This is a genomic window from Acidovorax sp. GW101-11A03 (genome assembly GCF_059424825.1).
Genome location: NZ_JBWKZU010000042.1, coordinates 1 through 47,254, shown reverse-complemented (window position 1 = coordinate 47,254; position 47,254 = coordinate 1). Strand labels below are relative to the sequence as shown.

Below are 47,254 nucleotides of genomic sequence, written 5' to 3'. Positions count from 1 at the left end.
ACGCAGCCCTCGCTGCGGGGCGGCCCTTGCTCGGCTGCCCTGGCCTCGGGCGTGCCGGTTTCACACACTGCCTTCAGTCTCCAAGCCTGGATTCCTATGAAACTGCGCGTCATCCACGAAACGGTGTACCAGTACACGCCCGCAGTGCAGAACGCCCAGCACATGGCCCATTTGCGGCCACGCACCGGTGTGGTGCAGCGCGTGCTCACCCACGCGCTGCAGATCGACCCCGCCCCTGCCCAGTGCGAAGCCACGCAGGACGTGTTTGGCAACACCCGCGCGTTTTTCAGCCTGCCATTTACCCACGAGCGGCTGCTTGTGCGTGCCGAGACCTTGCTGGAGACCACCCCGCCGCCGCCCGCCCCACCCGGCGAGCCCTGGGAGGCAGTGCGCGAGCGGCTGACCTACCGGCGGGGCATGCCCTACCACCCCGCCACCGAATTCAGCTTTGCCTCGCCCTACATCCCCCGGCACGCCGACTTTGTGGCCTATGCCCAGGCGAGTTTTGCGCCGGGGCGCCCGCTGATGGAGGCAGCACGCGACCTGATGGCGCGCATCCACGCGGACTTTGCCTACACCGCCCACGCCACCGACGCGGGTACGCCCGCACTCGAATCGCTGCGGCTGCGCCGGGGCGTGTGCCAGGACTTTGCCCATGTGATGATCGGCTGCCTGCGCAGCCTGGGACTGGCAGCCCGGTATGTGAGCGGCTACCTGCTGACCGCGCCCCCACCGGGCCAGCCCCGGCTGGTCGGCGCCGATGCCTCGCACGCCTGGGTGTCGGTGTGGTCGCCACCGGCCGGGCAGGACGGGAATGCGCCGGACAGCGCGGCGTGGTGGGACCTGGACCCGACCAACGACCGCGCTGCGGGCGAGGACTATGTGACGCTGGCCATCGGGCGCGACTATGCCGATGTGTCGCCGCTGCGCGGCGTGATCCATGGCGGCGACCACCATGTGCTGCAGGTGGGGGTGACGGTGGAGCCGGTGCCCGAAGCCACGACCGCTACTGCTGCGGCCGCTGCACTGACTACACCAGACGCACCCCTCACACTGCCGCGGGCACCAGGAAATCCCGGCTGATCCGCGCGCCCAGGTCGTTCACCCGCTCCAGGAACTGCGTGAGGTAGGCATGCAGGCCGTTGGTGAAGATTTCGTCGATGCGCGCAAACTTGAGGTGCGCCAGCAACCGCCCCGCATGCCGCTGCGTCTCGCCCGACTGGCTGCTGCCCAGCATGTCGAGATTGCCAAGCACCTCCTTCATGCAGGCGTGCAGTGATCGGGGCATGTCGGCCCGCAGAATCAGCAGCTCGGCCACGCGCTCGGGCGTGATCACGTCGCGGTAGACCTTGCGGTAGGTCTCGAAGCCCGAGACGCTCAGCAGGACGGCGCTCCAGTGGTAGAAGTCATGGTCCTGGTCCTGCGCGGTGGCCGCCCCCATGAAGTCGCTCTGCGCCGCGTGGAACTTCACATCCAGGAGGCGCGCCGTGTTGTCGGCCCGCTCCAGAAACGTGCCCAGGCGCATGAAGTGCAGGGCCTCGTCCTGCAGCATCGTGCCCACCGTGGCACCCCGCGACAGGTGCGAGCGGAACTTCACCCATTCAAAAAAATGCGCCGGGTCGCTCTCCAGCGCGCCACTGGCGATCAGCCGGTTCGCCTCCAGCCAGGTCTGGTTCTGGATCTCCCAGGCCTCGGTGTTGAGCGCGCCGCGCACGGCCCGCGCGTTCTCGCGCGCGGCCTGCAGGCAGGCCACGATGGACGAGGGATTGGCCGGGTCCTTGACCATGAAGTCGAGCACCTTGGCGGGGTTCACATCGCCGTGTTGGGCGGTGTAGGCGGGCAGCAGTTCGCTGATGGACAACAGGCCCTGCCAGCCTTGCAGGGCCACGTCAGCGGATTGGGGCAACAGCGCGCTCTGGTAGTTCACATCCAGCATGCGGGCGGTGTTCTCTGCCCTCTCGGTATAGCGCGCCATCCAGAACAGGTGGTCGGCAGTGCGGCTCAACATACAGCCTCCTTGTTCAACGGGGGCAGAGAACCCCGGGCGTGCTGCGCACGCTGGCGGTGTTGTGTCGAAAGCCCTGCTGCGCAGGACTTTTCTGCCCTCTCGGTGTAGCGCGCCATCCAGAACAGGTGGTCGGCAGTGCGGCTCAACATGGGGATGTCCTTCCTGGGTTCTGTGTCGCTGCTCGCACCAAGCAAATTCCAGGCCCCAACCACCCATACTGAGAAAAAATAGGCGCTACCGCCTGCCCCTATTCACTTTTTTGCTATCTTTTTGATAACAGATGGCGCCACAGGTGCAGGGGCCTGCGGCAGTGTGGCCGCCGTTGCTGCGGGAGCCACCGGCTGCTGGCCTGCGGCGCGCACCACGTCGTGCACAAAACGGAGCTTGGCGAGCGCCTGCTCGGCCAGGGCAAAAGGGTAGGCATCCAGTTGCCCGAGGCTGCGCGTGAGGCTGTTGAGCAGCAGCGTGAGGGGCACGAGGTGGCGCAGCATGGTGTCGAAGTCGGGCGCCGGGGAGCCAAAGGGATCGACGGCCCGGCTGTGCTGCGCGCCGTAGATGCCGGGCACGGTGACCTCGGTGGCGTAGCTGGCCGATGTCTCCAGCAGATCGATCATGTGCAGGTAGTGGGCCCAGGTCTCGGCCCAATCCTCCCAGGGGTGGGCGGCGGCATAGGCGCTGACGTGGTTAGTGGCCCAGTCGCCGCCATCGTTGCCTTTGGCGTAGTGGGCCTCCAGCGCGGCGGCATAGTCCTGGCGCTCATCGCCAAACCGCTGGCGAAAGCCGTCCAGCCACCCGCCGTCCCGCACCAGCTGGTCCCAGTAGAAATGGCCGGACTCGTGGCGCAGGTGGCCGATGAGCGTGCGGTAGGGCTCGCCCAGCGCAATGCGGCGGCGCGCGCGCTCGTCATCATCCGCCTCAGCCACGTTGAGCGTGATGGTGCCGTTGTGGTGGCCCGTGAGCACCGGCGGGCCTCCTGGCTCCTCGGCCAGCAGGTCGAACACGGGGCCGCTGCGCCCGGGCGCGGGCTCCAGGCCCAGGCGCGCCAGGCTGTAGAACAGCCGCCGCTTGGCGCTCTCGATCTGCATCCAGCGGCCCATGTGGGCCGGCTCCGACACATCGGGCATCGACCGGGTCTGGCGGCACGAGGGGCACAGCGCCTGCGCATCGCCAGCGGGCACCGCAAAGTTGCAGGCTTGGTGCTCGGTGTGGTTCTGGCACATGCGGTAAAGCGCGCCGCCCCCGCCTGGCCCCACCCGCTGCCACAGCCCGGGGCCCTGCTGCGGCGCAGGCGCCAGGGCCGCCATGACCAGGGCATCGGGCAAGAACGCCAGCGCATTGCCGCAGTGCAGGCACTGCACGCTGTCAAAAAACACCAGATGACCACAGTGGTCGCAATTGAATACCCGCATATGGATTGAGCTTAACCCCAGACGCCATGCGACAGTGGGCTCAATAGAGGGTCTTCCATGCCAATGGAACTCCAGGCCATGCCGCAATGGCAAAGCCGGGCCCGCTGATTCGTCTTGCCCTTTGCAATGAGGGTGGCTAATGCCAGTGCCCCCGCGCAAGGGCCGCCCCGCCGCGCTGGGGGCGTCCCCCTCCCAGATTGCGAAGCAATATGAGAGAGGGGTGAAGGCGCGCTGCGCCTCAGGGGGTGTCCTCGCTTACGGCCGCACAACAATGCTGTTACGCACTTCGCGCACATGTTTGGTGTTGCGAGCGATGCTTTCGGCCTGGTTCTTCTCGGCCTGCGACTTGGCAAAGCCCGACAGCTGCACCGTGCCGTTGAGTGTCTCCACGCTGATCGAGCTGGCCGATACGTTCTTGTCCTCGACCATCTTGGCCTTGATCGCGGTGGTGATGCCCGCGTCGTCCACATAGGAGCCCACGGTCTGTTGTTCGCGGGCCACCGAGCAGCCCGTGGCCGTGACGATGGTGATGCCGGCAACAGCGGCGAAAGCGAGGGCACGTGCGTATTTCATGGTGTTTTCCTTGTACAAGAATGGTTGGGAACGCGGGTGCAGGAACATGTGCAGTCTACCGGTCTGTGGCACCCTCCGTCACCGGTGGACTGTGGAGAAAATCCGGGCCTTCGCCCGATGGCGCCGTGCTCAGTGGGTGCGGCGGCGGCGGGACAACCACAGCGCCAGGGTGGCCACGGCGGCGCCCGATGCAGCGGCAATCACCAGCGACTTGCCAGGCTGTGCTGCCACATAGCGCCCGGTGGCATCGGCGGCATGCTGGATCTGGCGGCGCGCACGGGCGCTGGTGTCGGCGCAATAGTCAATGCTGCGGGCCGCCAAGTCCTGGGCGCGGGCGGCCAGGTCGTCGATGGCGGGGTCGGCCCGACGGCGCAGGGCGCGCACCGTGTCTTCGGCCTGGTCCAGCGATTGGTCTGCTGCGGCACGGGTGGCCAGCACGGCATCCTGCGCGCTTTGCAACACGTTGTCGGCCAGGTTGCGGGCGTTGTCGGTCAGGTTGTGGGTTGCGTTAGAAAGGCTCATCAAAGACTCCTTGGAAGCATGTATTGGGGTGATGCGGGTGATGCGGGTGATGGCCGCCGCTGCGGCCGGCAGGGATGGGTGCGGGGACCTACCCCTTCTTGAGCAGGCCCAGGACAAAGGTCACCACGGCCATGATCACAAACACGAAGAACAGGATCTTGGCGATGCCCACGGCGCCAGCGGCGATACCGCCAAAGCCAAAGAGCGCGGCGACCAGGGCGATCACCAGAAAGACGACTGCGTAGTGCAACATTTTTTCCATCTCCTTGTGGGTGGCCGGAACACCGGCGTTGGGATGGCGTGAGAACCTCAGCGCCTGCACTCCACTGTAGGCAGCAGGCCCTCCCACAGCTGCCGGTGCCCGGCGCGCGCGACTGTCGGTGCCTCTGCGGCGGCGCTGTAGGACAGAACGCCACAGCCGGCCAATGCAGGCGCGCGACGGCGCAGCGTGCGCTGGGGCCCATGTGGCCCCCACGGATCGTGGCGGATTGATGGAGCCTGAGAGGCGGAGAGTCTTCAGTCGCCCAGGGCCGCGATGGCCTGCGCCGCCACAGGCGCGCGCTGCAGCGGCAGCACTGCCGACAGCAAGGTGCCATTGCCGGGGCGCGAGGTGAGCGCCAGCCGCCCCCCTGCCGCTTCGACCCGGTGGCGCATGCCCGCCAGCCCGTGCGAGGTGGGGCGCACGGTGGCGGGGTCGAAACCCACCCCGTCGTCGCGCACCTGCACCGCCACATGGGTGGGGTGGGCGTGCACCGACACCAGCACCTTCTTGGCTTTGGCGTATTTGCCGATGTTGGTCAGGGCCTCTTGCACCATGCGGTACACGGTGAGCTGGGTGGCATCGGGCAGCTGCACAGCCTCCAGGCTGGTTTCCACCTCGATGCCCGCACGTTCGGCGTACTCGCGCGTCAGGATCTCCAGTGCAGCGGTGAGCCCCAGGTTGGACAGGGACGAAGGGCGCAGGTCTTCGATGATGCGGCGCTTGAGTGCGATGCCGCTGTTGAGGGTGTCGGTGAGGTGCTTGAGGCGCTCCGCAACATCCGGCGCCGTGGCATTGATCTTGGACTTGAGGCGGGCCACGTCGAGCTTGGCCGCGGTCAGCAAGGCGCCGAGTTCGTCGTGCAGCTCGCGCGCCAGATGCCCGCGCTCTTCTTCGCGCACCTGCTGCAGGTGGTTGGCCAGCTCCGACAACGTGGCAGTGCGCTCGCGCACCAGGCCCTCCAGACGGTCCCGCTCGCGCTCCAGCAGCGCCTGCTCGCGCAAGTTCACGGCCTGCACGGCCTGCGTCTGGCGCAGGTACATGTAGAAGGCCAACAGGCCAATCACCGTGACGGTGGCAATGCCGATGCGCGACAGCGTGAGCGACTGCTCGATCTGCTGCTGGCCTTGCGACAGGCGCAGGTCGCTGCGCGCGATCAGCTCCTGCGCATGGGTGCGGATCGCCTCCATGTGCTCCTTGCCCACGTCCGTGTTCAGGATGAACTTCCAGGCGTCTTCATTGCCCTTGCGGCGCAGGCGCAGGCTCAGCTCCATCTCGGCAAGCTTGCGCGAAATCTGCCGCGACAGCAACGCAAACTCCTGCATGTCGTCCGGCGAGTTCATGAACTGGCTGCGCAACCGGTCCAGATTGGTCTGCACGGTGGCCACGGCCTTGTCGTAGGGTTCCAGGTAGGTCTCGTTGCCGGTCAGCAGGTAGCCCCGCTGGCCAGTCTCCGCATCCAGCATGCTCTGCAGCAGCTTGTTCACATCGCCCCGGGTGGCCATGTTCTGCGCCATCTGCTCCAGCGCATCCTGCGACCGCATGTGCCCTGTTTCATTGATTCCCACCAGCACCATGGCGGCCAGCAAGGCCATGGGCAGGCTCAGCGCCATCTTGCGGACCTTGGGCAGCCAGCGCTGGGTGTTTTCCTGGAGATTCATAGGCTTATTCTGGATAATGGACCATCACCTGACATGGTTCTGTCTGTGCCTGCACATGCCGGACCGCCGCACACCCACACGCACCGGCAGCACAGCGGCTGCCCCACGAAAGAAACATCAATGATCAAGATTGGCATTGTGGATGACCATGCAATTGTTCGCTCCGGCCTGCGCCAGTTTCTGTCGGAGCATGTAGATCTGCGGGTCGAAGGCGAAGCCGCCAACGGCCGCGAAGCCATCGACCTGGTGCGCAACAAGGAAATCGACGTGCTGCTGATGGACCTGTCGATGCCCGGCCAAAGCGGGCTCGACGCGCTGGCCATGCTGCGTGCGAAGGCCCCCGACATGGGCATCCTGATCCTGAGCGGCTACCCCGAGGAACACTATGCGATCAACCTGATCCGCCAGGGCGCGAGCGGCTATCTGAACAAGGAGTGCGAGCCTGCAGAGATCGTGGAAGCCATCCGCACCATCGCGCTGGGCCGCCGCTACCTGACCCCCACCGTGGCCGAGTTGCTTGCGCAGCAACTTAACCGCAAGGACGATGCACCGCCCCATGAGCAGCTCTCGGAACGCGAGTTCCAGGTGTTCCTCAAGCTCGCCAAGGGGGAGACGGCTGGCGATATCGCCAAGTCGTTGTCGCTGAGCGTGAAGACCGTGAGCACCTACCGCACGCGCCTGATGGAAAAAATGAGTCTGTCGTCCAACAGCGACCTGACCTACTACGCGCTCAAGAACCGCCTGATTGATTGACATGGGGAGGCTTCGCCTGGGGCCTGGGCAGCCACGGGTCCAGGCGAGGTGGGCTGAATCGGGCGAGGTGAATTGGCACGGGCTCCAGCGGGTGTGCTGCATTTCGCCCACGCGCCTGCAGCACAGGCGTCACGCGCCCGAAGGCGGGCTTAAAGAGCCGCTTGCGTCCACGCCGGGCGGATGGCTGCTGTGCAGCACACAGTAGTCCACCAGCGCATCGATTTCATTGGACTTGTCGAACACGGCATCCACTCCCAGCTGCGCACAGCGCATGCGCACATCGGGAGTGGCATAGTTGCTCAGCACCACCATCTTCTGCCCCGGGCGGCGGGTTCGGCAGGCGGCCAGCACCCCCAGCCCGCTGCCTTGGCGCAGAAACAGATCGACGATGGCCAGATCCCACTGCTCGCTGTGGGTGGAGAGCCACTGCGTCCCTTCGTCTTCGGTTTCTGCCACACCCACGGCTTCCACAGACGCCAACTCTTCCAGAGTCCCGATCAGGTTCTCACGGATGGTTGCGTTGTCTTCAACAATGTAGGTGCGCAGCTTCACAGACGGGTCCACGTTGGCGATCAGCGCAGGGGTACGCTGCTCTCACCCCGAATTTAAGCGTTGGGGTGTCCGGATTCTGCCAGCGGCCACAGGCTGGGGTTGTAGGAGCAGTCCTACCTACCGCGCCACACACACCGGGCACTGTGGAGCACGCTGCACACGCAGGGTATTCCACTCCATCGAGCGCCCGTCCAGCATCAGCAGCCTGCCTGCCAGCGAGGGCCCGATGCCTGCCAGCAGCTTGAGCGCTTCGGCCGCCTGCATCGCACCCACCACGCCCACCAGCGGGGCGAACACACCCATGGTGGAGCAGCGCACCTCTTCAAATTCCGCGTCGGGCGCAAAGATGCAGGCATAACAAGGCGACTGTGCATCGCGGGGGTCCACCACGGTGATCTGGCCGTCAAACTGGATCACCGCGCCCGCCACCAAGGGCTTGCCGTGGCGCACACAGGCGGCATTGACCGCGTGGCGCGTGGTGTAGTTGTCGCAGCAGTCGAGCACCACCGTGGCGTCCTGCACCAGGCGCTCCAGGGCCGCCGCGTCCACCCGGGTCTTCAGCCGGGTCACCCGCACCTCAGGGTTGATGGCCGCAATGGCCTCGGCAGCCGAATCCACCTTGGGGAGCCCCACCCGCGCTGTGGTGTGTGCAATCTGGCGCTGCAGGTTGGTCAGGTCCACCACGTCATCGTCCACCAGGGTGATGTGCCCCACACCGGCTGACGCCAGGTAGAGCGCCGCCGGAGACCCCAGCCCGCCCGCGCCGATGATGAGGGCGTGCGCCGCCAGCACCCTCTCCTGCCCCTCGATGCCCATTTCATCAAGCAGGATGTGGCGGGAATAGCGCAGGAGCTGGTCGTCGGTCATGGGGAGTCGGGCGCCAAAGATGGCAGGGCAGAAACACGGATAGGAAAGGAAAAAGGCTGGATTTCTCGCGAAATCCAGCCCGCAGAGCAGAGCGCGAAAGGCTCAATTCTCTTTCTTTTCTTCCTTGCGTTCCGTCAGGGTCTTGCTGACCAGCACCGGGCGGCCCTTGAGCTGGTTGAGCGCCTGCACCAGCTGGAAGTCCTTGTCAGACCCAAACTCGGGGATCTTGCGGTCGGCGGCAGGCTTCTTGGCTTCCTCTTCCAGGCGCTTGCGAGCGTCCTCGCGGGCCTTTTCACGCGCCTCGTCCTTCTTCTCTTCGCCCTGGCCGCTGCCCAGGTGCTTTTCGAGATCGGCCTCCCGCATGCGCAGGGCTGCAAAGGGGCTGCCCTCTTCCGACTCGTCAATCATCACGTCGGGCACGATGCCCTTGGCCTGGATCGACTTGCCGCTCGGGGTGTAGTAACGCGCCGTGGTCAGCTTGATGCCGGTGTCCGGCCCCAAGGGGCGCACGGTCTGCACCGAACCCTTGCCAAAGGTCTGACTGCCCATGATGGTGGCGCGCTTGTGGTCTTGCAACGCACCCGCCACGATCTCGCTGGCCGAGGCGGAGCCTTCGTTCACCAGCACCACCAGCGGCACGGACTTGACCGCGGCAGGCAGGCGCTTGAGCGGGTCACCACCGCCCCGGCGCTGGTAGTAGTCGGGCGAGGCCTTGTAGGTGGCCTTGCTGTCGGCCAGCTGGCCGTTGGTGGAGACCACGGTCACGTTCTCGGGCAGGAAGGCTGCCGAGATCGCCACGGCGGCATCCAGCAGGCCACCCGGGTCGTTGCGCAGGTCAAGAACCAGGCCCTTGAGGTTGGGCTCCTGCTTGTAGACCTCTTCCACCTTGCGCACGAAGTCATCCACCGTGCGTTCCTGGAACTGCGACAGACGGATCCAGGCGTAGCCTGGTTCCATCACCTTGCCCTTGACGGACTGGGTCTTGATCTCTTCGCGCGTGATGGTGACTGGGAAGGTGCGGCCTTCGTCCTTGCGGAAAATGGTGAGCGTGACCTTGGTGTTGGGCTCGCCGCGCATGCGCTTGACGGCGTCGTTGAGGGCCAGACCCTTCACGGCGGTGTCGTCAATCTTGGTGATCAGGTCGTTGGTCTTGAGGCCTGCGCGGAAGGCGGGCGAACCCTCAATGGGGGAAACCACCTTGATCAGGCCGTCTTCCTGCGTGATCTCGATGCCTACGCCCACAAAACGGCCGGAGGTGCCTTCGCGGAATTCCTTGAAGGACTTCTTGTCGAAATACTGGGAGTGCGGATCCAGGCTGGACACCATGCCCGAGATGGCATCGGTGATGAGCTTTTTGTCGTCCACCGGCTCCACGTAGTCGGTCTTGACCAGGCCAAACACGGCGGACAGCTGCTGGATTTCTTCCAGCGGCAGCGGCGTCATGGCACCGCGCGCCACGGTTTGCAGTGACACCGTGGTGAGCGCCCCCGCCACCACACCCACCGACACCCATCCTGCAATCTTGAGTTTTTGGCCCATACAACACCTTTACCGCATCAAAACCAATATACACCTTGGAAGGGCCAAACCCGCCGCAGTTCCGCATGGATGCTCACTTTGGCGGCGATCAGCGGGGTTTTTCCCCGCCTTTACCAACGATTTACGCCTTGCCCTGCGAAGCCACGGCGGCGGCGGCCTTGGCAGCTGCCTCAGCGTCACCCAGATAGTAGTGACGGATGGGCTTGAGGTCGGCGTCGAGTTCGTATACCAGTGGAATCCCGTTGGGAATGTTCAGGCCCACGATGTCGGATTCAGAAATGTTGTCCAGGTACTTCACCAGCGCACGGATGGAGTTGCCGTGCGCAGCCACCACAACGCGTTTACCCGAACGGATGGCGGGTGCCATGGCCTCGTTCCAGAACGGCAGCACGCGGGCCACGGTGTCTTTCAGGCATTCGGTCAGGGGCACGTTTTCGGCCGCCACATTGGCGTAACGGCGGTCGCCGCGCTCGGTTCGGGGGTCGGTGGCTTCCAGCGCTGGAGGGGGGGTGTCATAGCTGCGGCGCCACACCAGCACCTGCTCGTCGCCGTACTGCTTGGCCATGTCGGCCTTGTTCAGGCCCTGCAGTGCGCCGTAGTGGCGCTCGTTCAGGCGCCAGTCCTTCACCACGGGCAGCCAGGTGCTGTCCATCTCGTCCAGCGCGTACCACAGGGTGTGGATGGCGCGCTTGAGCACGCTGGTGAAGGCCAGGTCGAACTCGTAGCCCTCGGCCTTGAGCAGCTTGCCCGCCGACATGGCCTGGGAAACGCCGGTGGGCGTCAGATCCACATCGGTCCAGCCGGTGAAGCGGTTTTCAAGGTTCCAGGTGGATTCGCCGTGGCGGATCAAAACGAGCTTGTACATGGTTTCCCCAGGAAAGGCGGGTCAAAAGAAAGCGGGCCAAAACCCAGCATTCTAGAATTACGCCGTTCGCCAACCCAAGGAAACTTCGTGAAATTCATTATCGACAACTGGTATCTGATCTTTGTTGCACTGGCTTCGGGCAGCATGCTGCTGTGGCCGGTCCTCAAGAACGCCAGTGGCGGCTCGCTGACGCCCGCACGCGCCGTGCAGCTCATCAACCGCGAAAAAGCCGTGGTCATCGACGTCTGCGAGACCGAGGAATTCGCCGCTGGCCATGTGGGCGGCGCCAAGAACGTGCCTCTGGGCCAGCTGGAAGAGCGCCTGCCCACCGTGGTCAAGAACAAGGCCCTGCCGGTGGTGCTGGTCTGCGCCAGCGGCGCCCGCGCCAACCGCGCGGTGGCCATTGCCAAGAAGCTGGGCTACGACAACGCCCAGGCCATGGCCGGCGGCCTGAAAGCCTGGCGCGAAGCCAGCCTGCCTGTGGAAAAAGCCTGATCCACCCCCAGTTATTCGGTCAGCGCTACGCTTGCCGCTGGTTTTTCAGCCCCATAGGAAGAAAGAGGAAGGTTCGCCATGCAACCCGTGAAGATGTACACCACCGCTGTCTGCCCCTACTGCATCCGGGCCAAGCAGATCCTCAAGTCCAAGGGCGTGGAGCAGATCGAGGAGATCCGCATCGACACCGACCCCGCCGCGCGCAGCCACATGATGGAGATCACCGGCCGCCGCACGGTGCCGCAGATCTACATCGGCGACACCCACGTGGGTGGCCACGACGACCTGGTGGCGCTGGACAGCCGTGGCGAGCTGATGCCCCTGCTGGGCGCCGCCTGACCCCACCCCTGGGCGCTGCATAATGCAGCCCCATGTGCCCGCTGCGGGAGCTGCTCCCCGGCGGGTTTTGTTTTGCCAAAACCCCCTCGCAGAGAGACTTGTCAACCATGGCCGACCAAGAAAACCCCGTGTTCCAGATTCAGCGCGTCTACCTCAAGGACATGTCGCTGGAGCAACCCAACTCCCCCGCCATCCTGATCGAGCAAGAGCAGCCCAGCGTGGACATCCAGCTCGGCGTGGAAGCCACCCCCGTGGCCGAAGGCATCTTTGAAGTGTCCGTGACGGCCACGGTGCAGACCAAGATCAAGGACAAGACCGTGTTCCTGGTCGAAGCCAAGCAAGCCGGCATCTTCGAGATCCGCAATGTGCCCGAAGACCAGATGGGCCCCATCATGGGCATCGCCTGCCCCCAGATCGTGTACCCCTACCTGCGTGGCAACGTGGCCGACGTGATCAACCGCGCTGGTTTCCCGCCCGTGCACCTGGCCGAAATCAACTTCCAGGCCATGTACGAGCAACAGCAAGCGCAGGCCGCTGGCCAAGCTTCGCCCATCATCACGCAGTGATGTAAACACCCCCTGAGTCGCTTCGCGCCTTCCCCCTCTCTCTGCGCGCTGCGCGCTACGGGAGGGGGACGCAGCCAGCGGCCTGGCAAAGCCAGTTCCGCGGCTACCGCGCCTGGGCCGCGCCGGTTCCACGGACGGCCGACAAAGCACAGCGCAGTGGGTCCTTGAAATTAATGCCATTTTTGGCCTCTACCGCCTGATACATAAGCGCAAGCAGCTATGAAAATCATAGTACTCGGCGCTGGAGCCTGGGGCACGGCCGTCGCCATGAGCGCGGCCCAGCACCCCGCCGGGCATGCGGTCACCCTCTGGGCCCGCGATGCAGCCCAGGCGCAGAGCATGCGCACAGAAGCGCAGAACACCCGCTACCTGCCGGGCATCGCCTTTCCCCCTTCTCTTTCCGTGGCCGATGGTGATCTGGGCACGCTACTGCCCGCCGCCGATCTGGTCATTGTGGCCACGCCCATGGCGGCGCTGCGCGGCATGCTGCAGGCGCTGGCGGGCTGCACCGCGCCCGTGGCCTGGCTGTGCAAGGGTTTTGAAGCCGTGCCTGCGGGGGCCGATTCAGCCTCTTTTGGGCTGCTGGCGCATGAGGTGCAAGCGCTGATAGCTCCCAATTTAATAGCAGGCGTGTTCAGCGGCCCGAGCTTTGCGCAAGAGGTGGCGCTGGGCCAGCCCACCGCGCTGGTGGCTGCCAGCCCCCATGCGCAGGTGCGCGATGCGCTGGTCAACGCCTTCCACAGCCCCAGCGTGCGCGTGTATGCCAACGAGGACATCGTGGGCGTGGAAGTGGGCGGCGCCGTGAAAAACGTTCTGGCCATCGCCACCGGCCTGTGCGACGGGCTGGCGCTGGGGCTGAACGCCCGCGCCGCACTCATCACGCGTGGCCTGGCCGAGATGACCCGCCTCGGGCTGGCGCTGGGCGCGCGGCCCGACACCTTCATGGGCCTGTCGGGCCTGGGCGACCTGGTGCTGACCGCCACCGGCGACCTCTCGCGCAACCGGCGCGTGGGCATGCTGCTGGCACAGGGCCAGACCCTGGCGCAGGCGGTGAAATCCCTGGGCCATGTGGCCGAAGGCGTCTACAGCGCCCGCACCGTGGTGCAGCGTGCGCAGACCCTGGGTGTGGACATGCCCATCGCCGAGGCAGCAGTGGCCCTGCTCGACGGCCGCCTGCGCCCTGCCGAGGCCGTGGCCCAGCTCATGGGGCGCGGCCCCAAGGGCGAACTCTGACCTAGGCCGCGCCGGGGGTTCATCCCACCGACAAGCGCCGCAGCAGCCCTTCTTCATCGTCGGGGTGGAAGAAATACGGGTAAAAGCTGCGCTCATCGCTCGACAGCTGCGGCTGCCCGCCAAACTGGTTGATCAGGTTGCGCCCCTTTTCTGCGCTGATGTGCAGCAGCACGGCCGGTGCGCCCACCCGCTCGCACATGCGCTCCGGCCCCAGCAGGTCAAAACGCAGCATGCGCCGGTAGAACGGGGCATGGCGCGGGTTCACCTCGATGACCAGGTCGGTGGCGCGCCGGGCGCGGAAGGCCGTGATCCAGGCGATGTGAAAGATGGCGCCCAGCACATGCTTGGAGCGCACACCCGGGTCCATCGCGAGCTTGCCCATTTCGCAAATGCGCGCACCCCGCTGGCGCAGCGCAGCAATGTATTCGGGGTAATGCTCTTCTGCGGCCAGGTAGCCATCGTCCATGCGGACCGAGATCGTGCCCTGGGCCTGCCCGTCGATCTGCACCACCAGGCTGCTTAAATCGCAGTCGTGCGACAGGGTGGCCTGCATGTTGTAGCCCCGGCTGGCATACATGCGCGCCAGCAGGCCCTGGCCCTTGCGCGAGAGGCGGATCTTGCAGGTCTTGGTTTCCGCCTGGCCCAGGCGGCTCAGGTACTCGCCGGGGTAGGCCAGCTCGACGATGGTCTGCTCTTCTGCGGGCATGACAGGCTCCGTGGACGGGGACTCGCGCCCCGGCACACGACAAGCCTGGAGCGCTGGAAGCAGCCAGCGTAGCCGCATCCCGCACCACCTGCACCAGCGCCCGGGGCAGCTCCCGACCAACGGTGGCGCCGCATTCGCCAATGGCAAGGCAGCGCCGCCCCGGCCGCCCGCAGCCGGGTATTACAGCCCGGTTTCGAGCGCCAGCAACTCGTCCACCGTCTGGCGGCGGCGGATCAGGCGGGCCTGGCCGCCATCCACGAGCACCTCGGCAATCAAAGGCCGCGTGTTGTAGTTGGAGGACATGCTGGCGCCGTACGCGCCCGTATCGTGGATCACCAGCAGATCCCCCACTTGTGCGGCGGGCAGGTCGCGTGGCAGCACCACGCCGCCGTCGCCCTGGGTGAACACGTCGCCCGATTCGCACAGCGGGCCTGCCACCACCGTGGGCTGCTCGGCCGCCGTGGAGCCATCGCGGTGCAACACGCTCATCGCGTGGTAGCTGCCGTACATGGACGGGCGCATGAGTTCGTTGAAGCCGGTATCGACCAGCACGAAGTGGTTGCTGCCCGCGTTCTTGGTGGCGCGCACCTGGCCCAGCAGCACGCCGGATTCGGCCACCAGGAAACGGCCGGGCTCGATCTCCAGGCCCAGTGGGTGGCCCACGATGGCCTCGGCCTGCTGGCGCGCGGCATCCCACAGGCCGTGGTAGTGCTGTGTGTCCACCACCGGGTCGCCGCTGCGGTAGGGGATGGACAGGCCACCACCGGCCGAGATGGCGTGCAGGTCGTGCCCCGCCGCATGCGCCGTGCGCACCAGGTTGACCATGGCGCCACACACTTCCTGCAGGTGGCTGTAATCGACGCCCGAGCCGATGTGCATGTGCAGGCCCACCAGCTTCAGGCCGTGCTGCGCGATGGCGGCCAGCGCCGCAGGCAGGTCGGTGTGCCAGATGCCGTGCTTGCTGTGCTCGCCGCCGGTGTTGGTCTTGTTGCTGTGGCCGTGGCCAAAGCCTGGGTTGATGCGCAGCCACACCGCATGGCCCGGCGAACGCGCGCCCAGCTGGTGCAGCATGTCGATGGACCCTGCGTTGACCGGCACGCCGTGCTCCACCACGCAGTCGAGCGTGGCGGCATCGAACAGGTCGGCGGTGAAGACGATCTCCGACGGTTCGCCACCCGCCACGTAGCCCGCTGCCAACGCGCGCAGGATCTCGCCGCGCGAGACGGCATCCACCTTCACGCCCTGCTCGCGCATGAGCTTCAGGATGTGGATGTTGGAGCAGGCCTTTTGGGCAAAACGGATGGTCTCGAAGTTGGATACCTGCGCAATGCGCTGGCGGATGGTGGCCGCGTCATACACCCACAGCGGGGTGCCGAACTGGTCGGCCAGGGCCCAGAGCTGGGCGGGGGAGAAGGGGTTGGACATAGGGAGGCTCCGAAGGCAGAAGGCGTGAACGATGCGCGGATGATGCCGCCATCCAAGTATTCAGTCGAATGCTTTGATTTACGTCATCCATTCAATATGGATATGCTCTGGGCATGACTGACATGACCGAGCCCCCCCTGGCCCATCGCATCACCCACCGCCACATCGAGGTCTTCCGCGCCGTGATGACCGCCGGCAGCGCCACGGGCGCCGCCGACCTGCTGCACAGCTCGCAGCCCACCGTGAGCCGCGAGCTGGCGCGGCTGGAGTCGCTGCTGGGCTATGCGCTGTTCGAACGCGTGCAGGGCCGTCTGCGCCCCAACGCGCGGGCGTTGGCGCTGTGGGACGAGGTGCAACGCTCCTGGCAGGGGCTGGAGCGCGTGGTGGACCGGGCCGTGGCGCTCGGCCGGTCGGGTGCGGTGCAGTTGTCGGTGCTGTGTCTGCCCGCGCTCGCCCACGCGCTGCTGCCGGGCGCTGCTGCGCGCCTGATGCAGGCGCACCCGGGTGCACGCCTGTCTGTCACTCCACAGGAATCGCCCCTGCTCGAAGAATGGATGAGTGCCCAGCGGTTTGACCTGGGCCTGTGCGAGCAAACCACCGCCCCGCCCGGTACGCGGGCGGAGGTGCTGCTGACGCTGGACGAGGTGGCCGTGCTGCCCGCCCACCACGCTTTGGCACGCCAACCGGTGCTGCAACTCGACGACTTTGCCGGTGAATTCTTTGTAAGCCTCTCGGCCGACGACCCCTACCGCCGCCTGATCGACGCCCGGTTTGCCGAGGCGGGCGTGGAGCGCACGCTGCGCGTGGAGACCCACAGTGCCGCCGCGGTGTGCGCCATGGTCGAGCAGGGTCTGGGCATTGCCATCGTCAACCCGGTCACCGCCCTGGCTGCGGCCAGCGAGCGGCTGGTGCTGCGGCCCCTGGCATTTTCAATCCCGTTCAGCGTGACGGCGCTGCTGCCGCTGTACCGCCCGCCCCTGCCCGAGGTCGTGCCCATGCTGGAGGCCCTGCGCGCGCAGGCACACGCCATTGCGGCGAGGCTGCCCCCCGCCATGGACTGAGGCCACAGGATCTATAAACTATGATTTTGATAGCAACCCAGGCATATTGCACTAGCGCTATCGGCACAAAGGAGCCACAACCGGGGCTCCTTGTGCGTTCCGGAGAGTGTCCTCAGCCGCCCGGCGCCGCCAGGCTGCACACCTTGACCGCCAGCCGCTCTTCGACCGAGGGCGACACGAACTTGGTCACCTCGCCGCCCAGCACCGCGATCTCGCGCACAAAGGTGCTGCTGATGAACTGGTACTTGTCGCTGGGGGTGAGGAACACGGTTTCCACCTGCGGCATCAGGCTGCGGTTCATCCCCGCGAGCTGGAACTCGTAGTCAAAGTCGGTCACGGCGCGCAGGCCCCGGACCATGGCCTTGCCGCCGCGCGACACCACAAAGTCGCGCAGCAGGCCCGAGAAGGGCTCGACCTGCACCTGGGGATACATCTTCACGGCCTCGCGCACCATCTCGATGCGCTCTTCCAGCGAGAACAGGGTCTTCTTGTGGTGGCCCGCAGCCACGGCCACGATCACACGTTCGAACAACTGGGTGGCCCTGCGCACCACGTCTTCATGGCCCAAAGTGATCGGGTCAAAGGTTCCGGGGTACACGGCGAGCACGTTCTGGGCCATGGCTGGTTGTCTCCTGTCTGGCGAATGACGTTGGCCCCCGGCCCCCGGGGCATTCCCCCCGCAGGGCCCGCCGGGCCGCGTGCGCGCATTATGCAGTGCAGTGCAACATGAACCTGGACACCACCTCTCCCCGGTCGCCGCATCGTCCACCTGAACGATGCCAGGCACAGGCTCGCGGCCTACCATCCGCAGCCCGTTTGCTGCACGGTATGCCCCGCCTGTGACCTCTGCACCCGCCACCCCCGACCCGATCCACGACGCACTGTTCGACACCTCGGCCTGCCTCAACTGTGGCGCGCCGCTCACGGGGCCGTTTTGCGCGCACTGCGGGCAGAAGAAGGCGGCGCGCATGGGCACCCGCATGGTGCGCAAGGAGGCCTGGGAGCGGTTCCGGTGGTTTGAGTGGAGCACCATCCGCAACGCGCTGCGGGTGCTGCCGCAGCCCGGCACCATGGCGCGCGAATACGTGCTGGGGCAGCGCAAGGACCACCCGCACCCGCTCACGCTGCTGTTCCTGTCCATCGGCTTTTTGCTCATCGTGCTGGGCCACACCGACTACCTGCGGCCCGAGCTGCCCAGCGAGGCGGCGCAGCGCATGTATGCGCTGGTCACTGGGTATTCGAAGTGGTCGTTTTCGCTGGGGGCGGTGGCGGCTTTTGCCAGCATGTGGCTGGTGTTCCGCCGGCGCGGCTACAACCTGGCCGAGCTGCTAGCGCTCGCGTTGTACTGCCAGGCGGTGTTCATCGCGCTGCAGATGGTGAACCAGCTGCCGCTGGTGCTGGCGCACTCGCCGGAGCTGCTCAAGTGGCACAAGCAGTGGTCGCCCTGGTACATGACGGCGCTGCAGACGTTGATGTTCATGCTGGCGCTGCGGCAGTTCTTTCTGCTGGATCTGCGCCGCGACGTGGGCTGGCTGCTGCTGGCCGGGGCGCTGTTTGCCGGGCTCAAGTGGCAGGCCACCCAGCTGTATGCCCGGGGCGTGGTGGAGCTGGTGCTCTGGCAGATGGGCGGTTGAGCCACCCGGCGGCCGCTGAAAAATGTGAACCAGTTCACGATTGTGTGTCGGAGTGCCACCACATCCTTCACCTGAATGATGTTGCCCTGGCGGCAACGCACCTACGATCCGCCGCAGTTCAACCAAATCAGCAAAAAGGAGGCCGCCTTGGCCGGTCAGGAGTGGGATATGCAGCGCATGGGGCAACACCCGGGCATCCCAGGTTTCGAGGCCTTGATGGCCGAAAGCCTGGAGGCCCTGGGCGAGCCCGGCATGGTGGAGCGCCTGCTGCGCCGCCTGGGCGAGGCGCTGGGCAGCCACAAGGTGGTGCTGTTCTGCCCCCTGCCCGGCTCGGACGACCCGCTGGCAGCCTACCAGTGGGGCATGCCCGACGATTTTCTGGCGCGCTATGCGAACCTCATCCAGGGCTGCGACGCCTGGAGCGAGGCGCTGGAGCGCCAGCAGGGGCAGGCGCTGGCGCGCGGCGGATCGCTGAGCCAGCAGCTGGTCAGCACCCCGGCGCTGCGCCGGGGCGCGTTTTATGCCGATTACCTCAAGCCCCTGGGCATTGATGCCATGGTCAACAGCATCGTCGAGGCCTCGCCCGAGGTCGGTATGCATGTGCTGGCGATGTACAACGACCTGGGCCAGAGCGAGTTCACGCCCGAGCAGTTTGCCCGCCTGCGCGCCGCCACGCCCTGGGTGCGCAGCCTCATGCGCGCCCAGCGCCGCCTGCAGCAGGCCCAGCGCCACACCAGCGCGCTGGAGCGCACACTGGACCAGCTGCCCCTGGGCGTGATGCACGTGAACCGCCGGGGTGAGCTGCGCTACCTGAACGAACACGCCCGTGCCTGGCTCGGCATTGAAGACGCCTGCCGCATCCTGCTGCGCGGCGCCACGGGCTGGCAGGCGCGCCAGCCGCTGCAGCTGGCGCTGATCCACCCTGCGCTGGTGCCGCTGTTGGGCACCAGCCTGAGCACGCAGACACCTGTCTCTGCCCGCCTGCAGCCCCAGCACCCCGGCGCCCCCGCCACGCTGGTGGCATTGGCGGCGCCCCTGCGCGGCGGTACGGCCCCTGCCACGGGCGAGGCACTGGCCCAGTTCATCCTGGTGCCCGAGACGCCCCCGCATGCGGGCGCCACCGTGTCGGTGTGCAGCGCGCTCTACGGCCTCACCCCCGCCGAAGCGGCCCTGCTGCCCCTGCTGCTGCAGGGCATGACACCGCGCGAAATGGCCGACACCCGCCAAGTGAAGATGCCCACGGTGCGATCACAGCTGGCCAGCCTGTATGCCAAGACCGGCACCCGCGGCCAGGCCGAGCTGGCGCAGCGCGTGCTGCGCGTTGCCGCGCTAGTGGCTTGACGTTCGTTTCTCTGTTTTTTTGTCTCTGTTCATTTTTTGCGCGGCGCTGAACGCTGCATGAAAGGCCCCTGTCTATGACCTTGTCTCGCCACTCCCTGCCCCAGCTTCGCCAACTGCGCCCGGTCGCCCTGGCCTGCTGCGCCCTCGTCGGCCTCGCTGTCGGTGGCCTGGCCATGGCCCAGAAGACCGCTGCCGTGGCCAAGCCCAGCAAGGCGCAGCTGGTGGCCGACCTGGCCGCCACGCTGCAGGCCTGCTCGTACGACGGCAGCCCGCTGGCGTTTTCGCCGCCCGACCTGTCCAAGGGCGGCGGCACCGGCAAGCAGGTGGTGGCCGAGATCATGAAGTACACCGGCCTGCCAGCCAACTTTGTGGTGGTGGAGGGCAAGGTGCCCAACGCGGCCGCCGTGATCATGCAGGGCCCCGACCAGGTGCCGCGCCGCGTGATTGCCTACAACCCCGCCTTCATGGGCCAGGTGATCGAGGCCACCAAGTCCAACAACTGGGCGCCCGTGAGCATCATGGCGCACGAGATCGGGCACCACCTCTCGGGCCACACCATCGTGCCCGGCGGCAGCCAGCCGCCCATCGAGCTGGAGTCCGACAAGTTCAGCGGCTTTGTGCTCTACAAGATGGGCGCGCCGCTGGCCGACGCCCAGCGCGCCATTGCCACGCTGATCCCCGAGAAGGACGGCGAAACCCACCCCGGCCGCAGAAAACGCCTGGCCGCCATCGAGGCGGGCTGGAAGGAAGCCTGCGAGCTGCAGGGCGGCGGGCCGCAATGCTCCGGCGGGCTGCCGGTGCGCACGGCTGCGGCATCGCCTGCGGCTGCACCAACGGCCGCGTCTCCCGCCCCGGCGCCCGCCACCCCGGTGGCCAAGGCGCCCGCTGCCACCCCATCCCCCGCCCCCGTGGCCGCACCACCCGCCAAGGCCCCGGCCCTGGCAGCAGCGCCTGCGGCCGAAACCCTGCCCAAAGCCGACGTGGCCGCCATCCCGTCCAAGGGCACGCAGTTCATCTACGACGAGTTCGGCATCCTGGACCCGGCCATCCGCGCGCAGTTTGAAAAGCAGATGTACGAGCATGCGCAGAAGACGGGCGTGGAGATCGTCACCCTGCTGGTGAAAGACCTGGGCGGCAAGAGCGCCGAGGACTACGCCCACGCCATGATGCGCCAGCTGCGTGTGGGCAAGCTCGACGTGGGCAACGGCGCCGTGCTGGTGGTGGCGCCCGAGCAGAACCAGGCCGCTGCCGTGCTGGGCGCGGGCGTGGCGCTGGAGATGCGCGGCCACGACAAGGCCGAGCAGCTCAAGCGCTGGACCAGCACGGCCTGGCCGCTGTGCAAGAAGAAGAACGCCTGCGGCGGCTGGACGGAGAACCTGATGCTCGCGGCCGACCACATCCGCCGCGACACCCGCCACGCCGACTGGACCATTGCCTACAACTCGCTGGGCGACCTGCACAAGGCCGATGCGGCGGAAAGCGGCAAGTCCGTCAAGCCACAGGACAGCAAAACCTGGCAGAAGATCACCCGCCTGTCGGGCACCGTGGAAAACCTGAACCCGCCCACCGGCGTCAAGAGCGCGTATGTGGTCGAGTCCAAGTTGAAGGACGGCAAGAAGGCCGTGCTGATGCGCAGCGCCGAGGGCCTGACCACCATGCTCTACGTCGATCCGCGCACCGAGGCGATGATGCCCGGCGGCAAGCTGGTGCAGGGCAAGACCTACACCGTCATCGCACGCTCGGACTTCCTGTCGTGGAACCCCAAGGACACGCAGTCGCTGGACGTGCTGAGCTACGCCATCACGGAATAGGGCGCCATCCCACCCATGTCAGCCACCACCTTCACCCTGCTCCTGGCGGGCGCTGCCAACCTGCTGCCCGCGCTGTTCTTCATGTTCACCGCACTGGTGGGCAGCAACGGCATGAACTCCGCGCAGGGCGGACAGCTGCTGGGCACCCTGGCCGTGCTGCTGGTGCTGGGCTGGCTCGCTGCGCTGTGGCTGGCCCGACGCCTGGCGCACTGGTGCCAGGCGCGCGGCTGGTCCACCATGGCCAGCGTGGCGGCCGCCAGCGGCGGTGCGGTGGCCGCCTTCACCGTGCTCGCGCTGCTGTCCACCTTGGTGGCGCTGCTGTGGGTGGGGGCGTGAGCGGGCCGCGCTGCATCTGAAAGACCCAAGCAATCACGCCTGCAAAAAAACACTGAGGGACACACCACCATGCACCATCGCCTTCTCCCAACCCGGCGCCGCGCCGCTCTCGCACTGCTCGCAGCATCCATGCTGCTGGCCGCAGGCACGCAAGCCGTACACGCCGCCGAACATTTCTGCGGCCAGCGCACCGCGCACCCCATCGACAAGGCCCTGGGCGCCGCTTCCGAGCGCAGCGGCGGCGTGACGGTGGACCTGATCGACGCCCAGAACGCCGCCTACGCCGCCTGGGACAAGGAGCTGAATCGCATCTACGCCCAGGTGCTGAAAGCTGCTGGCCCCGGCCGGCGTGACACCCTGCGCGCAGCCCAGCGCGCCTGGCTGGCGTTTGACACCGCCCAGGGCCAGTGGGACAGCGCCGTATTTGCCGACCAAGGCAGTTCGGCCGCGCTCAACATCGGCGGCGCTGCACTGGAGCGCCGACGCGCCCGCGTGTGCAAGCTGACAGAAGACCTGGACAGCCTGAAGGATTCGCCATGATGCGCCGCACCTGGCTGCAGCGCCTGCCCCTGTGGGCGGCCGTGTTGGCGCCACTGCTGCGCCCCACCGGAGCCCATGCGCAGGGCAGCGCCCAAGTGTGGCTGCGCGTGCGCAACAGCAGCCAGGAGGCCTTCACCCATGTCTGGCAAGGCCTGCCGCAGCAGGGCACGGATGTGGACCTGGGCCCGCTGCTGCCGGGCGACACCAGCCGCTGGCACGCGCTGCCTGCCACGCTGGCGCACTACCGCAAGACCCGCATCCAGATCGGCCAGCGCCAGTTCACCCATGTCACCGACCAGTCGTTTCCTGACGGCCGGGCCACGCTGGCGCCGGGCCACTACACCTTCACCTACACGCTCGAAGGCGGCGCGCTGCGCCTGACCGTAGCGGCGGAGCCCGGCGCCTCCGGCCCCGACCAGTCACATCAAAAACAATAGCAATCAGCGCTTACCAGACGCGCGCAAAGGCCGAATTTCATTCAAGAAAGCCGCCCATGAACCCTCTCAGCACCCTGCACCCGGCCCGCATGGCGTGGCTCTCGGCCCTGGCGGCCGCGCTGCTGGCGTCGGCCTGCGGCGGCAGTGACACGAACACGGCCGAGCTGCCTGCGCCCGCCCCTGCGCCCGCCCCTGCGCCCATCCCGGGCAACGCCACCACGCCGGCACCCGCGCCGCAGCCAGGCAGCCCACCGGTGGCGCCTTCGCCCACATCGCCGTCGGCACCCGCACCAGCGCCCTTTCCGACACCGGCGCCGTCACCGTCACCGTCACCGTCACCGTCACCGTCGCCAACGCCCGCACCCAGCCCTGCGCCCGCGCCCACCAGCCCGGCCTGGACGGTGGTATCGGTCAACACCACACTCGCGCCCCTGCCCATTGCCAGCGACCTCACCCCCAACCCTGGCCGGGGCTACCACCGCTGGCGCGCCAACCCGGCCGCCGTGCCGTTGGGCGATTCGGCCCCGCCGCTGGCCGCCTTCCAGCGCTACCGCTGGAACGAGCTGGAGGGCTCCACTCCGGGCCAGTACACCCTGAGCAGCCTGGTGGCCGCACGCGATGCGGCGCGGGCGGCGGGGCAGCAGTTTGCCTTCCGCCTCCAGGCCATGCGCGGCTACGGCACCGAGACGCTGGACGTGCCCACCTACCTCTATGGCGCAGGCACGGCGCGCCCCGAATGCACCGCCCCCAACCCGGCCTGTGTGTGGTCAGCCCCCATGCCCACCACCGTGCCGCCCACCCCGCCCACGCTGGTGCCCAACTGGAACCACCCCTACGTGCTGGCCCGCATGCAGGCGCTGCTGCAGGCGGTGGCGGCGGCGCTGGGCGACACCTCGGACCTGGCCTGGATTGATGTGGGCCTGTATGGCCAGTACGGCGAATGGGCGCAGAGCAGCACCAACGTGGTCTACACCCCGGCCGTGCAGGCGCAGGGCATCGAGGCGGCCACCAACGCCACCAAACGCAGCATTGCGCAGATGCACTTCGACGTGTTCCCACAGGCGCAGCACGCGATGTTCATCCCCTACTCCAACCTCGATGCGCTGCAGTACGGGCTCTTCCAGCAGACCACCACCACGCTGCCCGTGGGCCTGCGCTGGGACTGCCTGGCCCAGGCGGGCTACATGAATCAGTGGACCAACCGCCCGGCCGATTGGGCGCTGATTGCAGACCGCTGGAAAACCGCGCCCTGGGTGGCCGAGTTCTGCCCCTTTGGCCCCGGCGGCGCGCAAACCAACGCCGCCACGGCGCTACAGCAGGTGCGCGACTTCCATGTGTCCACCGTGGGCAATGGCAACCTGAATGCGCCCTGGGCCAGCTTCTCGGCCAGCGAACAGGCCGACCTGGCCGCCGTGGGGCGCGAGGCGGGTTACCGCTTTGCGCTGGGGCCGGTCAGCGTCACCGCCCTGTCAGCCACCACGGTGCAGCTGCAGCTGCGGGTGGACAACACAGGCAACGCGCCGCTGTATGCACCCTGGCAGCTGCAGGCCCAGCTGCGCAACGCCACAGACCAGGTGGTGGACCAGCAGGTGCTGCTGAGCGCAGCCCAGGCTCGCGGCGTGCTGCCGGGCCAGCCCGCCCAGATCAGCACCCCCTGGACCCTGCCCAGCCTGCCCGCAGGTGACTACACGGTGCACCTGGCCTGGGTGCGCCAGCCTGCACTGGTGGCGCTGCCCCAGACGCTGCGCTGGAACATGGCGGGCATTGAAGCCGATGGCAGCGCGCGGCTGGTGACGCTGAGAAGGTAGGCGACTACGGACCCGCGAACCCGCAGAGCCGACTCAGGTGCTGCGTTTCAGCAGATGCGCGTGCACCGCACCCGCCTTGAGGTGCCGGTACAGCACCAGGCCATGTGTTGCCAGTTCCTCGTCCACCCAGGCGCGGGGCGCTTCAAGGTAGATGAAGCCCCCGGCCGCCACGGCCTGGGCGGCGGCCTGCAGTGCGGGTTCGAAAAATGGGCCATCAAATGGCGGGTCCAGCAGCACCAGGTCCACACTGGCGGGCGCGGCCTGCTTCAGCGCGGCCACGCCGTCGCCGCGCTGCACGCGCACGGTGCTGGCCTGCAGCTTGGCCTGCAGCACCTGCAGCTGGGCGACCAGGGCCGCGTCGTTTTCCACCAGCTGCACCGACGCCGCGCCGCGCGAGGCGGCCTCCAGCCCCAGCGCGCCGGTGCCCGCAAACGCGTCCAGGCAGCGCCAGCCTGCCAAGTCCTGGCCCAGCCAGTTGAAAAGCGTTTCGCGCACGCGGTCGGGCGTGGGGCGCAGGCCGGGGCGCTGGGCCACGGGCAGGCGGGTGCGCTTCCATTGCCCGCCAATGATGCGGATTTCGCCCGCGCCCTTGGGGGCAGCGGCAGCGGCGGAGGGTTTGTCCTTGGCGCCTTTTTTGGGGGCCACGGAGGGCGCCGCAGCGGCGGCCTGGGCCTTGCGGATTTCGGCGGTGATGGCGCTGCCGCGCAGGGTGGACCGGCTCATGGCTGTTTGCCCCCCACCACCACGGTGACCATGCGCTCGGGCTGCAGCTTTTTGGCCATGGCAGTGCGCACATCGGCCACCGTCAGGGCTTCGACCTTCTTCGTCCACTGCTCCAGGTAGTCGAGCGGCAGGTCGTTCCAGGCGATGTTGGCCACGTTGCCCAGGAGCTTCTTGTTGCTGTCGATGCGCAGCGCAAAGCCGCCGATGAGGTTGTCCTTGGCGGCGCGCAGCTCGGCCTCGGTGGGGCCTTCGGCCACAAAGCGGGCGATCACGTCGCGCGAGACCTGCACAGCCTGCGCGGCCTGGTCGGGGCGCGTCTGCAGGCCCACGGTGAAGGCGCCTGCGTGCAGGCCGGAGGCGAAGTAGCTGTAGACGCTGTACGAGAGCCCGCGTTTTTCGCGCACCTCGCTGGTCAGGCGCGAGACAAAACCGCCGCCACCCAGGATGTGGTTACCCACCAGCAGCGGCACAAAGTCCGGGTCACGGCGCTGAAAACCGGGCTGACCGATCAGCACATGGGCCTGGGCCGAGGCGAAGGGGATGTTCTGCTCGGCCGGGGCCGTGAGCGCCGCAATCTCGCCCACGGGCGGCAGCGGCGCGCAGCCGGTGCTGGCGGGCAGGCGCGACAGCAGCGTGGCCACCAGCGTCTGCGCCTGGGCACGCGTCACGGCACCCACGATGCTGACCTTGGCGCGGCAGGCGACGATGTGCTGGCTGTGGAAGGCCTGCATGTCGGCCACGCTGATGCGCGCCAGGGTCTCCTCGGTGGTGCGCACGCCGTAGGGGTGGCCGCCGTACACAGCGCTGCCAAACGCGTGGGCAGCCACGGTGGAGGGGCGGGTGAGCGATTCCTTGATGCTGGCGCTCCAGCGCGCGCGGTCGCGCGGCCACACATCGGCCGGGAAGCTGGGCTCGCCGATCTGGCGCGCGGCCAGACGGGCGGCCTGGTCGAGCAGGGGCGGGTCGGTGAGCGAGCGCAGCGTGTAGTGCAGCGCGTCGTTGTCGGCAGCGGCCTCGAAGTTGGCGCCCAGGTCGGCCCAGGCTTCGCCCAGGCCGTTCTCGTCCAGCGCGGGGGCGTTGCCCACGTCACGCCCGGCCTTCACGCCCTTGCTGGCCATCATGGCCACGGCGCTGGCCAGGCCCGACTGGCCCGCCGGGTCGCGGCGCGTGCCAGCGTCAAAGTCGATCTGCACATCCACCATGGGGATGACGGGGCTTTCGACCAGGTACACCTTGGCGCCGTTGCCCTCCGTCCAGTGCTGGATGGGCAGCAACGCCCAGGCAGAATGTGAGTAAAAAATGGCTCCTGCGCCCGCTAGCAAAGCGCGAACCGCTATCTTTTTAATAGTAATCATGGGTGAGTGCGCAAATCGGTTTCAGTGGCGGGCCGCACCGGGCGCGGGCTGCGCGCGGGGGCGGGGGGCGTCGAGCGGCTGGGGCAGCAGCGTGGCCACGGTGAGCTGGTCGTCACCAAAATATTTGGCGGCCACAGCCTGCACCTGGGCGGGTGTCACGGTGCGCAGCAGCGCCAGCAGGCGCTCGTTGGCGTCCAGCGGGAAGCCCTGAACCCAGTTGCCGCCCAGCTCCTGCGCCTGGCTCATCACCGAGTCGCGCTCGTACACGGTGGAGGCAATCCACTGCGTTTTCACGCGGGTCAGCTCGGCCTCGCTCACACCATCGCGGGCCACGCGGACCACCTCGGCGCGCAGCGCGTCTTCCACCTGCTGGGCGGTCTTGCCTGCGGCGGGCACACCGCTGAGCATGAACAGGCTGGGCCCACGCCCCGTCACCATCGCGCTGCTGCTGGCGCTGTCGGCCACGCGGTTGTCGCCCTGGGTCAGGGCGCGGTCCAGCCGCGCGCCGTCGTAGCCGTTGAACACGGCCGACAGCACCATCAGCGCGAGCGCGTCGCGGTCGGCATCGGTGAGGTTGTCCACCCGGCGCAGGCTGGGCGCACGAAAGGCCAGCGCCACATAGGCCTGCTCGGCGGGAGCCTTGACGGCAATGCGGCGCAGGCCTTTTTGCTCGGGCTCGGCGCGTGGCTTGCGCGCGGGCAGCGCATGCGTGGGCAGGCTGCCGTAATACTTCTCGGCCAGCGCACGCACCTGGGCCACGTCCACATCACCCGCCACCACCACGGCGGCGTTGGTGGGGGTGTACCACTGGCGGTAGAAGGCACGCACGTCCTCGGGGGTCATCGCGTCCAGGTCGCTCATCCAGCCCACGATGGGGCGGCGGTAGGGCGCGGCGATGAAGGTGGTGGCAAACAGCTGCTCGGCCAGCATGGCGCGGGGCTGGTCTTCGGTGCGCAGGCGGCGCTCCTCCTTCACGACCTCGATCTCTTTCTTGAACTCCTCGTCGGGCCACTGGTTGTTGGCAAACCGGTCCGATTCAAGCTTCATCACGTCTTCGAGCCGGTTGGACGGGATCTGCTGGTAGTAGCCCGTGTAGTCGCGGCTGGTGAAGGCGTTTTCGCGCCCGCCCAGGGCCGCCACACGGCGCGAGAACTCGCCCGGCTGCAGCGTCTTGGTGCCCTTGAAGAGCATGTGCTCCAGCACATGGGCCACGCCGGTCACGCCGTCCACCTCGTCCATGGAGCCGACGCGCAGCCAAACCATATGCACCGCCGTGGGCGCGCGCCGGTCGGGCTGCACGATGAGCTGCATGCCATTTTTCAGCGTGAACTGCTGTGCGCCAGACGCCGTGGCGGGGGCGGTCGAAGGTGCAGCTGAAGGTGCCGTGGCAGTCGCTGTAGTCGGGGTGGTAGGCACCGGTGGCGTTGCCGCAAAGGCAGCCCCGCACGAGAGACAGGCCATGAGGCCCAGGAGGTTGAAAGCACGTTTCATAGAATGGAGTGATTCTAAGAACCCTCCAATGTTCAGTTTCTTCAAGAAAAAACCCGCCCCCACCGACGCGCCCGCCCCGGCCTCGCCGGTAGACGCCCAGGCGCCCGTTGCACCCGCACCCGTACCTGCCCCCACGCCTGTACCCGCCACACCCCCTGCCGCACAGCCCGCCCCGCCGGTGGCTGCGCCCGCCCCCTCGGGCTTTGGCTGGCTGCGCAACCCCTTTGCGGCCAAAACGCCCGAGGCCGAGGCCCCACTGCCCGCAGCACCTGCCGCTGCGCCAGTGGCGGCACCCGTTGCAGAGCCCGTTGTGGTGCCCGTGGCGGTCCCCGCCGCCGCTGTGCCAGCAGTACCCTTGGCAGCGCCCACCGCGACACCAGCCATTGCCCCGGTGGCGCCAGTTGCGCCAACCCCTGCGCCCATCGCGCCCCCGCCCCCCCTGCCCCCTGTGGCACCACCACCCGCCCCCGTGCCCCCGCCTGCAGCCGCAGTGCCCGCACCAGCCCCCGTGGCGGCCGAGCGCAAGGGCTGGCTCGATCGCCTGAAGGCCGGGCTGCGCAAGACCGGCAGCAGCATTGCCACCGTGTTCACCGGCACGCAGATCGACGACGCGCTGTATGAAGAGCTGGAAGAGGCCCTGCTGATGGCCGACACCGGCGTCAAGGCCACAGCCCACCTGCTGGCGGACCTCAAGCGCCGCGTGAAGGAGGCCAAGGCCACCGACCCCGCCGCCGTCAAGGGCTTGCTGGCCGACGCGCTGGCCGACCTGTTGCGCCCGCTCGAAAAAAGCCTGGTGATTGGCGAGCACACGCCCACCGTGATCATGGTGGCGGGCGTGAACGGCGCGGGCAAGACCACGTCGATCGGCAAACTCACCAAACATCTGGCAGACGAAGGCGCCGCCGTGCTGCTGGCCGCTGCAGACACCTTCCGCGCCGCTGCGCGCGAGCAGCTCGGTGTGTGGGCCGACCGCAACACGGTCGAGATCGTGAGCCAGGAAGGCGGCGACCCGGCTGCCGTGAGCTTTGATGCCGTCACGGCAGGCAAGGCGCGCGGCAAGGATGTGGTGCTGGTGGACACCGCCGGCCGCCTGCCCACGCAGCTGCACCTGATGGAAGAGCTGAAAAAGATCCGCCGCGTGGTGACCAAGGCCGACGCCACGGCACCCCACGAGGTGCTGCTGGTGATCGACGGCAACACGGGCCAGAACGCGCTGGCGCAGGTGCGCGCATTTGACGACGCGCTGCAGCTTACCGGCCTCGTCGTGACCAAGCTCGACGGCACAGCCAAGGGCGGCGTGCTGGCCGCGATTGCGCAGGAGCGCCCCATCCCCGTGTACTTCATCGGCGTGGGCGAAAAACTCGAAGACCTGGAAACCTTCAACGCCCGCGAGTTTGCGCAGGCTTTGTTGGCCTGAAGCCGCCTTCAACTGCCCCCCCCGGCGGGCCGCCCAACCGGGCCTGGTTCGACATCAAATGGCCCTATCCGGGGCCATTTTCAGTTTACGGATCGCAACAATTCCCCCATGATGGGCCTTCCCCAGGAAAAGCACGGAGGCCCATGTTCATTGAGCTGGTCAAAGGCGTTGCCTTGCTGTTGGCGCTGTGTTTTCTGCACGGCTTCAACATCCGCCTTTGGCGCCACCGCCCCCTGGTGGGCCAGTTTTTTTCGGGGCTGATTTTTGGCGGCATCTGCGTGGTGGGAATGCTCACCCCGGTGGTGCTCATGCCTGGCGTGATCTTTGATGCGCGCTCGGTCGTGCTCAGCATGGCGGGGCTGTTTGGCGGCCCCCTGGTGGCCTGCATTGCAGCGGCCATGGCAGCCACGGGGCGCCTGTGGCTGGGTGGCGCGGGGGCCGAGGTGGGCCTGATGGTGATTGCGCTGTGCACGGTGATGGGCCTGCTCTACCGCGAAGCGCGCGCACGCGCCAAGGTGGGTGTGCGGCCGGTGCCGCTGGCCGTGTTCGGGCTGCTGCTGCACCTGGCGGTGATCGCGGTGTTCCAGCTGCTGCCCGCTGTGGTGCTCCAGCGCGTCAACCAGACCCTGGCCCTGCCCTTCCTGCTCACCTTCACCCCCGCCACCGTGGTCCTGGGCCTGCTGCTGCGCGATGTGGAAGACCGCATGGCCACCGAACACGCGCTGGCGGGCACCGCCGCGCGCCTGAAAGCCATCGCCCAGGCCATCCCCGACGTGCTGCTGGTGCTGGACGCACAGGGGCGCTATGTGGAAGTGCTTTCGCCAGACGATTCGGCGCTGTCGGCCAGCGCCCCCCAGCTCCTCGGCAAGCGCCTGCACGAGGTGCTGCCCGCCCCGCAGGCGGATCGTTTCATGGCGCTGATCCGCGACACCCTGCAATCGGGCCAGACCCACACCATCGAGTACGAGATGCAGACGCAGGCGGGACGGCGCGAGTTCGAGGGACGCGCGCAGCCCCTGGGCGTGAAGGTGGGTGGCCAGGCCGCCGTGGTGTTCCTGGCCCGCGACATCACGAAACGCAAGCAGGCCGAAAGCGCGCTGCGCGAGTCCGAGCTTCGCTTTCGTTCGCTGCTGCGCAACATCCCGTCCATCTCGGTGCAGGGTTATCTGGAAGACGGCACCACCAGCTACTGGAACAAGGCTTCCGAACACCTCTACGGCTACACCGCCGAAGAGGCGCTGGGCGCCAACCTGCTCGACCTCATCATCCCGCCGCCCATGCGCGAGGCCGTGCGCGCCCATGTGGCGCACATGTTCAAGACGGGAGAGGTCATCCCGGCGGGCGAGCTGCAGCTGCAGCGCAAGGACGGCTCGCCGGTGGATGTGTTCTCCAGCCACGCCTACATCCAGGTGCCCGGCCACCCGCCGGAGATGTTCTGCATCGACATCGACATCTCGGGCCGCAAGGCCGCCGAAGATGAAGCACGCTACCTGGCGTTCTACGACGCGCTCACCCAGCTGCCCAACCGCCGCCTGCTGGTGGACCGGCTGCAGCAGGTGCTGGTCAACGGCGCGCGCTCGGGCCTGACCACGGCCGTGCTGTTTGTGGACCTGGACAACTTCAAGACCCTGAACGACACCCGGGGCCACGAGGTGGGCGACCTGCTGCTCAAGGAGGTGGCCCAGCGCCTGCGCGGTTGCGTGCGCGAGCAGGACACCGTGGCCCGCCTGGGCGGCGACGAGTTTGTGGTGGTGCTGCAGAACCTGAGCAGCGACCCCACCGAAGCCGCCGCCCAGACCCGCACCCTGGGCGAGCTGATCCTGGCCCAGCTGCGCCAGCCGTATGACCTGGCCGGGCACGAGCACCATTTTTCGGCCAGCATCGGCGCCACCTTGCTGCGCCACCACCGCGACTCGGTGGACGAAGTGCTCAAGCAGGCCGACATGGCCATGTACCGCGCCAAGGACGCGGGGCGCAACACCTTGCGCTTTTTTGACCCCGACATGCAGCAGGCCGTGAACCGCCGCGCACTGCTGGAGACCGAGCTGCACAACGGCCTGCGCCAGGCGCAGTTTCTGCTGCTGTACCAGCCGCAGGTGGACAGCCGGGGCCACATCACCGGCGCCGAGGCCCTGGTGCGCTGGCGCCACCCGGTGCACGGCATGGTGTCGCCCGCCGAATTCATACCGCTGGCCGAAGAATCGGGCCTGATCCTGCCGCTGGGCCACTGGGTCATGGAAACCGCCCTGCGCCAGCAGGCCCGCTGGCGGCACGAGCCGCACTTCGCCCACCTCAGCCTCGCCATCAACGTGAGTGCGCGCCAGTTCCTGCAGGAAGACTTTGTGGCCCAGGTGCTGGCACTGCTGCAGAGCACGGGGGCCGACCCTGCGCAGATCAAGCTGGAGCTGACCGAAAGCCTGCTGCTGGACAACGTGGACAACGTCATCGCCACCATGCAAGCCCTCAAGGCCCATGGCCTGGGTTTCTCGCTGGACGACTTTGGCACGGGCTACTCGTCGCTGAGCTACCTCAAGCGCCTGCCGCTGGACCAGATCAAGATCGACCAGGGTTTTGTGCGCGACGTGCTGCTGGACCCGAGCGATGCCGCCATTGCGCGATCCATCATCGGGCTGGCGGGCAGCCTGGGCCTGGACGTGATCGCCGAGGGCGTGGAAACCACCGAGCACCACCAGTTCCTGCTATCGCACGGCTGCCAGGCTTTCCAGGGCTACCTGTTCGGCCGCCCGCTGGCGCTGGAGGACTTCGAGCGCCAGGTGCTGCAGGCTGGATAGCCCCCGAGTCTTCGCGCGCCCCGCAGCCCTGCCCGCACCAGGGTCAATCAAGTTCTTGCCCCCGCTGGCCGATATCTCCTTGTGGCAACCGCGGAGGTGTCCCATGAAGATCGAATCATCCGCCCTGCAGATGCAGGCCCAGCACGCCGCGACACGCGTGCACACCCAAAGCAGCCGCTTTGAAGCATGGGTGGGCGACCGCCGCCCCGCCAACGCATCCAACACCGCCCGAGCGGCCCCGGCCGTCCAGATCTCCAGCGCCGCCCGCCTGGCCCAGGCCGCGCAGGCCCGCCAGGCCACCCAGATGGCCACCACCACGGCCACCGAGGCCACCACCGCCCCCAGTGAAACCGACGCCGACGAAGGCCTCACACCCCAGCTCGCCCTGATGCGCGACCTCATCGCACTCATGACCGGCGTGCGGGTGCGCGTCTATACCGGGCAGGGCGCCTCGGCCGAAGCGCCCACCCCGCCCCAGCGCCCCGCGCAAGCCCAGGCAGACTCCGCCCCCGGGCGCCAACGCGCCGGATTTGGCCTGGTCTATGAACAGCGCGAGGTCATCGAAGAAACCGAACGCACCCAGTTCAGCGCCCAGGGCGTGGTGCGCACCGCCGACGGGCGCGAGATCCGATTCACCCTGCAGCTCGATATGCAGCGCAGCTACCGCCAGGAATCCTCGTTCAGCCTGCGCCTGGGCGACGCCACCGCCATCGATCCCCTGGTGATCAACTTCGACGGCACCGCCGCCCAGCTGCAAGACCAACGTTTTTCTTTCGACCTGAACGGCGACGGCGAAGCCGAAAACGTGCCCCTGCTGGCAGGCAACCGGGGCTATCTGGCGCTGGACACCAACCAGAACGCGCTCATCGACAACGGCCTGGAACTCTTCGGCCCCGGCACTGGCAATGGCTTTGCCGAGCTGGCCCGGCACGACACCGACGGCAACGGCTGGATCGACGAAGCCGACCCCGTCTACCAACAACTGCGCGTGTGGACCCCGAGTGCCGACGGCACCGGCCGCCTGCAAACCCTGGCCGAACTCGGCGTGGGCGCCGTGCAGACCGCCGCATCGGCCACCACCCCGTTTGCCCTGCGCACCGCTGACAACACCTCCCTGGGCGCCGTGCGCTCCACGAGCGTGTACCTGCGCGAGGACGGAGGGGTGGGGACGGTGCAGCAGATTGACTTGAGTGTGTAAATCAATCAAGGGGTTGGCGGGCGCACGCCCCCAACCCCGGGCCCGAACAACTGGGCGATGCCCAACCCGCCGTCAGGCCGACACCACGGGGTGGGCCACTTGCGCGTCCACCCAGTCGGCATACTCCGCCGAACCCTGCAGCGTCTGAACCACCAGCTGCGGAAGCACGTAAGGGTGGTGCGCCCGCACGAGAGCCAGCAAGGGATGAAGGGCCCGGGGTGCGGTTTTGCACACCAACCGAAACTCGCGGTCCTCCTGCTGCGCGCCCTGCCAGCGGAAATAGGCTGTGATCGGCTCCACCTGCACACAGGCAGCCAGCCGCGCCTGCAGAACCAACTGCACCAACTGCCGCGCCTCGGCCTCGCTGGCCACGGTGGTGGTGAGAACTGTGATATCGCAAAGTGCAGTCAGCCCGGTCATGCGCGTCTCCCAAAGGCGTTGGGCGGTGCAGTCTGCCATGGCGGCAGGGGCAATGCCAGCGCCGAAACCAACCACACCCAAAGCATGAAAAGACAGCTCCGTTTGTCGCAACAATCGACAGAACTTGGCGCGGCAGTGCGCGAAACCATGGGTTTTCTGCTTGCCCAGATACCGGGCAGATGTCTGAAGTTGGATGACCTCACTGAAAAAACCTTTTTGAATCCACGATTTACATAAAAACCCGGTGTTTGCGCGCTTGTTACCCGAGGCGAACGCTCCTGTCGATATGCGCTGAGTGTTGCACTGCCGAATTCGAGAAATCAACGACTTGGAACAACACGGGGGGCCTACCTTTGTACTTTTTATTCCTTCAGTGTTGTACTTTCCCGGGCGTTTCTCACTGAGTCTTGTATTTTTTGCAGCCGGGCTGCTTGGCGCGCCATCAGCTCAGGATCTTTCTACTCAGGGCCGCACTTAAACGCTTGACGCAAAGAACAGCGTTTTGGCCAAGCGGCGCCCACAGACTTATTCCCGTCAGTCGCAGCCGACGTTATGAACGGTCAACGTGATCGCTACCGGCTGTCGCTGGGTAGTTGCAGTTTGACGGCTGGCCATCAACCCGTCGTGCTCACAGTTGAAACACAGGGGCCGGTATGTGACCCGTGATTGCGCAAGGGGCTATCGACTCTGTGCACACGCGTGGAGCGCGTTCTTCACTTCATCTCAACGGTTTGCTGGTTGCCCGGACCGCGCGTACTGCCTGGGCGACTGCCCCACATGCCGACTGAAGGCCGTGCTGAACGTACTGGTGGACGCATAACCGACCCGCTCGGCAACCTGGGCGATGCCCAGACCCTTGCGACGCAAGAGGTCCTGTGCAATCTCCATGCGCCAGGCAAGCAAGTACTCCATGGGAGCCACGCCGACGATTCGGGTGAACCGATCAAAGAACGCTGAGCGCGACAGCGCAGCCAAGGGTGCAAGCTGCGCCACGGTCCAGGTGTGATCGATCCGGGCATGCATCTGCTTCAGTGCAGGCGCCAACCGCTCGTCACCCAGGCCCCGCAGCAGGCCCGAGGGCGCATTGCGCGAGGTTGTCGAACGCATGGCTTCGATCAGCATCATCTCGACCAGCCGCGACAGCATGAACTCATGCCCGGGACTCTGCTCGTTGTACTCTTCGCCAACCATCTGAACCAGTTGAGCCAGACGCATGGAACCCTGGACATGGACAAGCTCCGGCAGCAGAGACACCAAGAGTTTGGGGTCAGCAGCGTCGAACAGGAATGCCCCACCCAGTGAACGCATGTCCGCTTCCCCGGTCCTGTCGCCATACCGAACCTCGCCCTGCTTCCCGACTGCATTCGGGTCGAGGTGAACAGGGGCCGCTGGGCTTAGGCTGGAGATCGTGAATGCGGGGGTCGTCGGCAGAAGGACGAAGTCCCCAGCGCAAAGGGTGACCGCTTCGTGCCCATCCACGGCAAGCAGGCAGCTGCCCGCCAGCATGATGCAGAAGCTGGGCTGACCGTAAGCAGAAAATCGGACGGCCCAGTCCCCCTTGCCACTGATGGGGTTGGCAAATACGGCGCGCGGCTGCAACAGCTTCACGACTTCGGTCAGCGGATCACTCATCGGCGAAATGGATGCTTGCCAAACACCTGGCAATTCTGATGCATGGGGAGTCCGGCAAGCCAAGTCACGATTCGGTAGCGTGGCTGGAACTCGACGCCAGGCAAAGCGGCCCGCACCGGCGCATGGTCGGCCAGGGCACGCAATTGGCGAAGGACTCGCGGGTCAATGCCGCTTTGCGTTGGCGAGCGCCACGGCATCCGCACCAGCGGCGAAATGCAGGCGGTCCGTCGTATCGTTGGCGGCTTGCCACACGACTTCGGCAACGTCGGTCTCGGAGGTCACAGGCCCGGGATTGGTAAATGCCGCAAAGATGGGTTCAGCGAACGGCTTGTAGGCATCAGGAATCAGGCCCTGCATGCGCTGCCCTCCGTTCTCGGTAAAGCGGGTGCCTGGACCGTAGCCGGGCTCGACCAGCTTGATGCGGATGTCGAAGGCACCCAACTCATGAGCCACTGAACCGGAGAGGCCTTCGATGGCTGTTTTGCTGGCGGTGTAGATGCCCGCCAGTGGGAAGGATGCGAGCGTGGTGCTTGAAGTCACGTTGACGATCACGCCCGCCTTACGTTCGCGAAACTGCGGTATGACGGCCTGCATCATGGACATGACACCAAAGGTATTCGTGTCGAACACTTCACGGGCAATCGCCAGCGAAGTGGCCTCGAACGCGCCGACGACGCCGATCCCGGCGTTGTTGACGAGTACGTCGATGGGGCCGGCAGCGTGGAGGGCCGAGACGATGCTGTCTTGGCTGGTCACATCCAGCGGGATCACGCGCATGCGCTCCGATTGGGGCAGCAGATTCACGTTCGGTCTGCGCATGGTGGCGATGACGTTCCAGCCCATGGCATGGAAGTGACGAGCGGTGGCCAGGCCATAGCCAGAGGAACAGCCTGTGATGAGTACGGTCTTCATGATGAGTCCAGGTGGTGAGTTGCGGTGACGTAACGATAGACCGCAAGCGCAAGACCATCTACACAAGATAGTCCGACTTTGTTTTGCCATCATCCATTTCTCCCTGATTCGGTTTTTGTGCACGCGCCCCAAGGAGGTGGTTCGCGCAGTCGTAGGCCCGCGGCGGTAACGGCCCTGCTTGCGCTGTTCAGCCAATGCGTTGCCTTGACCAACTAACTTTGATGCCGTCTGCGCCCGAATGCCTGGCTCCGGACCCAGCCCTTGAAAAGAAAAAAGGCCCACGAGTGCCGTAACTTGTGGGCCTATCTGTCACACCTCTTCAGGGCTTTACACGGTGGGAACCGTCCCACCATCGATCACATGCTCTGAGCCCGACACCGATGCTGCGCGAGGAGACACCAAGAAGGTGATGAGGTCGGCAACTTCCTGTGGCGTGGCGGGCCGCCCGACCGGGATTCCACCGAGCCAGTCCATGACCATCTTCTTCCCGCCCTCGTAGTCCGTGCCCGCTTCTGCGCCCATCCGCTCGGCAAATACCACCGAAGCCTCGGTTTCAATCCAGCCTGGCGAGACGCGCAGAACGCGCACTCCTTTCGGTGTGACCTCCTTTGACAGGGATTTGCTGTAGGTCGAGAGGGCACCCTTGGCGGCGGCGTACGCGGTGGTTGACTCCGGAAGTGGAAGCACACGCTGTATCGACGTCACATGCAGGACAACCCCTGCACGTTTGGCCAACATGGCGGGCAACAGCGCACGGTCAAGACGCACTGCTGACATCAGGTTCAGATTCAGCTCACTGAGCCATACAGCGTCATCCAGTGCCGCAAAACCACCTGCCGGAGCAGTCGAGCCTCCGACGGAGTTGATCAAGATATCGACACCGCCCCACTGCTCCTTCACCACGCGCGCCAGTTCGCTCACGCCCTCCGCGGTCGTCAGGTCAGTCTGGACGTAAGTCACACCTTCGAGCGGCCTGTCTGGTGCAGAGCGCGCAGTTGTCATGACCTGCACTCCGACTTCCTGGAGGCTCTTGACAACAGCAGCACCCAACCCCTTGGTGCCGCCGGTAACCAGGGCGCGCTGGCCTTTCAATTGAAGATCGAAGTTCATGCTGTGACCTCCAGCAATGAAATCAGGCCGCGTTCCAAGCGAAAGCGATAGGACAGATTGATAGGGCTGCCAGGGAAGTTGCCGGTGACCTTGGCGCGGACGATCTGGAGGCCATCCTCACGTTCCAGTGCAAACGGTACGGTCGTAGCGCTGTACTTGGCGGATGCCTCGGCCATAAAGGCTGTGATGGCTTCGACGCCGGTGTAGGTGTGGCCATCGTCCTTCATGACCGCTTGCGGTGTGAAACAACGCGCCAAGGCCTCAGGGTTGTACTCTGCCGCGAAGTACGCGGCAATGGGTTCAGGAAGGGTCGAGGGGTGCATGCTGGTGGCTCCATGTGTTGAATGAAGCCTCAGGATGCGCGTCGCAGCAAGATAAGTGAATCACCTAGAATCCAAATTGGCTATGTAGACAGGAATACATAATGCGCGGGTTCGAATTTGCTGAGCTAAAAGCTTTTGCTGCCGTGGTCGAACGCAAGAGCTTTGCCCGCGCGGCAGAACATCTGGGCCTTTCGCCGTCTGCGCTCAGCCAGACCATTCGACAGCTCGAAGGCAGGATCGGCACACGCCTTCTGAACAGGACGACACGAAGCGTCGCGCCCTCTGCAAGTGGCGAACTGCTCTATGGGCGCATAGCCCCACTGTTTCGGGAAATGGATGCAGCAGTCGCTGAAGCCACCGAGGCTGCAGGGCACACCACAGGCACGCTTCGCATCAACACGCTGGGGATCGCAGCGAGAACCATCATTGCGCCCAGGCTTTCGCGCTTCCACCAAGCCTATCCTGAAGTGCTGCTCGACATCGTGGTCGACGACGCTCTGGCCGATATCGTTGTGGGCCGCTTCGATGCGGGCATCCGCGTGGGTGGACGGCTTGAGAAAGACATGATTGCCGTGCGCCTCAGCCCAGACCTGAACATGGTTGCAGTAGCTTCTCCAGGCTATCTGGCTGCGCGAGGGGTCCCTAAGACACCCGCCGATTTGCACAGCCACGCGTGCATCAACTGGCGGCTCCAGATGGACGGCAGGCAGTACCGCTGGGAGTTCGAGAAGAAGGGCCAAAAACTGGAAGTCGCGGTGGATGGGCCGGTCGTCACCAATCATGCTGACATTGGCATTGCAGCTGCGCTCAACGGGCTAGGCATTGCGTATCACTTCGAACGAGATGGTGTGGCCGAGCACTTGGCCCAGGGCAGGTTGGTCCAGGTCTTGGCGGACTGGTCGATTTCGCGCCCCGGGCTGTTCCTCTACTACCCGAACAGGCAGCATCGACCGGCGCTCCTGGGTGCATTTATCGACTGTCTTTTGGATAGAGATTTGGAGATGGAACGCAAAGCCGGGTAGTCCAAGTTGTAGCCCTTCGGTCAACCGTTGTACGAGTAGATGAGCAAACCCAAGGCAGGAACTACCACCAAATCCTGCTCGTGACCGGTAGTGAAGAACGCTCCTTCTTTGCCAACTGCGCGCTGAGCCTGCTCCAGCAATTCAGACGGTTCACCCGCGCAGCTTTGCCCGCGAAACAGTTGCTCATGCTCGCCGGTCGACGTGGTTTGCCACGGCTGGTATTGGTGGTAGGGCTTGCCATCCCGTCCGAGCTGAGCCGCGTCGAAGTAAGCCAGGCCCTGGCGGCGAATGCGCGCCAGGTTGTCTTCTGAAAGCCGGAAGATTGCGTATCCACACCCCTCTCGAAAACCAACGATCTCATCATGGTGCAGAGCCTCCACCAACTCGAATTGAGGAGGAACCGCCTGGCGGTACAGCTCCACCTGCATATGGCTGCATCCTTTCACGGGCAGGAGTATCAGCACAAGCAGGGCGGAGGCCCAGGAGGTCAACCGCAGCACGACGGTGGGCGGTTGATATCCGAGTAACTGGTGGAAGACATAGCCGAAACTTCTAGCCATGCCCCTTGCCAGAATGAAGGTCGCCAACCCAAAGATGGCCAGGCACAGCAGGGCCATGCCCAGCGCGATTGCAATAAACATGGAGCCCTTTCCAACCAAGAAGCATTGAGCGTTGGGGGACAGTATTGGGTGGTTGCGTGAGGCCAACATGAAGTCTGTGAGGCGTGTGTGATCTTCTGGCTGCCTCCCCCACCTGAGCCTTGATGACCGGAGCCGTCACGCAGCAAACATCTCGCAAAGCAAAAAAAAGGGTGCAGACTCCTGTCCACACCCCTCTCTCGGGCTGTACCGGGCGCCCGGCCCGGCGCGCAACTCAGCCCATCAGCTCTGCCACCTGGGCCGCAGGCACCACCCCATAGTGGTCCAGCTGCATCGAATACTGCGCACGCCCTGACGACAGGGCCCGCAGGCTACCGATGTAGCCGAACATCTCTTTCAGCGGTACCTCGGCCTCGACCGTGGCTGCGTTGCCGCGTTGGCCCTGGCCTCGCACCAGCCCTCGGCGGCGGTTCAGGTCGCCGATGGCATCGCCCAGGTAGTCGACCGGGGTGATGACCTCCACGGCCATCACGGGCTCCAACACCTGGGGCGCTGCCTTGGCAAACCCTTCCCGGAAGGCGGCCATGGCCGCCAGCTCGAAGGCCAGCGTGGACGAGTCGCGCTCGTGGAAGCTGCCGTCCAGCAGGATGGCCGCGAAGTCCGTGGCGGGGAAGCCTGCCACTGCGCCCGCAAGGGCGGCGCGGCGGATGCCGGCCTCCACGGAGGGAATGAACTCGCGCGGCACGGCTCCGCCAACAATGCGGCTTTCAAAGCGGATGCCTTCGCCCCTGGGCAGGGGTTCGAGCAGCAGCCTTACCTCAGCGAACTGGCCGGGCCCGCCCGATTGCTTCTTGTGCACATGGTGTACCTCCACACTCCGTGAGATGGTTTCGCGGTAGGCCACTTGGGGGCGGCCTACCGACACGTTCACGCCGTGGCGTGCGCGCAGCTTCTCGATCGACACCTCCAGCTGCAGCTCGCCCATGCCGGACAGAATGGTCTGGCCGGACTCGGCGTCGAGCTGCAGTCTCAGGCTCGGGTCCTCGCGCAGCAGGGACTGCAGGGCCTTTGACAGGCCTTGCTGGTCCGCGCTCGCCTTGGGCTCGATGGCCACATGGATCACCGGCTCGGGCACGCTGATCTGCTCCAGCACCACGGGGTGGGCCGGGTCGCTCAGCGTGTGCCCCGTCAGCGTGTCCTTGAGGCCTACGACGGCGGCGATGTCACCCGCCACCAGCTCGTCGCGTTCGATGTGCTTGTCGGCATGCACTTCGTACAGGCGCGACACGCGCTCGGTCTTGCCCGTGCTGGTGTTGAGCACCACGTCGCCCCGGCCCAGCCGGCCGCTGTAGACGCGCACGAACACTTTGGCACCATGGTCGTCGGTGACGACCTTGAATGCCAACGCCTTGAACGGGTCCGCGGCGGTCTCGCCTTCACCTTCGCGCACGATGTCTTCGGGCGCGGGCAGGTAGTCCACCACGGCATCGAGCAAAGGCTCCACACCCCGGTTCTTGAAAGCCGATCCCGCCAGCGCAGGCACGAAGGCGCCGGCCAGGACACCCTTGCGGACGGCCGCACGCAGCACGTCCACCGCGATCTCTTCACCGTTGACGTAGGCCTGCAGGGCGGCTTCGTCTTGCTCGACAGCCGCTTCGACCAGGCGAGCGCGGCTGCGCACCGCCTGCTCAAGCAGGTCAGCGGGCACATCGGCTTCGCGGTACGGGGCGCTTGCGTCGTCACGGTCCCAGATGCGAGCACGCATGCTCAAAAGGTCCACCACACCATGGAAGTCGCCTTCCGCGCCGATGGGGATCTGCAGCGGCACCACGCGCACGCCCAGACGATCCTCCATCATGGCCATCACGCGGTGGAAGTCGGCACCCACGCGGTCGAGCTTGTTGATGAAGGCGATGCGGGGTACGCGGTACTTGTCGGCCAGGCGCCAGTTGGTCTCGGTCTGCGGCTCCACGCCGGCCACGCCGTCGAACACGACGACCGCGCCATCGAGCACACGCAGCGAACGGTTCACCTCGATGTTGAAGTCGATGTGGCCGGGCGTGTCGATCAGGTTGAGCTGTGTGCCCTTCCAATGCACAGTGACAGCCGCACTGTTGATGGTGATGCCGCGCTTTTGCTCCTGCGGGTCGAAGTCCATCTGAGCAGTGCCGTCGTTCACGTCACCGATGCGGTGGCTTTCGCCCGTGTAGAACAGGATGCGTTCGGTGGTTGTGGTCTTGCCCGCATCAACGTGGGCGATGACACCGAGGTTGCGCAGTTGCCGATGGGCGTTGTTGCGAGAGGAGGAAGAAGTCTTGGACATGGTGAATCTTTCTTTTTTGCGGCTGCACTCAGCTCTGCGAGCAGCTGCCGCCTGGTTGGCTTTGCGCCAGCCCAGGCGTGAAGGATTCGCCTGGTCGCTAGCGTCTGAGAGGTGTGCTGTCGCCGGAGCCCGGGCGCACGGAACTCAAGCTCCGGCGGTCGGGAATCGTGGCAATCAACTTGTCGTAGGTACGCATGGGTTGGTCCGTGGTGCGAAAAACAAAAAACCCCGGAAGGGAAGCCTGCCGGGGTTTTGTTGACCGGAAGGCGCGCAGCCCTCCGATACGCGATCGAGGGGTGCAACTAGGTGGCGAACGATGCCTTGATCACGTTGGTGAGGATTTTCATGAGACCGAATTATCCTCCTCGCGGAAAAAGCTTGCAAACGACCTAGCTGTAGCTGTCGCCTGCATATGGGGCCTGGGCCTGCGGTGTTGATGGTGTCGCCTGCGCCGTTCTGAGTGGCTACAGGGTGAGAGTGTGCGTCAATTCTGCTGTGATCGGGTGGGCCGCTTTGCAGCGAAACCTGCCCGGTCGCGACTCGTCCACTTGCATGCACTGGCACTCCTTTTCCGCACGAACCGGCAACCCTTAGGAAAGAGGGAGGGGCGTCGCTGCTCCCAGCTCTTGGGCCCACATCGATAAGGGCGAATGTCTCACCAACTTCTTCCCATGACCCAGCAAAAAAGTAAGCAAACACTCACAAACAATGTGCTTTCAACTGCTGTAAGCCGCATTGCGGCGCAACCAACGCACGAACCGATGCTCAAAGGGGTGGGGACAGATTCCTGAAATCCGCTTAAAAAGCAGGCACAGAAGATTGATTAAACCGCATCAGGAACAAATTTCCCATTACAAATCAAATAGTTACGCTTCTCCCTCACGCCTCAAAAGTACAAAACTCAATGAGAAAAGTACAAATGTCGATATGCGCTGAGTGTTGTACTGCCGAATTCGAGAAATCAACGACTTGAAACCATGCGGGGTGCGTACCTTTGTACTTTTTATTCCTTCAGTTTTGTACTTTTCCAGCCATTTCTCACTGAGTCTTGTATTTTTCAGCCTGGCTATTCGATGACCCTCGGCTCGAGATCTTTCACTCAACGCCTTACTTAAAGGCTTGACGCAGAGGCCAGCGCTTTGGCCGTGCTCGACGCGGATTGTCGACGTAGGCTATGTGGCCTTGATGTCGAGCTCACTTTGAATAGTCTCCGAGTGATTCTGGGCATGGTTAATCGCCCCAATCAATCCGGGCACTACACGCGGATCAGACCAGTAGTCGGTATGGCCACCCAGCCCCACGTTACGCTCATGAACTTGATCTAGGCCAAGTTTGGTCCCCACGAAGTCATCAATGCGGTAAATGTTGAACCACTTAAGAACGGCGCCGGGGTGAATTTGGTAGCGATCGGGCAAATAGAACTTCAAAAGGTTGATGATGGGATTGCCCATTGTTACGAACGAGACTCGACCGTAGGTAGGCTTTACCTCGCTCCTTTCACTTACCCCAACTACCTCCAGGACCCCAAGTCCGTCTGCAGATATTGCGGAACCCAGGCTGTGGGCGACAACCACCACCCTTCGTGCCCCACCGTCTTTTGCAAGCTCGCAGTCCAACACTTGGAGAAAACGATTTACTGTCCTGTTCCAAGAAACATTGGACTTTCCATCCTCGTAGTCGTTCACCCGGAAATGCATTATCACATCTAATATAAGATCCATCGCAAAGAGGAAATGCGATCGACTTGCAACAACAACGGATACCAGGCCAGCGGACAGTGCAATCGCGAAGGATTTCAAGCCATTCTCCCCCAGGAAATCCTTCAACCTAACCAGCGTAGCATATCCGAATAATTGCCCCTCTCCGTGATTTTGCGATAACTGATAAAAAACCAAAATGCAATACCAAGCAAATATAAAAGCAAAAAAACCAGAACCAACGACAAGCAGAAAGACGGCCAGTGGACTTACAATGTAACGAGCGCGGTCCATCTCAAGATTTTTTCGCATTTTATAGTTTTTTAAAGCCACCCCCAGAAAGACCAGCCCAAGAGTTGCAAGGCATATTACAAGGAATGGAAGTTGATGGATACCCATCTCAATCCTATCGGCCAAGCGGGTACCGACAGTTTCCCAAAGATCGGAAGTAATGCAATGATCCGCATAGGGCCAGAGATCGGGAGCACACCTTGTAATCCGATCTGCATTGCTTTCACGAATTGCCTTACTGAAAACAATCCACAGAGCGATTATAACAAACGTAAATAACGCGAGCGACAATGCAGTGCAGAATGCGATAACAACAATAGGTTTTTGCAGCTCTTTTGATTTAAACCAAGACCAAGCACATAACGCCACGTAAGCAAGCACCAATATTGCCATCGAAAAAGCGCCAACCAACATTATTGACGAAATATCCCAGTTCATTCTTTCGGGACGGCCAACAAGTGCCCCTGCATCGTGCTCTCCCAAGAGGCACAAGCCGATGGATAGTAAAAATGTGCACGCACTGAGAAGAGTGAGGCATACACCCGTATCAGAAGACCATTCAAGCCGTCGCGCGAACTGGCAAACAAAATAGCCAGCAATAATCATTAATAACGAACCGCACAGTCCGGCCGCAATTGGAGCAGAAACATATGATGACCAATTGAATGTACTGAACCAGACGTAGAGTCCTGCGATCGCCATGGCAAGAATATTGAGTGCAAACATGGGGCCACGAATCCACCATAGTGCAGCTCCTGCGATTTTTCCGGCAATATTCGCCACACCATTGGTTTGGCTGGTCGCTGCAGCCACGATGTAACGAAGACCAAAAATCAGATCGAACACCGCGCTGATGAGGCCGAATAGGCTCGCTTTCTGACGCGAAATGTCGCCCCTGTACACCTCTCGCAGATGGAGCCTGTGCATCTGCGAGTTTTCCGTCCTTTCCAAGGTCGCACGAGCTACCGGAAAAGTTTTGACCTCTCGATCATCTAAGCCCAGTTGCTCTTTCTCATGTCGGGTTTCGACCCAGCTTCCCTCCACTTGCTGCCAGTCCGCAGCTGACAATCCCTGGACGAGTTTCTCTAACGCGTTTCCCGGCAACGGATCGCCAATACCATGGACGACAACTACCGATGTTTCCATTGCAAACTCCGATGTATTCGCGACTTAGGCCTGCTGCTCCTTAGAGGGTGAGACAAGGAGGCCAGGGTTCTTGCCCACGAAGAGGTTCGGTTTGAAATTCGAAACCTGCTGAGTTTTAAATGCAGGAGACGTAACAACTCCTGGAGAAACACTTATCCGGGCGGCTGCTCACCGTAGCGTCACCAGCGCTCCGAGCCTGCGCGACCATCGCGTAGGCTTGCCTTGACTCAGGACGCGGTGCGCCTGTCCGATTTCCGAGGAATGTGCCGCCAGTGAGATAGAGCTTCCGGCTCGGCAATGGCGGCAAGTGAGACCATCAAGCTGGCGCTTCTTGTTCCAGGCTTGTCGGCTCAGGCAAAGCGAAGTTCAGAAGATCCGCGATGTTCAGGATCCCGGCACCAAAGGAGCCTGGCTGCTGATTGGGCATGAGGCGCGCGGTCTTTTTGGCCGCCACTTTGAAAGCCTCCACTCGTTGCCAGCCCTCAGGGTATTTCAACGACAGAGCGTCACCGTGCCGAGCCATCCACAGTGCTGCTGCACCTGTGGAAATAGCGGTCGCGTAAGAAGTCCCGTCACCGCCTCCGCCATAGGCTGCCGGTCCGCCTTTTTGCATGTTGGCGCGGAAAATCTGCTTGGCTGGGGCAGACCAGTCCACCGTGGGCCCGTAGGCGCTACCTCCCCAAGGGATGCTCCCAATCGCCGTACCAGCCGCTGCAATGGTTCTGCGCATGTGGGCAGGGGAGACCACTTGCCGCAAGGGCTGCCCTGCAGCGCAGACGAAGATCACTCCAGACATATAGGCATGGTTGATAGCCTGCTTGAGAGCCTTGATGGGGGTGTGGGGCAAGAAACCCATGCTCAAGTTGACTACTGAGACTTTGGCCGTGTCCACCAGATAGTTCAGCGCTGCGGCCATCTCTTTTTGCGCGTGGCCAGCAAGCACCGTGTTGGCAATTCGCACGGGCACTAGAGGCACCTTGGGTGCAATGCCCAGATAGGGAGCCTCAGGTGCCGCGGGATCGTAGCCGCAGATGACGCTGCCGATACGCGTCCCATGGCCGTCAAACAGATCAGCAAGTGGGTCGATCCCATTGCCCGGACCAGGATCACCACCGTTCGCATCGGAGGCGAACATGGTGCGAGCAGCAGTGATATCGACCCAAGGGGTCCCACCGAAACCGAAGACGGGGTGCTTGGTGTATCCCGTGTCGATCTGCCCCACTTTCACCGAGCCCCAGTTGATTTTTTCGGGACCTCCCCAGTGCTGCTTCCAAGCGGGGTTCACGTTGACTTCGTCCAAATGCCAGTTTTTGCTCACATCATCAGTGGCGCGCGCCGGGAGCTTGGAAGGATCGCGAGCATTCATTCTGGCGAGTGCTTGGTCGTCCGAGATCGGCTCGCTACGAATGACACCAGCATCACGCAAGATCAAAGCGGCGCCCTCTTGCCCGTAAGCCTTCTCCAGTGCTTCCAGCGTGGCGCCGGCCAGAAGTCCCTCGCTGATTCCCAGGGCCGTCAATCCTGGATCAAAACCGGGAAGATAGTTGGCCAGAGTCTGGCTGCAATGCAGTAGACCGCGCCCATCAAATTTCAACAGATGGATGGATTTCATGAGAAAGGCCCCCTCGTAGAAGTTGATTGATCTTTGTCCGCAGAACATGTTGTCACCAACTCGATCAATCGGCTACATCTAAATGGCATGCCGTCAAGTAGATGGCTTCTCGCTTTTTTCGAGGCCTTTGATCACTGGGTGGGGGCGGCCAACTCCACGGGCTCTACTGCGGTTCACTGCAAGCGATGCAAACCTGGCGTCAAGCACGAGTTGGCTAAAACTCAAATCGCTGTGGCATAGCCATGCTGACATGCCGCCCTCTACCCAGCTGCCAGCTCAGTCGTTGGTATCGCACTAGGCTGATACCGGGCAAGCCCTAGAACAGAACCTTCTGCGCACTCGTCAATGCCGCAAAGCTGTCGCCCAACGGCTGAAGAATCGCATCGGCGATGGGCTGGAGTTGTTTGACGAGGTAATGCTCATAGTCAATGTGCGAATACCGGGCCTCCAG

General features: G+C 64.9%; 44 protein-coding genes. 18 read left to right on the top strand and 26 right to left on the bottom strand.

What is annotated here, in order from left to right; all coding sequences use genetic code 11:
- Positions 1-96: 96 nt before the first annotated feature.
- Complete coding sequence (locus tag AC07Z7_RS17280; protein ID WP_494767033.1) at positions 97-1,083, top strand: transglutaminase family protein; 987 nt, start codon at positions 97-99, stop codon at positions 1,081-1,083.
- On the opposite strand, the gene AC07Z7_RS17275 is transcribed toward AC07Z7_RS17280, so the two are convergent.
- The 7 genes from AC07Z7_RS17275 to AC07Z7_RS17245 form a co-directional block, all read right to left on the bottom strand.
- Positions 1,049-2,008: an alpha-E domain-containing protein gene (locus tag AC07Z7_RS17275; protein WP_252660482.1), complete on the bottom strand. Its 960-nt coding sequence runs from the start codon at positions 2,006-2,008 to the stop codon at positions 1,049-1,051. The two genes, AC07Z7_RS17280 and AC07Z7_RS17275, sit on opposite strands and share 35 nt — an antisense overlap.
- Positions 2,002-2,157 carry an alpha-E domain-containing protein gene (locus tag AC07Z7_RS17270; RefSeq protein ID WP_494767032.1) on the bottom strand — a complete coding sequence of 52 codons (156 nt, stop codon included), beginning with the start codon at positions 2,155-2,157 and terminating at the stop codon, positions 2,002-2,004. The genes AC07Z7_RS17275 and AC07Z7_RS17270 overlap by 7 nt, the downstream gene beginning before the upstream one ends.
- Positions 2,158-2,259: 102 nt before the next feature.
- Complete coding sequence (locus AC07Z7_RS17265) at positions 2,260-3,417, bottom strand: zinc-binding metallopeptidase family protein (RefSeq protein ID WP_494767031.1); 1,158 nt, start codon at positions 3,415-3,417, stop codon at positions 2,260-2,262.
- 255 nt (positions 3,418-3,672) lie between these two features.
- A complete protein-coding gene (locus AC07Z7_RS17260; RefSeq protein ID WP_094291490.1) occupies positions 3,673-3,990 on the bottom strand; it encodes a BON domain-containing protein in 318 nt (105 codons plus the stop codon).
- A gap of 129 nt (positions 3,991-4,119) precedes the next feature.
- The gene (locus AC07Z7_RS17255) at positions 4,120-4,512 is read right to left on the bottom strand and encodes a hypothetical protein (protein ID WP_094291311.1); all 393 of its coding nucleotides are present in this window, start codon (positions 4,510-4,512) and stop codon (positions 4,120-4,122) included.
- A gap of 88 nt (positions 4,513-4,600) precedes the next feature.
- Complete coding sequence (locus tag AC07Z7_RS17250) at positions 4,601-4,765, bottom strand: DUF1328 domain-containing protein (RefSeq protein WP_082836264.1); 165 nt, start codon at positions 4,763-4,765, stop codon at positions 4,601-4,603.
- 263 nt (positions 4,766-5,028) lie between these two features.
- Positions 5,029-6,432: a sensor histidine kinase gene (locus AC07Z7_RS17245; RefSeq protein ID WP_252660479.1), complete on the bottom strand. Its 1,404-nt coding sequence runs from the start codon at positions 6,430-6,432 to the stop codon at positions 5,029-5,031.
- Positions 6,433-6,552: 120 nt separating this feature from the next.
- Between AC07Z7_RS17245 and AC07Z7_RS17240 the strand changes: the two genes are divergently transcribed.
- Positions 6,553-7,185: a response regulator gene (locus tag AC07Z7_RS17240; RefSeq protein WP_094291313.1), complete on the top strand. Its 633-nt coding sequence runs from the start codon at positions 6,553-6,555 to the stop codon at positions 7,183-7,185.
- 129 nt (positions 7,186-7,314) lie between these two features.
- Here AC07Z7_RS17240 and AC07Z7_RS17235 read toward each other — a convergent pair whose 3' ends face one another.
- The 4 genes from AC07Z7_RS17235 to gpmA all read right to left on the bottom strand — a co-directional run bounded on the left by AC07Z7_RS17235 (position 7,315) and on the right by gpmA (position 11,008).
- Positions 7,315-7,737, bottom strand: a complete 423-nt coding sequence (locus tag AC07Z7_RS17235) for a response regulator (RefSeq protein WP_094291491.1) — start codon at positions 7,735-7,737, stop codon at positions 7,315-7,317.
- A 117-nt stretch (positions 7,738-7,854) separates the two neighbouring features.
- Positions 7,855-8,604, bottom strand: a complete 750-nt coding sequence (locus tag AC07Z7_RS17230; protein WP_494767030.1) for a HesA/MoeB/ThiF family protein — start codon at positions 8,602-8,604, stop codon at positions 7,855-7,857.
- Between the two features lie 102 nt (positions 8,605-8,706).
- Positions 8,707-10,143: a S41 family peptidase gene (locus AC07Z7_RS17225; protein WP_494767029.1), complete on the bottom strand. Its 1,437-nt coding sequence runs from the start codon at positions 10,141-10,143 to the stop codon at positions 8,707-8,709.
- A gap of 121 nt (positions 10,144-10,264) precedes the next feature.
- A complete protein-coding gene (gene gpmA, locus AC07Z7_RS17220) occupies positions 10,265-11,008 on the bottom strand; it encodes a 2,3-diphosphoglycerate-dependent phosphoglycerate mutase (protein ID WP_494767028.1) in 744 nt (247 codons plus the stop codon).
- Between the two features lie 87 nt (positions 11,009-11,095).
- Between gpmA and AC07Z7_RS17215 the strand changes: the two genes are divergently transcribed.
- The 4 genes from AC07Z7_RS17215 to AC07Z7_RS17200 all read left to right on the top strand — a co-directional run bounded on the left by AC07Z7_RS17215 (position 11,096) and on the right by AC07Z7_RS17200 (position 13,641).
- On the top strand, positions 11,096-11,503 hold the full coding sequence (locus AC07Z7_RS17215; RefSeq protein ID WP_094291317.1) for a rhodanese-like domain-containing protein: 408 nt from the start codon (positions 11,096-11,098) through the stop codon (positions 11,501-11,503).
- Between the two features lie 78 nt (positions 11,504-11,581).
- A complete protein-coding gene (gene grxC, locus AC07Z7_RS17210; RefSeq protein WP_063458839.1) occupies positions 11,582-11,842 on the top strand; it encodes a glutaredoxin 3 in 261 nt (86 codons plus the stop codon).
- 107 nt (positions 11,843-11,949) lie between these two features.
- Positions 11,950-12,408 (top strand): protein-export chaperone SecB, encoded by a 459-nt coding sequence (gene secB, locus AC07Z7_RS17205; protein ID WP_063458840.1) that lies wholly within the window; start codon positions 11,950-11,952, stop codon positions 12,406-12,408.
- Between the two features lie 219 nt (positions 12,409-12,627).
- Complete coding sequence (locus AC07Z7_RS17200; RefSeq protein WP_494767027.1) at positions 12,628-13,641, top strand: NAD(P)H-dependent glycerol-3-phosphate dehydrogenase; 1,014 nt, start codon at positions 12,628-12,630, stop codon at positions 13,639-13,641.
- 19 nt (positions 13,642-13,660) lie between these two features.
- Here the strand turns inward: AC07Z7_RS17200 and AC07Z7_RS17195 are convergent, their stop codons facing one another.
- Both AC07Z7_RS17195 and lysA read right to left on the bottom strand, forming a co-directional pair.
- Positions 13,661-14,347, bottom strand: coding sequence for an N-acyl amino acid synthase FeeM domain-containing protein (locus AC07Z7_RS17195; RefSeq protein WP_494767026.1), 687 nt, complete (start codon positions 14,345-14,347; stop codon positions 13,661-13,663).
- Positions 14,348-14,527: 180 nt separating this feature from the next.
- The gene (gene lysA / locus AC07Z7_RS17190; RefSeq protein WP_494767025.1) at positions 14,528-15,772 is read right to left on the bottom strand and encodes a diaminopimelate decarboxylase; all 1,245 of its coding nucleotides are present in this window, start codon (positions 15,770-15,772) and stop codon (positions 14,528-14,530) included.
- A 122-nt stretch (positions 15,773-15,894) separates the two neighbouring features.
- Between lysA and AC07Z7_RS17185 the strand changes: the two genes are divergently transcribed.
- The gene (locus AC07Z7_RS17185) at positions 15,895-16,833 is read left to right on the top strand and encodes a LysR family transcriptional regulator (RefSeq protein ID WP_494767034.1); all 939 of its coding nucleotides are present in this window, start codon (positions 15,895-15,897) and stop codon (positions 16,831-16,833) included.
- Between the two features lie 112 nt (positions 16,834-16,945).
- Here the strand turns inward: AC07Z7_RS17185 and coaD are convergent, their stop codons facing one another.
- On the bottom strand, positions 16,946-17,452 hold the full coding sequence (gene coaD, locus AC07Z7_RS17180; protein ID WP_494767024.1) for a pantetheine-phosphate adenylyltransferase: 507 nt from the start codon (positions 17,450-17,452) through the stop codon (positions 16,946-16,948).
- Positions 17,453-17,672: 220 nt separating this feature from the next.
- On the opposite strand from coaD, the gene AC07Z7_RS17175 reads away from it, so the two are divergent.
- The 7 genes from AC07Z7_RS17175 (at position 17,673) to AC07Z7_RS17145 (ending at position 24,740) form a co-directional block, all read left to right on the top strand.
- Positions 17,673-18,467 carry a DUF3667 domain-containing protein gene (locus tag AC07Z7_RS17175; protein WP_494767023.1) on the top strand — a complete coding sequence of 265 codons (795 nt, stop codon included), beginning with the start codon at positions 17,673-17,675 and terminating at the stop codon, positions 18,465-18,467.
- A 75-nt stretch (positions 18,468-18,542) separates the two neighbouring features.
- A complete protein-coding gene (locus AC07Z7_RS17170; protein ID WP_494767022.1) occupies positions 18,543-19,808 on the top strand; it encodes a helix-turn-helix transcriptional regulator in 1,266 nt (421 codons plus the stop codon).
- Between the two features lie 74 nt (positions 19,809-19,882).
- Entirely contained in the window at positions 19,883-21,619 is a 1,737-nt protein-coding gene (locus tag AC07Z7_RS17165) for a TPM domain-containing protein (RefSeq protein WP_494767021.1), read from the top strand.
- 15 nt (positions 21,620-21,634) lie between these two features.
- The gene (locus tag AC07Z7_RS17160) at positions 21,635-21,955 is read left to right on the top strand and encodes a hypothetical protein (RefSeq protein ID WP_494767020.1); all 321 of its coding nucleotides are present in this window, start codon (positions 21,635-21,637) and stop codon (positions 21,953-21,955) included.
- A gap of 69 nt (positions 21,956-22,024) precedes the next feature.
- The gene (locus AC07Z7_RS17155) at positions 22,025-22,495 is read left to right on the top strand and encodes a lysozyme inhibitor LprI family protein (protein ID WP_494767019.1); all 471 of its coding nucleotides are present in this window, start codon (positions 22,025-22,027) and stop codon (positions 22,493-22,495) included.
- Entirely contained in the window at positions 22,492-22,932 is a 441-nt protein-coding gene (locus AC07Z7_RS17150; RefSeq protein WP_494767018.1) for a hypothetical protein, read from the top strand. The genes AC07Z7_RS17155 and AC07Z7_RS17150 overlap by 4 nt, the downstream gene beginning before the upstream one ends.
- 56 nt (positions 22,933-22,988) lie before the next feature.
- Complete coding sequence (locus tag AC07Z7_RS17145) at positions 22,989-24,740, top strand: DUF4832 domain-containing protein (protein ID WP_494767017.1); 1,752 nt, start codon at positions 22,989-22,991, stop codon at positions 24,738-24,740.
- A 33-nt stretch (positions 24,741-24,773) separates the two neighbouring features.
- Here AC07Z7_RS17145 and rsmD read toward each other — a convergent pair whose 3' ends face one another.
- The 3 genes from rsmD to AC07Z7_RS17130 are packed head-to-tail and all read right to left on the bottom strand — an operon-like array spanning position 24,774 to position 28,309.
- Positions 24,774-25,463 (bottom strand): 16S rRNA (guanine(966)-N(2))-methyltransferase RsmD, encoded by a 690-nt coding sequence (rsmD, locus tag AC07Z7_RS17140; protein ID WP_494767016.1) that lies wholly within the window; start codon positions 25,461-25,463, stop codon positions 24,774-24,776.
- On the bottom strand, positions 25,460-26,818 hold the full coding sequence (locus AC07Z7_RS17135; RefSeq protein WP_494767015.1) for a M16 family metallopeptidase: 1,359 nt from the start codon (positions 26,816-26,818) through the stop codon (positions 25,460-25,462). The genes rsmD and AC07Z7_RS17135 overlap by 4 nt, the downstream gene beginning before the upstream one ends.
- A 21-nt stretch (positions 26,819-26,839) precedes the next feature.
- Positions 26,840-28,309: a M16 family metallopeptidase gene (locus tag AC07Z7_RS17130; protein WP_494767014.1), complete on the bottom strand. Its 1,470-nt coding sequence runs from the start codon at positions 28,307-28,309 to the stop codon at positions 26,840-26,842.
- A 28-nt stretch (positions 28,310-28,337) separates the two neighbouring features.
- Here AC07Z7_RS17130 and ftsY point away from each other — a divergent pair, with 28 nt between their 5' ends.
- The 3 genes from ftsY to AC07Z7_RS17115 all read left to right on the top strand — a co-directional run bounded on the left by ftsY (position 28,338) and on the right by AC07Z7_RS17115 (position 33,716).
- Complete coding sequence (ftsY, locus tag AC07Z7_RS17125) at positions 28,338-29,726, top strand: signal recognition particle-docking protein FtsY (RefSeq protein WP_494767013.1); 1,389 nt, start codon at positions 28,338-28,340, stop codon at positions 29,724-29,726.
- Positions 29,727-29,869: 143 nt separating this feature from the next.
- Positions 29,870-32,518 carry an EAL domain-containing protein gene (locus AC07Z7_RS17120; RefSeq protein ID WP_494767012.1) on the top strand — a complete coding sequence of 883 codons (2,649 nt, stop codon included), beginning with the start codon at positions 29,870-29,872 and terminating at the stop codon, positions 32,516-32,518.
- Between the two features lie 103 nt (positions 32,519-32,621).
- The gene (locus AC07Z7_RS17115; protein WP_494767011.1) at positions 32,622-33,716 is read left to right on the top strand and encodes an SPM autocatalytic domain-containing protein; all 1,095 of its coding nucleotides are present in this window, start codon (positions 32,622-32,624) and stop codon (positions 33,714-33,716) included.
- Positions 33,717-33,788: 72 nt separating this feature from the next.
- On the opposite strand, the gene cutA is transcribed toward AC07Z7_RS17115, so the two are convergent.
- The 5 genes from cutA to AC07Z7_RS17090 form a co-directional block, all read right to left on the bottom strand.
- The gene (gene cutA / locus AC07Z7_RS17110; protein ID WP_494767010.1) at positions 33,789-34,460 is read right to left on the bottom strand and encodes a divalent-cation tolerance protein CutA; all 672 of its coding nucleotides are present in this window, start codon (positions 34,458-34,460) and stop codon (positions 33,789-33,791) included.
- A 399-nt stretch (positions 34,461-34,859) separates the two neighbouring features.
- Entirely contained in the window at positions 34,860-35,768 is a 909-nt protein-coding gene (locus AC07Z7_RS17105) for an AraC family transcriptional regulator (RefSeq protein WP_494767009.1), read from the bottom strand.
- Between the two features lie 162 nt (positions 35,769-35,930).
- Positions 35,931-36,680: an SDR family oxidoreductase gene (locus tag AC07Z7_RS17100; protein WP_494767008.1), complete on the bottom strand. Its 750-nt coding sequence runs from the start codon at positions 36,678-36,680 to the stop codon at positions 35,931-35,933.
- A gap of 327 nt (positions 36,681-37,007) precedes the next feature.
- Positions 37,008-37,790: an SDR family oxidoreductase gene (locus AC07Z7_RS17095; RefSeq protein WP_494767007.1), complete on the bottom strand. Its 783-nt coding sequence runs from the start codon at positions 37,788-37,790 to the stop codon at positions 37,008-37,010.
- On the bottom strand, positions 37,787-38,113 hold the full coding sequence (locus tag AC07Z7_RS17090; RefSeq protein ID WP_494767006.1) for a nuclear transport factor 2 family protein: 327 nt from the start codon (positions 38,111-38,113) through the stop codon (positions 37,787-37,789). Before AC07Z7_RS17090 ends, AC07Z7_RS17095 begins: the two co-directional genes overlap by 4 nt.
- A 101-nt stretch (positions 38,114-38,214) precedes the next feature.
- Between AC07Z7_RS17090 and AC07Z7_RS17085 the strand changes: the two genes are divergently transcribed.
- Positions 38,215-39,135, top strand: coding sequence for a LysR family transcriptional regulator (locus tag AC07Z7_RS17085; RefSeq protein WP_494767005.1), 921 nt, complete (start codon positions 38,215-38,217; stop codon positions 39,133-39,135).
- Positions 39,136-39,155: 20 nt separating this feature from the next.
- On the opposite strand, the gene AC07Z7_RS17080 is transcribed toward AC07Z7_RS17085, so the two are convergent.
- From AC07Z7_RS17080 to AC07Z7_RS17065, 4 genes are all read right to left on the bottom strand, one after another.
- Positions 39,156-39,776 carry a hypothetical protein gene (locus AC07Z7_RS17080; RefSeq protein ID WP_494767004.1) on the bottom strand — a complete coding sequence of 207 codons (621 nt, stop codon included), beginning with the start codon at positions 39,774-39,776 and terminating at the stop codon, positions 39,156-39,158.
- 232 nt (positions 39,777-40,008) lie between these two features.
- On the bottom strand, positions 40,009-42,057 hold the full coding sequence (fusA, locus tag AC07Z7_RS17075) for an elongation factor G (protein WP_494767003.1): 2,049 nt from the start codon (positions 42,055-42,057) through the stop codon (positions 40,009-40,011).
- 1,172 nt (positions 42,058-43,229) lie between these two features.
- Positions 43,230-45,191, bottom strand: a complete 1,962-nt coding sequence (locus AC07Z7_RS17070; RefSeq protein WP_494767002.1) for a hypothetical protein — start codon at positions 45,189-45,191, stop codon at positions 43,230-43,232.
- Between the two features lie 316 nt (positions 45,192-45,507).
- Positions 45,508-46,803, bottom strand: coding sequence for a S8 family serine peptidase (locus AC07Z7_RS17065; protein WP_494767001.1), 1,296 nt, complete (start codon positions 46,801-46,803; stop codon positions 45,508-45,510).
- Positions 46,804-47,254 lie beyond the last annotated feature (451 nt).

Bases quoted from the DNA above. Each gene is read 5' to 3' on its own strand.
- AC07Z7_RS17280 (WP_494767033.1), top strand. From the start codon at position 97: ATGAAACTGCGCGTCATCCACGAAACGGTGTACCAGTACACGCCCGCA.
- AC07Z7_RS17275 (WP_252660482.1), bottom strand. From the start codon at position 2,008: ATGTTGAGCCGCACTGCCGACCACCTGTTCTGGATGGCGCGCTATACC.
- AC07Z7_RS17270 (WP_494767032.1), bottom strand. From the start codon at position 2,157: ATGTTGAGCCGCACTGCCGACCACCTGTTCTGGATGGCGCGCTACACC.
- AC07Z7_RS17265 (WP_494767031.1), bottom strand. From the start codon at position 3,417: ATGCGGGTATTCAATTGCGACCACTGTGGTCATCTGGTGTTTTTTGAC.
- AC07Z7_RS17260 (WP_094291490.1), bottom strand. From the start codon at position 3,990: ATGAAATACGCACGTGCCCTCGCTTTCGCCGCTGTTGCCGGCATCACC.
- AC07Z7_RS17255 (WP_094291311.1), bottom strand. From the start codon at position 4,512: ATGAGCCTTTCTAACGCAACCCACAACCTGACCGACAACGCCCGCAAC.
- AC07Z7_RS17250 (WP_082836264.1), bottom strand. From the start codon at position 4,765: ATGTTGCACTACGCAGTCGTCTTTCTGGTGATCGCCCTGGTCGCCGCG.
- AC07Z7_RS17245 (WP_252660479.1), bottom strand. From the start codon at position 6,432: ATGAATCTCCAGGAAAACACCCAGCGCTGGCTGCCCAAGGTCCGCAAG.
- AC07Z7_RS17240 (WP_094291313.1), top strand. From the start codon at position 6,553: ATGATCAAGATTGGCATTGTGGATGACCATGCAATTGTTCGCTCCGGC.
- AC07Z7_RS17230 (WP_494767030.1), bottom strand. From the start codon at position 8,604: ATGACCGACGACCAGCTCCTGCGCTATTCCCGCCACATCCTGCTTGAT.
- AC07Z7_RS17225 (WP_494767029.1), bottom strand. From the start codon at position 10,143: ATGGGCCAAAAACTCAAGATTGCAGGATGGGTGTCGGTGGGTGTGGTG.
- gpmA (WP_494767028.1), bottom strand. From the start codon at position 11,008: ATGTACAAGCTCGTTTTGATCCGCCACGGCGAATCCACCTGGAACCTT.
- grxC (WP_063458839.1), top strand. From the start codon at position 11,582: ATGCAACCCGTGAAGATGTACACCACCGCTGTCTGCCCCTACTGCATC.
- secB (WP_063458840.1), top strand. From the start codon at position 11,950: ATGGCCGACCAAGAAAACCCCGTGTTCCAGATTCAGCGCGTCTACCTC.
- AC07Z7_RS17200 (WP_494767027.1), top strand. From the start codon at position 12,628: ATGAAAATCATAGTACTCGGCGCTGGAGCCTGGGGCACGGCCGTCGCC.
- AC07Z7_RS17195 (WP_494767026.1), bottom strand. From the start codon at position 14,347: ATGCCCGCAGAAGAGCAGACCATCGTCGAGCTGGCCTACCCCGGCGAG.
- lysA (WP_494767025.1), bottom strand. From the start codon at position 15,772: ATGTCCAACCCCTTCTCCCCCGCCCAGCTCTGGGCCCTGGCCGACCAG.
- AC07Z7_RS17185 (WP_494767034.1), top strand. From the start codon at position 15,895: ATGACCGAGCCCCCCCTGGCCCATCGCATCACCCACCGCCACATCGAG.
- coaD (WP_494767024.1), bottom strand. From the start codon at position 17,452: ATGGCCCAGAACGTGCTCGCCGTGTACCCCGGAACCTTTGACCCGATC.
- AC07Z7_RS17170 (WP_494767022.1), top strand. From the start codon at position 18,543: ATGATGTTGCCCTGGCGGCAACGCACCTACGATCCGCCGCAGTTCAAC.
- AC07Z7_RS17165 (WP_494767021.1), top strand. From the start codon at position 19,883: ATGACCTTGTCTCGCCACTCCCTGCCCCAGCTTCGCCAACTGCGCCCG.
- AC07Z7_RS17160 (WP_494767020.1), top strand. From the start codon at position 21,635: ATGTCAGCCACCACCTTCACCCTGCTCCTGGCGGGCGCTGCCAACCTG.
- AC07Z7_RS17155 (WP_494767019.1), top strand. From the start codon at position 22,025: ATGCACCATCGCCTTCTCCCAACCCGGCGCCGCGCCGCTCTCGCACTG.
- AC07Z7_RS17150 (WP_494767018.1), top strand. From the start codon at position 22,492: ATGATGCGCCGCACCTGGCTGCAGCGCCTGCCCCTGTGGGCGGCCGTG.
- AC07Z7_RS17145 (WP_494767017.1), top strand. From the start codon at position 22,989: ATGAACCCTCTCAGCACCCTGCACCCGGCCCGCATGGCGTGGCTCTCG.
- rsmD (WP_494767016.1), bottom strand. From the start codon at position 25,463: ATGAGCCGGTCCACCCTGCGCGGCAGCGCCATCACCGCCGAAATCCGC.
- AC07Z7_RS17135 (WP_494767015.1), bottom strand. From the start codon at position 26,818: ATGATTACTATTAAAAAGATAGCGGTTCGCGCTTTGCTAGCGGGCGCA.
- AC07Z7_RS17130 (WP_494767014.1), bottom strand. From the start codon at position 28,309: ATGAAACGTGCTTTCAACCTCCTGGGCCTCATGGCCTGTCTCTCGTGC.
- ftsY (WP_494767013.1), top strand. From the start codon at position 28,338: ATGTTCAGTTTCTTCAAGAAAAAACCCGCCCCCACCGACGCGCCCGCC.
- AC07Z7_RS17120 (WP_494767012.1), top strand. From the start codon at position 29,870: ATGTTCATTGAGCTGGTCAAAGGCGTTGCCTTGCTGTTGGCGCTGTGT.
- AC07Z7_RS17115 (WP_494767011.1), top strand. From the start codon at position 32,622: ATGAAGATCGAATCATCCGCCCTGCAGATGCAGGCCCAGCACGCCGCG.
- AC07Z7_RS17105 (WP_494767009.1), bottom strand. From the start codon at position 35,768: ATGAGTGATCCGCTGACCGAAGTCGTGAAGCTGTTGCAGCCGCGCGCC.
- AC07Z7_RS17100 (WP_494767008.1), bottom strand. From the start codon at position 36,680: ATGAAGACCGTACTCATCACAGGCTGTTCCTCTGGCTATGGCCTGGCC.
- AC07Z7_RS17095 (WP_494767007.1), bottom strand. From the start codon at position 37,790: ATGAACTTCGATCTTCAATTGAAAGGCCAGCGCGCCCTGGTTACCGGC.
- AC07Z7_RS17090 (WP_494767006.1), bottom strand. From the start codon at position 38,113: ATGCACCCCTCGACCCTTCCTGAACCCATTGCCGCGTACTTCGCGGCA.
- AC07Z7_RS17085 (WP_494767005.1), top strand. From the start codon at position 38,215: ATGCGCGGGTTCGAATTTGCTGAGCTAAAAGCTTTTGCTGCCGTGGTC.
- AC07Z7_RS17080 (WP_494767004.1), bottom strand. From the start codon at position 39,776: ATGTTTATTGCAATCGCGCTGGGCATGGCCCTGCTGTGCCTGGCCATC.
- fusA (WP_494767003.1), bottom strand. From the start codon at position 42,057: ATGTCCAAGACTTCTTCCTCCTCTCGCAACAACGCCCATCGGCAACTG.
- AC07Z7_RS17070 (WP_494767002.1), bottom strand. From the start codon at position 45,191: ATGGAAACATCGGTAGTTGTCGTCCATGGTATTGGCGATCCGTTGCCG.
- AC07Z7_RS17065 (WP_494767001.1), bottom strand. From the start codon at position 46,803: ATGAAATCCATCCATCTGTTGAAATTTGATGGGCGCGGTCTACTGCAT.